This is a genomic window from Pseudomonas sp. FP1740, from assembly GCF_030687165.1.
In the GTDB taxonomy this organism is placed as follows: domain Bacteria; phylum Pseudomonadota; class Gammaproteobacteria; order Pseudomonadales; family Pseudomonadaceae; genus Aquipseudomonas.
In genome coordinates this window covers 3,232,220-3,289,890 of record NZ_CP117461.1, presented here as the reverse complement: position 1 = coordinate 3,289,890, position 57,671 = coordinate 3,232,220, and the positions used below count along the sequence as shown (strand labels likewise).

Sequence of the window (57,671 nt, the reverse complement as noted above, 5' to 3'; positions counted from 1 at the left end):
CGCGCTTGGCCGCCAGTTCAGTCACCGCCATGCGCTTTTGCACGTCCGGGTGATCGCGTTCCAGCTCCTTGAGCTGTAAGGCGTGACGAGACAACGGCTTGATCAATTCGCGGAAACGCTCATCGCGGGTATGCAGGCTGTGATAGCAGGCGTTGAGCTGCTGGCGCTGGGCATCGTTGATTCGCAGGTCGAAGGGGTTGCTGTCGACCTCCTCATCGGTGCCCTGCACGCGAAAGCTGAGGTTTTCGAAGGCTTGCAGCCGTTCGAAACCCGGCAGGCTGCGCACCATTGGCAGGATCCGCGAATGAAAAGTGCGCACCAGGTCCCGCGCTTCTTTGAAGCTGAGTGCCCGGCCCCACACGGCAAACAGTTCGATCAGCTTATTGATGAAGTCCTTGCGCGACTCGCGAGTGAAGGTCACCACGGTCATCGAACTCAGCTCAAACCCCAGGTAATGGCTGAGCAGCAAGATTCGCAACACCAGGGTGGTCGACTTGCCCGCACCCGCGCCGGCGATCACCGAAGTCGACGGTGTGTCACTGAAGATCATTTTCCATTGGGCAGCGCTCGGCTGGGCATGCGCAGGCAACAGTCGCGCCACGTCGGCCTTCATGCGCTTCTTCAGCTCGGCGCTCAATGGCAGACGCCAATCGTCGAACAGGTTGTCATCGACGTTGGGCGGTCGATGCTCGGTCGAGCGCGAGTCACGGATCAGCAGCACTTGCCGGCCTTCTTCCAGGCCCTCGAGCTTGCCTTCCTTATAGCCGTATTCCACGCCAGCGCTGTGACCGCTGCGAAAACCGTCGGCTTGCCCGTGCAGCCAGGACGCACGGTGTTGCGCGCGCAGGCGGGTCAGGCCGTGGCCAAAGAACCGGGCGGCCAGACGTTTGAGCAAAGGCATCTCGGCCAGGGGACGAAGTTCGGGCGGAAGATCAGGTGTGTGTTGCGGCACGCAGGCGGACTCCAGTGTGTGAGGCTGTCGAGGGCTATGGTGTCTGCATTTGCCGTTGAGTTCTAGTGAAATGCTTACAGGTCATTGGCTTATGCGATGAAGTGAAGGCTGGATGAGAAAAATTCGAGATTATTCGATATCAAATAATTCGATGGTATTGAGGCATTTTTTACGCTTTTTATCGATGAGTGCCTGATGGATGATACTGACCATCAACCACCGGTTCTCGTTTGTGGCTCAGACGTTCTGCCCCATGACGAACCTTTTTCAGGAGACGATCATGCTTGAACTCAGACCTTTCAACTCCCTGGGCGGCGCGCACCATGGCTGGCTGGATGCCCATCACCACTTTTCGTTCGCTGAGTACTACGACCCCAAACGCATGAACTGGGGCAACCTGCGGGTGTGGAACGATGATGTGATCGCCCCCGGCACCGGGTTCCCGCAACACCCGCACCGGGACATGGAAATCATCACCTATGTTCGTGAAGGCGCGATTACCCACCAGGACAACCTGGGCAACAAGGGCCGTACCGAAGCCGGTGATGTGCAGGTCATGAGCGCCGGCACCGGGATCGCCCACAGTGAATACAACCTGGAAGCGACCGAGACCCGGATCTTTCAGATCTGGATCATCCCCAACGAAACCGGTCTGGCACCGTCGTGGGGCGCCAAGCCCTTCCCCAAAGGCCAGCGCGAAGGCTTCGTGACCCTGGCCAGCGGCAAGGCCGGCGACGATCAAAGCCTGCGGATTCGCGCCGATGCGCGTCTGGTGGCGGCCAACCTGAAAGCCGGGGAAACGGCTGAATATCGTCTGGACAGTGGCCGTCGCGCTTATCTGGTGCCAGCGACAGGAGCGATTGAAGTCAATGGCTTGCGCGCACAAGCTCGAGACGGGGTAGCGATTGCCGATGAGCAAGTGTTGCGGGTGACTGCGATCGAGGACAGCGAAATCGTCTTGGTAGATGTGGCTTGAGGCGGTAAATGCGCGGCAAAAAAAAGGGGCGACCGTTGATGGTCGCCCCTTTTTTTGGCTGTTTGTCCCGTCCTGAATAAGGTTTACACCTGCTTCAGGACTAGACAATTTCATTTGTGGCGAGGGAGTTTGCTCCCGCTCGGCTGCGAAGCAGTCGTAATCCAGCCGGCACGGTGTACCTGTTACACCTCGCCAACCAATTTGGGCCGCTTCGCGCCCCAGCGGGAGCAAGCTCCCTCGCCACAGGACTTTCAATCACTTCGCAGAAATTGCGCCATCTACCAGTGTCTGAGCCTCGGCCACCAGTTGTTTCAGGTGGTCGTCACTGACAAAGCTTTCTGCGTAAATCTTGTAGATGTCCTCGGTGCCCGATGGCCGCGCCGCGAACCAGCCGTTCTCGGTCATGACTTTCAGACCGCCGATGGCCTGGTCGTTGCCCGGTGCATGGCTGAGGATGCTCTGGATCGCTTCGCCCGCCAGTTGAGTCGAGGTGACCTGCTCCGGCGACAATTTGCTCAGCAGTGCCTTCTGTTCAGGGTTGGCCTTGGCGTCAACGCGCACCGAGAACGGCTCACCCAGTTCATCGGTCAACGCGCGATAGGCCTGGCTTGGGTCACGGCCCGTGCGAGCGGTCATTTCAGCGGCCAGCAGCGCCGGAATCAAACCGTCCTTGTCGGTACTCCAGACACCGCCGTCCTTGCGCAGGAACGACGCACCGGCACTTTCTTCACCGCCAAAACCCAGGGAGCCGTCGAACAGACCATCGGCAAACCATTTGAAACCGACCGGCACTTCGTACAGACGACGGCCCAGACGTTTGGCGACGCGATCGATCAAGCCGCTGCTGACCACGGTCTTACCCACGGCTGCATCGGCGCGCCACAGTGGACGGTTCTGGAACAGGTAGTCGATCGACACTGCGAGGTAGTTGTTCGGCGCCAGCAAACCACCGGACGGGGTCACGATGCCATGACGGTCGTGGTCCGGGTCGCAGGCAAACGCCACGTCGAAACGCTCTTTCAGGCCGATCAGGCCTTGCATGGCATAGCTGGACGATGGGTCCATGCGGATCTGCCCGTCCCAGTCGACGGTCATGAAACGGAACGTTGCATCAACCTGTTTATTCACCACTTCCAGGTCCAGGCGGTAGTGCTCGGCAATCGCCGACCAGTAGCGCACCCCTGCTCCGCCCAGCGGATCGACACCCAGACGCAGCTTCGCATCGCGGATGGCGTCGAAGTCGATCACGTTGATCAGGTCAGCGACATAGGTGTTGAGGTAATCGTGACGATGGGTAGTGCTGGCCTTCAGGGCCTGCTCGTAGCTGATGCGTTTGACGCCGGCGAGCTTGGCTGCCAGCAACTCGTTGGCCTTGGCTTCGATCCACTTGGTGATGTGGGTATCGGCCGGGCCGCCGTTGGTTGGGTTGTACTTGTAGCCACCGCTCTGCGGCGGGTTGTGGGACGGCGTGATGACAATGCCGTCCGCCAGGCCTGAAGTGCGCCCGCGGTTGTAGCAAAGAATCGCATGGGAAATAGCCGGCGTCGGCGTGTACTCGTCGCCTTCGGCGATCATCACCGTCACACCGTTCGCTGCCAGCACTTCCAGGGCGCTGGCACCGGCCGGCGTGGACAGCGCGTGGGTGTCGATCCCGACGAACAGCGGGCCATCGATGCCCTGGGCCTCGCGGTACAGGCAGATCGCCTGGCTGATGGCCAGGACGTGCCATTCGTTGAAACTCAAGTCGAACGAGCTACCTCGGTGTCCGGACGTGCCGAAGGCGACGCGCTGGGTAGAAATGGCTGCATCGGGCTGGCCGGTGTAATAGGCCGTTACCAGTCGCGGGATGTCGACCAACAGTTCTGCCGGTGCCGGTTTGCCCGCAAAAGGACTGAGTGTCATGCAAAACCTCTGAGAGAGAGTGGTTCGGGATAGGAACGCAGTTTACTGACAGTTTGGCCGTTGCGCGACGTTATCGAATGTCAGGTTCCGAGGAGCTCTGGCGCCTCGGCTCAATCGATCGATTCCAGACGCAAGGCATCCCCCAGCAGCCCCAGTGCAGCGACGAGCTCGTGGTCGCCACCGAACGTATGACTCAGGCGCAAGTGCTGCGTGTGCAGGCCCTGCAGACTGAACAACTCCCCCGGTGCGATGACCACTTGCTGCTTGAGCAGTCTCTGGAACACTCGATGAACATTGACCTGGCGCAACGAGCGAATCCACACCGTCGCCCCGCCCTGGGGCTCGACGAAATGCAGCGATTCCGGCAGACGCTCCTGGAGCAGTTGGGTCATCAGCACCATGCGTTCCTTGAGCAGTCGACGCAACACCAGCAGGTGTTGATCGATGCGTCCGTTGCTGTACAGCCGCGCGATGGCTTTCTGACGAATCAGCGACAAACGGAATGCCCGCAGCAGAAAGTGCCGTTGCAGTTCGGCACGCAGTTGTCGCGAAAGCAGGTAACCAAAGGGTGCCTCCGAGCCGATGATTTTCTCGAAAGTGGAAAACACGATCAGCCGATCAGGGTCCACCAGGTCGCGAAACCGCAAGCCGCTCGGCTCGAATTCGAGCTCCCCGTAACAATCGTTTTCCAACACCCAACAGCCATGCCGTCCCAGCAGTTGCGCAGTGGACTGCCGGTTGTCGTCAGGCGCCACGCTCCCGCGCGGCATGTTCAGTCCCGATGAAAGCATCATCAGTCGCACCCGCCCGGTCTCGAGCAGCTCTCTCAGCTGTTCGAGATCCAGGCCACCACAGGCTTGCAGCGGCAGCTCGACAACCTGCACGTCGGCGTCCTGGAACAAGCGCAGAATCACCCAGTCGCACGGCGACTCGACCACCACCACCGAATCTTTGAGCTCAAGAACGGCGATCAATATTTCAAGTACGCCGCGCATATCTGCGCCGATATAGACATCATCGGCATGCCAGCAGCGTGTCGGTGAAGTGGTGTAGCGTGCCGCAAGGGCCGTGCGCAGTTCCAGCTCGCCGCAGGGTTGTGAAGACGGTTGCGGCTGGCGCGGATACTGGCGCAACAATTCTCTCTCCAGCAACAACAACGGGCTGTCCAGGGGTTGTAACAACGCCGGTTCATCGGCGCTCAACACCAGCATGCCGGGGCGCCTGGCGTTGACATAGACCGTTTCGAGCAGGTCTTTGCCGCTGCCGGGCAGGCCGACAGAGGACACCGGCAGAGCGTAATAGCCTGACTTGGCAACCGAATAGATGCGTCCTTCCTTCTCCAGCAGCGAGTAGGCGTATTGAATGGTCGAGATCGACACACTCAAACGATCCGCCAACTGCCGCAATGAGGGCAGGCGCACTCGCACGTCACTGCCCGGCTCATTGATCAGATTGTTCAGGTAGCGGTACACCGCCTGGTACGCGAAATCGGAATCTCGTGATCCTTTCATGGGTGATGACCGAACACGCTACGAACGTCATGACGCACTCTCGACGAATCCGCCAAACCAGGAACGCTCACTGGCCCATCGACCATTCGCCAGTCACTGCTGTTTCATTCTCGGGGTCCATGCCTTCGACTTGCACGCCCGCGTCACCGCTTTCCGTGCCTGGCACCCTACCCTCGTCCCGAACCACTGGCCCCATGCGATAAAGCGTACCGATCAGGCTGACCGACAACCCGCTGACATCAACCATCCACTGCAGAACCTGCTCGGGTGCCGGACCGCCCTGCATCGCCCGGTGCAATTCCGGCAGCGCCACCAGCATGCCGGGATGGCATTGACGGAGAAAATGCTCCAGGGCCGCGCCGTTATCGACAAAAGGGGCGAACAGCAGGCACACCAGTTGGGCTTCACTCAAACCGAGATTTTTTTGTGCCTCGGCTGTCGCCAATCCGCGCTGATCGGCCATGGTCAGCGGATTGCCAAAGGTCTCCACTGCCTGCTCGCAAAAACGCTCGGGCAATTGTTTACGGCGCATCATCTCCAACGCGCGCTGCAGGTATTCGCTGACCCCCTCTTCGTAGCTGCGACCGTGTACAAAGCGCGCTTGCAAGCCGCGAAGGTGTGCGGATATCGACAGGCTGACATAGTCGTTATCACTGAGTTGAGCCGTCAGTTCGTCAGGTTGAAACCCGAGGAAGTCAGTGAGCAGCGGCCAGCGCTCTTCCAGATTGCTGACCAGCATGTCGTGAATGTCGATGAAGGTCGTGCGACGGCAGGCCTCAAAGTGCTCGGCAGGACGCCACGCAGCCTGAGCAGAGTCGGGATAAAACTCGCGATAGCAGTCGCTGCCCAGTTCATCGAGCCGCGCAAACAATCCCTCGTAGCCCGTTTCATGGCGGCTCGTCGGCGCAAGCCCGGCCTTGGCTGCGGCACGGTTCAAACCCTCGATAAACTGCGCCTGCCGACGGGGTGAATCGCTGCTGACCATGACATCGACGCCGTTGTCCCAGCGGGCAATTTGTCCTAAAAAATCACCTGTGGCCAGGTACCCGTCGTCCCACAACTCAAGCGGCCCGTTCCAGGCGCGACGGTGCCCGACCATCAGCAAGTTAACCCGATTCGACTCGAGGCCGGCGTCGGAGATTGGCGCCAAGTGATTGAACGGCAGGACCTCACGATTATCGACCATCAACATTTCGACCCTAGGATCGTCGTAGAGAAACAATGCACTGCTGCTGCGATGGATGTTTTCCAGCGCTGTCGCAGCCGTACCATTCAAGCGCAAAGTGGCCACTCGCAGCTGAAACGTCGCCGGTGCCCGCCCGGCGATACTCAGTTGAGCGGCGCGCAGCAGCGCCAGTGTGTAGCAGCTGTCACGGGACCCGGACTGGATCGCCAACACCTTGTAATCGCCGATACGCTCCATACCTCCAGCCGACACCACCAGGCGCTGAATCATCAGTTGCAATGCCGTGCGCTCGGCGCGAGAGAAAAAGCTCAGCAAGCGCTGCAGTACTTGTTGATAAACATAATTCATTGCCTGTTCATGGGTATGGGTCATCATTGTTTACCTGTTACTCATAAGTTCGACGCCACGCAAACAATTACATGCACTGCGCGACGGATTGCCTGTCATGAATGGGGGGCCGGGGTTGTTATCAAATGCTAGCACTTAAGCATTTTGTAATTATTTGAAATGGTTGCATGTCTCGAGAACCCCAAGCAGGGCACTACCGCCGCAACGCCCGGCAGGACGGGTGCTTTTCGGCCCCGAGCGATTTCCTAGGAAATTTCCGACAACATCCCACAGACGTGTAATACAAGAAATAAAGAAAGAAGTTGCCAATAAATGTATGACCGCCGAATGGTGTCGAATTATTTGTTGAGCATGTATTGCCAATGCGCGCTGAAAAGTTTCAACCTGATACCCAGCCATGACTCTTTCCTTGAGATGAAATAATCATTCAATTATCAGGGCTTACATAATGATTAGAAGATACAGATCGAGAGCAAAAACCAGTTCAGTTGCTGAACCGCTCCACCGCGGGATCGATGGAATGTCTCATTTTGGAGGTTTTGACAGCGGAAAAGTCCGTGCCTGCACGGACCTTTCCAGAGAGGCTTATACAAAGAGGCTCGTAGGAAGAGCTCAGGCAGGTTCGACCTCAAGGGCGACCCGTTCGCGGCATGGGCATTCGTCCATGTAGCGGTGTGCTTCGACAAACTGGGAAAACGGGAATACCCGAGTCTTGAGCGGCAGCAGCACATGGTCTGCGGTCAACTGGTTGATGTCGCGCAGGGCACGTTGCAGTGCGGCCTGATCCTGGAGGATGCCCAGCTCCGGCTTGCCGGTGAAGTTGCCGATGCAGTGCACGAAGAACTGAATGTTCTTCTGGAACGCCGCACAGGCCGGAAATGGCGTCTGGTTACCACCTTGCAGGCCATAGAGCACCAGGCTGCCGCGAGGCGCGAGCACATCGCCGAGCAACGACATCTGCGGGCCACCCAGACCATCGAACACCACATCGACGCCACGGTTGTCGGTAATTTTGTTGATCCGCATCAGCAGATCTTCTTCTTCGGTGACGATGACTTTTTCGGCACCCAGCGACAGCAGGTATTCACGCTCGTCCGCGGTTTTGGTCGCAGCGATTACTCGCACACCAAGGGCTTTGCCCAGCTGTACGAACGACGGCCCGGCGCAGTGACTGGCGTCGGTCACCAGAGCGAATTGCCCGGGTTTGACGCGCGCCAGATCGGTGTAGCCAAAATAGGCGACCAATAGCGGCGTGTAATGCACGCTGGCTTCGACCGGGCTGAGCACGTCCGGGTAGCGGGTCAGCGCCGTGCGCGGCAGCACGATCTGTTCGCCGTAGACCGGATAGTCGTTGGGGCTTTCGGCCGGGAAGCTGGCGACCTTGTCACCGATAGCGAGGTCATCGACCCCCTCGCCGAGCGCCGTGACCACGCCGGCCATTTCATGACCCAGGCCTGAAGGCAGGCGAGCATGGGACGAGGCCAGGTTCTGGCGCCAGAGAATGTCGTACCAGCTGATGCCTATCGCCTCGACACGCACCTGCACTTCGCCCGGCGCAGGCAGAGCGGCCGCATGCTCTTCGCATTTGAGCACCTCGGCTGGACCAAACTTGTGAAAACGGATCGTGCGGGACATCGCAAACCTCGTCAAAGTAACCTCTAATGCCCTGAACTCTATCTGGGCTTTCTACCCAAGACCATCAGTGGCTATTAATAGTCGACATGCCTGTCATTGATTCCGCAGCGACGGCGACATCATCCAATGCCGTAAAAAACCGAAGCAGCCTTTCAGGGAAAACTGAATTACCCTGTGCAGAGTACCAGCCTTTCCCCGTAAGATTCACGCCGGCCATTGTTCTCATATGGTCGCTCACGTCAAGTTTGCTGAATCTGCCAGGACTCCAGATGAATCGTAATGACCTGCGTCGTGTCGACCTGAACCTGTTGATCGTTTTCGAAACACTAATGCACGAGCGCAGTGTGACCCGCGCTGCGGAGAAATTGTTCCTCGGCCAGCCGGCCATCAGTGCGGCGCTCTCGCGCCTGCGCGGGCTGTTCGATGACCCGTTGTTCGTGCGCACCGGCCGCAGCATGGAACCTTCCGCCCGAGCGGTGGAAATCTTCGCCCTGCTCTCGCCGGCCCTGGACTCGATTTCCACCGCAGTCAGTCGCGCGGCGGAATTCGACCCGGCCACCAGCACCGCGGTGTTCCGCATCGGCCTGTCGGACGATGTCGAGTTCGCGTTGCTGCCGATGCTGCTCAAGCGGCTGCGCGCCGAGGCACCGGGCATCGTGCTGGTGGTGCGTCGGGCCAACTACATCCTGATGCCGAACCTGTTGGCCTCGGGCGAAATTTCCATTGGCGTCAGCTACACCGCCGACCTGCCGGCCAACGCCAAGCGCAAAGTACTGCGCCGCAGCATGCCGAAACTGTTGCGAGCCGACTCCGTGCCGGGGCCATTGAGCCTGGATAATTTCTGCGCCCGCCCCCACGCGCTGGTGTCGTTCGCGGGCGACCTGAGCGGCTTTATAGATGAAGAGCTGGAGAAACTGGGGCGCAAACGGCACGTGGTGCTGGCGGTGCCGCAGTTCAACGGGCTGAGCACACTGATCAGCGGAACCGACATCGTGGCCACCGTTCCGGACTACACCGCCGAAGCGTTGACCGCCGCCGGTGGTGTTCGGGCGGAAGATCCACCGTTGCCGGTGCGCAGCTTTGAATTGCATATGGCCTGGCGCGGGTCGCAGGATAATGATCCGGGTGAGCGGTGGTTGAGGTCGCGGATTCAGATGTTTTTTGGGGACCCCGATAGTCTGTAATGGAATTCCACTAAATTCCATAAAAACGTTTTATAACAACAAGTTATTGATAATTTAAGTCTACTGCCATCCGTCTAAATCCAATGGATTCCACGACACATGGGGGCATAATTGGGGGCAAATTTCGGTTCCTTAAAAAGGATGCCCCCACCGATGCCCCCAGATAATGCGGTTGTTTTCAAACGAAAACTCAGCGATGCCTTGATCCGCTCACTGACCGAACCCGGCAAACACGCCGATGGCGAAGTCCCTGGCCTCTACTTGGAGGTAAGGGCGTCGAGCAAAGTCGGCAAATCCCCTTCCAAGGTTTGGCGATTGAAGTATCGGCTGCATGGCAAGGAAAACCGCTTCTCCATCGGCGCTTACCCCGACATTGGTCTCAAGGAGGCGCGCGACATTGCCCGCGGCGCACGCCGCGACGTGGCTAACCACACCGCCCCGCTCAAGGCCAAGACCTCCAAAATTGAGGCGCAAATCCTCAACGAGGTGCGCACCTTTGAGTACGTGGCCAAGCAATGGTTGGCATTCAAGTCTGCCGAACTGGTGACCAAGTCCATCGCGGGGTTTAGCGGAGCGCTGAACAACCACATCTTGCCCGCGATCGGTAAAAAACCGGTCACCGAGATCAAGCTGGAGCACATCACTACAATCATTACGGAGTTGCGCCGCCAGCGCATCATGGCCATGGCCAGGCGCGTGCGTACCATCATTCGTGCCGTCCTGGGCTTTGCCGAGGGGCGCGGCTGGGTGGAACGCAATGTGGCGCTTAGCAACATTGAGGAGTTGAAGATCCGCCATGTCGTGACCAGCAATCCAGCGATCGAAAGGCCAGCCGACCTAGGCAGGTTTCTTCTACGCCTTGATGACTGCAACGACGGCAGCGTTGCCACCGCAATGCGCCTGCTGGTCATGTTGCCGGTCCGCCCAGGCGAACTGGTGCAGATGCGCTGGGAAGATGTCGACTTGGTGGGCGCCGATTGGCGTTACGTGGTGAGCAAGACCAAGCATCTGGACAAGAGCAAACACATTGTGCCGTTGCCTGAACAAGCCTTGGTTCTGTTACGCGAGCTAAGTAAAACCCGCGTGGTGGATGAAGAAGGCAAAGGCTGGGTGTTCGTCTCGCCGGTCTATCCGGGTCGCCCCATCAATCCGACTTCCATGCTCAAGTCCTTTCAGCGTATCTGGCCGGAGTATGACATCACCGCTCACGGCTTTCGCGCCACCTACAGAACCATTGCCCACGAGCACTTGGGTATTGATCCAATCGTGCTCGAACTTTCGTTATCTCACCGAATGCCAGGAGCTCTTGGAGCTGTGTATGCGCGCGCACAACTGCTAGTGCAACGCCGGGAGGCTGCTCAGCAATGGGCTGACTATTTAGATCAGTTACGGCAAAACGCTACGCGAATAACCACAGGTTGACGATACAGCGAATGCAAATCAGGAGATTGGAGCCGGAAACGAGACTCACATCTGGTGTCCGCCCCATTGAAATCTATGGGGTTCCTTTTCTTGCTGTAGCAGGAAAAGACTCAACTCTGGAACTGTTTTTGCGGTATTTCAAGAACAAAACCTAATGGAGCCCGATCAATTAATTGCAGCCAACACAAAAATCCCCGCGACTTCGACATCCGAATATCGATCCTTTGATTGCGGCCTAGTAACCAAGCGGAATCGCAAACCCGGCAGATCAGGGACATCACCGTCGCCAAAGCGGGAATCACAACGAAAGCCTCCGGGATTCAACAGAAAAAAAATTTTCTTCAGCAGGCTGAGAGACGACACAGCAATTGCCACAGTTGGAAGCATGGATAGACGCCATTTTTGACGCCGTAGTGGCGAACGATAGAGAACGGCCAATAACCATTTTCACCAAATGCCGTTTTGGCTACGCCTAACTTTTTCCGTGACATCAGCGTTTGAAATGCTTTCACATTCTGAAACGGGTCGCGTTAGTAGCGGATGGCGGGAGCCCCTCAGTCAGAGCAATCGGCACGCGTTACTGCACTGTGATAGCCTTCGTAGAGCCCAGTCGAAGGAGAATAACAATGGATCGTCTGCTCAGCACTGAAGCCTTCGTACGAGTCGCACAAGCGGGAAGTTTCTCCAAGGCTGCCGAGCAACTTGGTGTTACCCGCTCAGTTGTCACGCTTCGAGTACAACAACTGGAGAAGTTCATAAACGCTCCCTTGTTTCATCGTAGTACCCGGCAAGTAAAGCTTTCCGATGTAGGCGAGTCGTACTATCAAGAATGTGCAGACATCGTTGCCTCCTTTCATGGTTTGACTGAAAAGATGCGCCATCAACGTTCGAATTTAACTGGGCAGTTACGTGTGCAAGTACTGCAGGGATTTGCAATTGGGCACCTTGGTGCATTACTGGCCGGGTTCACCAAGCAATACCCGGACATCGATTTTGATGTTGTGGTCAATGACCGTGTCATTGGCCCGATCGAGGAAGGGTTTGATGTGGCCTTTCAGCTAATGCCGGCAACTACCGAGCGGATTATGATGCGAAAGCTGTTTACAATTCACCGGTTGTTTTGCGCAGCGCCGGAATACCTTGAACAGCATGGCGCACCGGAGCACCCTTTGCACCTGCACGACCACCGCATTGCGCTGTACGGTGGCTATGCATCGCGAAACCGCTGGCAATTCAATCGAGGAGACGATGCCCTTGAAATCACCCTTCACGGTCAGTTGCGCTCGTCGTCTCTTCACCTGATACGTGACTACGCACTGAGCGGAGCGGGGATCGCCTGTCTGCCCTCACTGATCGTCAGCGATGACTTGATCAGCGGTAGGTTGTCCCCAGTGCTGAGCCAATACCGCTTGCCGACTCTGGACTTCGTGGCCGTTTATCCTGAAGCACAGCGTCGAGCGCTCAAGGTGGGCACGTTAATTGATTTTTTGGCGGAAAATATCGGTACTAATCCTAAATGGGATCAACCGTTGATAGAGAGAGGATTGATTGGGTGAGGGAGATAGGCTAACTCATACCGAATTTTTTGGAGAAAACGCACCTAGTTTTTCACAACCCATATTCAAGGTTCTACATATACAAAACTGTCAATTTCAATAGGCCGTCTTGGGGCTTTTCTGTTAAAGAGTGAAGATCTGAAAAAGTATGCCATCTCATTTAGCATCATAATTCGTGAAGCATTAGTCAGCAGTGTCTCAGACTGAAAATATACATAACCCCAGGGCTGGGTGTCGTTTCTATCGGCTATATCGCAGGCAGGATCTTACCTCTGCATTCTCCAAACCCAATCGAGACGTCCGTGGAGCTGATACGTCGGCCTCTAATAATGAGCTCGTCTCCATCCTGAAGGAAGGTGCGGCTCTCCCCGCTGGGGAGGGCAACAGCTTTCTTTCCACCTTCCATGAGTTCTAACAAACTACCGAGTTGATCGGGCTTTTGACCTAAAAGAGCACCAGTCCCAAAAAGATCACCAGGGCGGATATTGCATTCGTTGACGGTATGATGGGTGATCATTTGGGCCACAGTCCAATACGTGTGCATTGTGTTGCTCAGAGCCAAACGGAATGGTAGATGGCCATTTTTCTTCATTGCTTCGGTCAAAATCAGCACTTCTAATTCAATATCAAAAGCGCCGGCGCTCTGGTCTCTATCGTCGAGTAGATACGATAATGGGGCCGGATCACCGAAGGGACGCAAGGGTTGAGCTCTGTTAAAGGGCTCTAACGCCTCTGGGGTAACGACCCATGCGGAAACTGTTGTTGCAAAATTCTTCGAGAGAAACGGTCCAAGGGTTGGTATTCCCATGCCTGGATGTCTCGCTCAGACCAATCATTCAGTAGGCAGAGTCCGGCAACATGATCGCTCGCACCGCCAATGGGGATAGCTGCACCAAGCTTGTTGCCTGGCCCAATCCAAATGCCTAACTCGAACTCGTAGTCCAATCGAGCACTCGGCCCAAAGACCGGACGCTCCTGCCCCCCTCCCCTCTGTTAGCTGCTGTCCCTTTGGACGACGAACTGGAAGCGTGCTTAGCCCGACTGAGGATGCCCGACCGTGATAACCAATCGGCACGTACTTGTTGTTGGGCAGCAAAGGATTGTCAGGGAGAAAATGTTTCCTGCCGTTCATGGCATGGTGAATGCCCACGTAGAAGTCAGTGTATTCACCTATGTGAGCTGGCAAACTCATCTCACAGTCACGTTATTTGTAAAGCAGCAATGGGGACGCACTATGTGGTCAGTTATCTGCCTGTTATTTGCGGAAAAAATCTCCATCATTGCAGCACGCAAGGAGCGTCGAGATCCGCTGCCAAGCGCGAAAAAAGCGCTCAAGCTGGTGCCACTAGCTACCCTGGCGGCTTGCAACGCCTAGCCACTGAGCAAACCGAGTTCGCACACGGCTTTCATCACCTATAGCGACACCTCCACAAGGAGGCAGCCACGGCGGAATAAAAATACCGAACGAGAGGTTCTGGTTCGGAAAATCGGACTGGCCGTTGGCAGAGTCAACCCGACTCGAATGAATACTGTTGGTCATGATTCTTATCCTTGGAAGTGTTGCTTCAAATCAGCCCAGCAAGCATCGTAATCAGTTTGAAGCTCTGCGCTTTCTAAGGCGTACTTACTCGGCCTGAGCACTTTCGAAGTTTCAAACATAAACGCCATCGAGCCATCAATCTTGTGAGGTGCTAGCCCGGCAGCCATCGCTTCTTCTGCCGTTGCATTGTCGGGGCCATGAGCACTCATACAGTTATGTAGCGAGACACTTCCAGGCAAGAAGCCGTCTGCCTTGGCGTCGTAAGCGCCTTCTATCAAACCCATGAATTCGTTCATAAGGTTGCGATGAAACCATGGTGGCCGGAAGGTGTTTTCTGCTACGAGCCAGCGAGGTGGAAAGATCACAAAATCAACGTTGGCAACGCCGTGGACCGAGCTTGGGGAGGTCAGTACAGTAAAAATCGATGGATCGGGATGATCGTAGCTGATCGTGCCAATGGTGTTAAAGCGGCGCAGATCGTATTTGTAAGGGACGTTATTTCCATGCCAAGCCACTACGTCAAATGGAGAATGATCGAGTTGGGTGGACCAGAGCTCACCCAGGAATTTCTGGACAAGAGTAAACGGCCCTGGCCTGTCTTCGAAATATGCAAGCGGAGTTTGAAAATCCCGTGGATTTGCCAACCCATTGCTGCCGATCGGGCCAAGATCAGGTAGACGAAGAGCGGTACCATGGTTCTCACAGATGTAGCCAGATGCCAACTCGTCAAGAAGTTCAACCTGCATCTTCATCCCACGAGGAATAACGACAATTTCCAGGGGCCCAACATCCAGCCGACCAAGTTCGGTCTTGATTCGAACACGGCCTTGCTGGGGAACTATCAACCACTCGCCATCTGAATTGTAGAAAGCTCGATCCATGGATCGATTGGCACTGTACAGATAAACGGATACCCCTTCTGCCTGGTCGGCTGCGGCAGTGGAGGCGTATGTGACCAAACCATCGATAAAGTCAGCTGCATCTCCGACAGGTGGATGCGGGTTCCAACGCAGACGATTTGGGTTGATTTCTCCTATTTCACGTCCAAGGATCTGCCGCGCCATGCGTTTAAAAGGAGGATGATTTGCTGATGGTTTGATTCGATAGAGCCAGCTTCTTAGGCTTTCAGTCCGTGGGACTGTAAAAGCAGTACCCGACAGTAGCTCGGCGTACAAACCGAGCGAGTGGCGCTGCGGTGAATTTTGTCCGACTGGCAACGCGCCGAGAATGGCCTCGCTGCTGAACTCATTACCAAATCCGCTTTGGTAGCCAAGCGGAGACTCTAAGGACAAATACATGGAACCCTCCATCATCAGAACTGTATTTCGTAATTTAATTGCGCAATTAATTCCGTACTCAGTGCCACCACCGAACTGATCACCGAACGAACGGGCGGCAGCCCACCTCTTCAAGCCGGCGGCGTGTCGGCTTGGCGAAATCGGTCGGAGTCGCATTCGACTTTACCGTTGTAAATGAACATTTTGAGCTTGTTTTTAACGCATCGATAACAACGCATGTGGTTTTTAGAGCTTCCCTGTAGTCAACCAGACATATAGCGTTAAGTTGGACCATCCTTAAGAGGAAGTAAGTTTCCGGTTTTGCATGGAAATCCATCGGAGAGACTGTTGTCTGTACGCAAGCACTAGGCGCCGTGTTAGAAGTTATAACTGGTTTTCAACGAGTAGATTGTCATCGTGTTGTCACGATACTCCCCAAACACCGGGCTCGACATGTCTCCAAATTTACTATAGGTCACCATGGGTGTGACATTGAATCCGTAACCCACATCATATTTCAATCCCACGCTCAATGCCTTGATCCCTGAGGTGGGGGCAAGTGGAGAGAATTCTTCTTTCTCTTTTTCATAGATAAAAGCACCGATTAATGTTGCGGTTTCATTGATGCGATATCCAGCACCCAGCGTATAACGAATGGTGTCATTTTCGAACACCTTTACCGGCATTCCGAAGGTCTCGGTAAACAACGGAGGAGCAAGGCTCACACCGGTCCATTTCGCCCAAAAAACCGAACCAAACAGAAGCATGCTCTGGCTGATCGGAATTTGCGCATCCAGTGCCAGTGACTCGGGTGTGCGTTGACGAATGGTCGAATCCATTCCGTTCTCGGTGCCGTCCAGCTTGTGCTGCACCTTCGAACGGTACGTCAGGGATACCCGGGTAAACGGCATGGGTTCATAGGCCACTCCCAGCGTGTAGCCAAAACGGGTATCGCCGTCGGTTTTCAGTTTGTAGGCCACCCCAGCCAGTTGCTGCGGTTGATTGGCGGCAATTTCCAGGGTCTGCGAGAAAGGCCCACCATAGACGCTCAACTCAGGCGTCAGTTTGTAGCGGCCGATCAGCGTCCAATCGCGACTTTTATAGGAAGCCTTGAGTCCCTCGGCAGGCCCTTTGCGGTAGTAGGGGCTGCGCGCATAAGGCTCGTCAGACAGAAGTGCCAGGGAGAAACTGTCACTGACATCAAACTTGAATGCACCGCTGGTGCTGTCCAGTCTGCGGACCAGGTTTCCAGTGTCGTTGCCCGCCGGATCGGTTCCGTCGATGTTAGGCCTGAGCCAGTGATGAGTCAGTTCGACGTAATTCCCCGACTCAAATATCGGCTGGACACCAATAGCCACGCCATCAAAGCCGCCGGCATAAACGGCACTAGGAAGAAGGAAACATAACACCTGCATATATGTGGAACGCTTCATTTTTATTATTCTCTTGTTTACGGTTAAACACGATGGTCCGCTGTCATACAAAAAGTCTGGATCAACACTCCTATATCGCTATGGGATAACGCCATTCAGTATTTAGACTTTGGCATATAGTTCATGTCTGCGTCCGTGAGCTGTGTTTGCAGCCACTGTTTTCTCTCTACGCGCACTTTTTCATCGAGTTTCGCCGCATAACTCGGACTGCTCAGGCGACGTAAATCTTGAATACGGTTTTTGGGGAACTGAGTGGAGGCATACAGCGCCGCCCAAAGCCAAGGGTTGGGCGCGCCCATTGCTCTGCGAGTATCGGGTGAGACAAAAAACGCGGAGTGGGCAATGCCGATCTTGTAGTCGACCCATTGCCGGGCCCGCTGCATCAGACCCGCATCTTTGGAAGGTTTGAAGCTGTCCAGAAAGGATCGCCCGAGTCGAATGCAATCGGGATCTTCACTGGGGGGATTGAGCAGCAAGGAGTCGTGCATAGCCTGCACCGCGCCCTTGATGTCGGACGGGAACACATTTTCCTGCTGGTAACCCATGACATACGCCACGTACTGCCACAGGTGAATGACGTCCTCGACTTCCTCATCGGAAACCTTGTATCCCAGTATTTGCAAGGACTTGCACATCATCACCGAGGAGATGAGCGGAGCCGTCAACATGCCACTTTGGTTGATAGGCATGCCAAACTGCTCAGGCTCCCAGCGAGGGGAACCGAATACAGCCCGACGAATGAGTGTGTGCAGCAAACGCACCCTCAGAGCGACCTTCCAGCCTTCATTGAATTTTCTCATGCCATTGGGCTCTGAGATCTGCGTCCAGAAATTGCAGGTCAGAAGAAAGCGCTTGTAGGCGGTGTCGTCGGCGTACTGACCGGTCGACATCAGAGTTCTGGCAATCGACAGCACGCGGTACATGTCCAGTGAACTGATGCCCTGATACCTATGGCCCTCCACGCCGAATCGGCGATAAATTTTCGCGCCGTTCTCGATACGCTTCCAGTCCACCCAGTGCGGTGGCGTGCTGACCTGCTGCCAGATTTCCTCGAGTTCCTCGGGGGCATTGCTGACGCCCTTGATGCCCTCATTCAGAAAACTCTGCATGACGGCGTGGACATCACGGCCTTCTCGACGAATCTTGAGGATTGCAACATCCGATAACGGATCTCCAACCCAGCCCGACATGGCAATCTTGAATGCCTGCTCCTCGTTGTAGCCGGCGCTGACGCCTGTGACCATTTTGAACGCCTTGCGCAGGTCCTTACCGGCTTTGGCTTCGTACGCCTGGGAGTAGAGGAAACCGCCCGGTGGCGCTGTTCTGCCTGCCCCCACAGACAGAAATTTCTCATCCAGAGCTATTTCAACATCACGATTTTTTTCAGCGAGTATGGACATGACAGAAACTCCTTAGTTGATGCGCGCGATAACGGACTTGGGTTCGAGAAAGCCTTCAAGACCTTTTTTACCCAGGTCGCGTCCAACTCCGGACTGACGAAAACCTCCTGTAGGAATGTTGGCCGGTGGGAAGGCCGGGGAGTTGATAAAAACGGTGCCGGTACGCAGACTTTTCGCTAGGCGCTGGATATGGCCGTGATTAGTACCCCAGATCGTGGCGCACAGACCGTACGCAGAGCGATTCGTCAGTTCGATCACGTCTTGTTCATCCGTCCAGGTTTCAACCGTGATGACCGGGCCGAATATCTCTTCACTCAGCAACTTCGATTGCGCGGGCAGATCGGTGATGATCGTTGGGTTGATGAAAAAGCCGGGAGATGTCGACTGCTGTTGCCCGACGATTACATTCCCTTCTCTTTCACCTTGCCTGATATAGGCCATTACCCGGTCGAACTGTTTTTTCGAACACACTGGACCAATGATCGTCTCGGGCTCGAAAGGCGAGCCAGGTACCAGTGTCTTGGCAAACGAAGCCATTGCTTCAACTAGCTCGTTGGCGACCGAGGCGTGTGCCATAACCTTCGAGCCTGACACACAAATTTGTCCCGAGTTGGCGAACGCAGCCATACACAATGCCGGGGCAATGGCCTTGACGTCGGCATCGGCCAGCACGATGACGGGATTTTTGCCGCCGAGCTCTAGGCTGACGCGAACCAGGCGGTCAGCGGCGGCCTTGTAGATACGCTTTCCGATTTCCGTTGAGCCGGTGAACGCGAACTTGTCGATCCCCTTATGCTCGATCAATGCCTGGCCGGTTACCGCGCCACGGCCGGTCACCACGTTGAGAACGCCGTCCGGCAAGCCGGCTTTGCTCGCCAGTTCGGCAAGCCGCAGGATCACCAGCGACACATCCTCGGCAGGCTTAACGACCAACGTACATCCAGCGGCAAGGGCTGGTGCGATTTTCCAGGAGCCCACCAGCAGCGGTGCATTCCACGGCAGGATCGCCCCTACCACGCCGACCGGCTCATGCGTCGTATAGGCAAAGAACTCTGCATCGTCCATTGCCGGGTCAATCTCGATAGTTTCGCCGGTAAGCTTGCTGGGAAAGCCGGCGTAATAGCGAAACACATCAATGACTTTCGCAACCTCGAAGGCGAGCGCGGCCCCTCTTGGTAGCCCCAGTTCAGCGGCAATCAGATCAGCCAGAACGTCGCTGTCAGCCTCGAGCGCATCGGCAAGTTTATGCAGGATGCGTTCACGCTCGCTGGGGCCCATGGTGCGCCACGCGGAGCGGTCCTCGAAGGCAGACCGGGCTGCATCTACAGCCAGGCCAACGATATCGGCATCCGCTTCATCGAGCTCGCCAAGTGGCAGTTCGGTCGCCGGGTCGAGAACTTCAAAAGTTGCCCCGGCGCGCAGCCAGTGGCCATTGATGTAATGCCCTTTGGGCGATTCGATAAAGTGGCGAGCTTTTGCACTGATTGCATCGAGTGCGGAACGCTCAACTTTACTGTTCATCTGTGTACCCCACTAAAAGCTTGACCATCACGCACTGTGATAATTGGCGCCCATGGAACACCGGCGCTTACAGTTCAGGTGTATCTACGGCACTGACGTTAGTGCATGTGCTCAGGAAAGGAAGTAGTCGCTGGGTTCAACTTCATGGGTGCGCCGCCAGAACTCTGCCGCATCGAAAGGGAAGTTCTGAGTTACGCGGCCTTTGCTGTTCTTGTACCAACTGTTGACTTTGGAAAAACCCCAAGCCCGTAAGCTGTTCCCTTGATCGACTCGCTGGTTGTAGGTCTCGCAAACATGCGGCCTTACTTCCATGCTTGTGTGCCCGCCCTCAAGCAGCAAGCGAACCGCATCGGTGATGTAGGTCGCAGTGAATTCCGAGAACTGAATGATCGTGCTGCTGACCACCAGCCCAGTATTAGGGCCATACATGCAGAACATGTTCGGGAAGCCAGGAACAGTCGCCCCCAGGTAGGCCCGCGCGTCGTCGCCTTTCCACTCGGTATGCAGATCTATGCCATCGCGCCCAGTGACACGGATGGGCATGAGGAACTTCGAGGCCTGGAAGCCGGTGCCGTAGACGATCAGATCGAACTCATGGTTAGTGCCATCAACGCAGCAGATGCCTTGGGGATTGATCGATTCGATCGGTTCGCGGATGAGGCCTACGTTGTCGCGCTTAAGGGTTGAAATCCAGGTGCCGTTGTCGCGAATGATGCGCTTACCGCCAACGGGTGAATCAGGGATCACCACATTGCGCAGATCGGGCCGGTCGGCAATTTGGGCTTCCATCCAGCCGCCAAGGTCCTGACGCAACTGCTCGTTGATAGCAGAGACAGCTTTTTCGGTCGGTGGGTAAGCCGGGTCTACGGTTACGGCGTGGACAAACCCGATGGTTTGCGGCAGCACCGCCGTTGCCCTGAACCACATGCTGTAGTTAGGAAGGTTGTCGAGCAGCCATTTGGCACTGTCGGCAACGCGGTCGTGCAGGTTCGGCGTGGGCAGCAGCCAATTGTTGGTGCGTGCGAAGATTTTCAGGTCCGCTGCGGTTTTGGCCAGATGCGGAATGAACTGCACGGCGCTTGCGCCTGTGCCGATGACCGCTACGCGTTTTCCGGCCCAGTCAGCATCATGATCCCACTGGGCGGAATGGAAGGTTTGCCCCTGGAAGCTTTCGATTCCCGGTATCGCCGGAATCAAAGGACGGTTCAATTGGCCGACAGCAAAAACCACTACGTTGGCGTGAATGTCCTGGGTTGCGCCGGCTTGATTGACGCTGACCTTCCAGTGCTGAGTGTTCTCGTTCCAGTGTGCGTCAGTCACCTCGGCATTGAACACGATGTGCTCGTACAGCCCATTCTGCCTAGCCACATTCTGCAGATAGCTGAATACCTGCGGGGCAGTGCTGTAATGGTCGTCCCAAGTGGCCCGTGCAAAAGAAAAACTGTAGGAGAAGCTGTTGATGTCGACGCGGCAGCCTGGATAGGTGTTTTCCCGCCAGGTGCCGCCGACATCATTACCTTTCTCGTAGATGACGAAAGGAACGCCCGCCTGCTTCAGACGTAGCCCCGCAACCATGCCACTTTCGCCCGCACCGATGATCACTACTTTGAAATCGCGCTCGGGGGCCACATGCTCCTTGTGCCAACGCGGCGCGCGCGGATCGTCGTCGGCGCAGACCATTTCTTCGGCCAATATCGGCAAATAGGCATCGACGCCTGGGCCCATCAACCAGGTCGTGAAGGTGATCAGCTCGTCCTTTGTAGGGCGTCCTGGAACCGGACGACCGCTGTTTTTGAACTCGATCAGTTTCTCCGCGCAGAGCTCACGAACCTGTTCCTCTTGTTCGGCGGTCATGCTGCTTTTCGGATCGCCCATCACCAACACCGGCTTCCACTCGGGCTTGAGCAGTTTCAGATCGCCGGTCAGGTGAGCGATGCACATGAGCAGTGTCGGAATATCGGCCTCGCGCAGGTGGGTTCTGAGTGTGGGCTCATCAAAAGCCATGGCCGAAAGCGTTTGGTTGTAAGTGTTCATAGATGTACCTGGTTTTATTGTTAGCTGGCGCTTCTAAAAAAATGAGGCGAGTTTCAAAGCACTCTTAAGCGCTGGGCAATCTGATTGGCGACCCAGTCCAGGGCCAGGTCACTGGCGCGCAATGTCATGAGCGTCATGAATCCATGCATTTGCCCATCGAAACGGTGGTGACTAACCTGGACACCGGCCGCGCGCAGACGCTCGACATACGCCTCGCCCTCTTCGCGCAACACATCTAACTCGGCCGTCACCACAATCGCTGGCGGCAGCCCCTGTAGGTCATCAGCATTGAGAGGAGAAGTGCTGGGGTGCGGGCGCTGGTTGGGTTCATTCAGGTAATGGTTCCAGAACCAGCGCATGTCCTCACGAGACAGCAGAAGTTGGCGATCCGCGTCGTGGTAGCCAGGCAGGTCGAGGTTCGACTGGGTGACCGGGTAGATGAGCACCTGCGCATCCCAACGGGTTAGCTTGCTATGCAAAGCCCGTTGCGCAGCGACCGCAGCTAGGTTGCCACCGGCGCTGTCTCCGGCGATGATCAGCGGCGCCTGATCTGAGCCGGTCAGCCTGTGGCGATGGTCATTGACCCATTGGTGAGCGAGTTCGACGTCCGATAAGGCCGCGGGGTAGGGAAACTCGGGAGCTAGGCGGTACTCGAGCAATACCAGGGTGCATCCGGACTTCTGCGCCAGCAGGCGGGCGAAATGATCGAAGTCATCCAGCTCACCTAATACCCATCCGCCGCCGTGAAGGTATAGGATCACGCCCTGGGTCACTTTAAACGGGGTATAGACACGCAAGCGCGCAGTTTCCAACTGAACATCTTCGACGCGATGCATAGTTGGGTTTTGTGTGACCGAGCGTGCAAATGCCATAACACCACGCGCTTCAGCAGGCGTCATTTGATGAATTGGTTTTAGGCCAAGTTCAGCCAGCGCGTTGATCAATTCAGCTGACTCAATATCCAGAGGCATCATGTATTCCTTGTATTAATGGCAGCACGGACGCGCAATTTAAATTGCATCAACAGCCTGACTTGGTAACTTCAAAGTGCGCGAATTCGTGAGGCGTACCAGATGTGCCACGACTCTGCCAGGTGTTCGTAAATAGAAAACGTGCTAATTAAAAGTAGCGATTCACGCGTAAGGATCGCTGCCGGCTACGTATAATTAGCGGAGCGTCGGCGGTTGGTTTTGGCCAATGTGGATGGGCTACTACAAGTGTTCACCACAGCATGAAGTGAAGTTTGTAAGGCGCGGGAGACGGCATGTACTTTCATCGAATGTGCCCCTTTTTTTTGTTTTCGGACACCACTACCTTAGCGATTGCCACCACGGCCCAACAAGGCCGGTCTCGGCGAAATTACTATTCGCGAACCACGAACAATTCAACGGATAGCTGTTGAGAGATACCCTGTTGGCAGGCAGCAGTCTCTGAAGCAGCGATTTTCAATGGAATGAAAAGAAGCAGGCGTCCGAGATCGGTCGAATTTATTTATATGGCCAAACCGACCGCTTTTGGCCGGTGTTTGCCGATTTCCACCGGCAGCTATGAGTCCAGCTGTTTGAGAACGCGCTAAATACCTCGAAAACTGAGAGTCGCGAGGGTTGCCTCTGGAATCACGCGGGTGGAAGCTCGAATTAGCTCAGTCAGTGACATAGAAGTTCGTAATGCCGTTCGGGCCGCGTCAGCGGCCAAAACGGCTACTAACTGGCGAGCCAAGCGGCTGGATTCACGCCCTGATCGCCTCAAGCACTCCTGCGATGCCGAAGATGCTCATCATTCGTTTGAGGTTGTAGGCGAGCATGTGAAGGCTCATTTCGGTACTTACCCGCGGAAGTGTTTGAATCGCCCCGGATTCTCTAGACACCTTGCAAGCTTATTGCGTAACGCTTTTCAAACTCTACCGGTGACAGCTGATTGTTGAAACCATGGCGGCGTTTTACGTTGTAGAACATCTCGATGTAATCGAACACATCACTCCGAGCATCTTCCCGCGTGGTGTAGATTTTTCGCTTGATCCGTTCCCGTTTCAGAAGCTGGAAAAAGCTCTCGGCCACGGCGTTGTCATGACAGTTGCCTCGGCGACTCATACTGGCAACCAAATTGTTTGCCTTTAAAAAGCTGCGCCAATCGGAGCTGCTGTATTGGCTGCCTTGGTCGGAATGAACCATCACCTCTTGCTTAGGTTTACGCCTCCAAACCGCCATCAACAAAGCGTCAATAGCCAAATCACTGGTCATCTGCGCTTTCATTGACCAGCCAACGACCTGACGAGAAAACAGATCAAGCACCACCGCCAAATACAACCAGCCTTCATACGTACGAATGTAGGTGATGTCGGTGACCCAAACCTTGTTGGGTTCCACGACATCGAACTGGCGCTTCAGCAAATTGGGTGAGGCGACCGCTGGCTTACCGCCGTACTTTCCAGGGCGGCGTCGATAACCTGTCTGAGAACGCAGACCTTCAAGACGCATCAGCCTCGCCACATGACGACCACAATCCTCACCGACCTCGCGCAGATCGTCATGGATTTTGCGATAGCCATAAACGCCGCCGCTCTCAACCAGGAATGCTTGATCAAACCCAGTAATCGCTGATCGTCTTTAGCGCGTGCAGATTGCGGCTCAGACAACCAAGCGTAATAACCACTGGGATGGACTTTCAGCGTCAGGCAAAGCCGTCGAATGGAATAGTCGCCCGCTCGCTGCTTGATAAAGGCGTACTTCAACCGCACTCCTTGGCAAAGTACGCGGCGGCCTTTTTTAAGATGTCTCGCTCTTCGGTGACCCGCTTGAGTTCGGCTCGCAGACGACGCAGTTCAGCGTGCTGATCATCGTCTTGCTGCCGTTCTGCCTGAGGTTTGCTGTAGCGCTTTATCCAGGCATAGAGGCTATGCGTCGACACGCCAAGACGCGCCGCCACATCAGCGACGGGTAGCTTCTTTTCGGTCACTTGATTGACCGCTTGGATTTTGAATTCTTCGGGGTAATGCGGGTTGCTCATGGCACCTCCTAATTGGCCTCAGTTTAAGGCAAAGAGGTGTCTACGAAACCCGGGGCGATTCAGTTTTGATCAGGAAGTGGGTGGCACCCATCCAATATTTGAGCGTTCCAAAAGGATGATCAACGGTCTGTCGACGAACCCTCATTGAATCCATGACAACAGTCCTCCGGAATACTCCCAAAGCCTCATCTGAGGTTGAAAAGAACCCCTTCATAGCTGTCAGTTCAGAGGAGGTGTGCATGGAAGCTAAGGGTGTCTCAGGCGCTATCGATGCGCTGTCGCGCATCTGGTCCGGCTGTTGGAAGAGCAGTGCCGCGCGCAACTGGAGAGACGGCAAGTCGACGGCATCACCGGTCAGGTCCGACAATCGCTCCTGGGGGCAACGGGCTTGGCAGCCTCTCTCGAAGAGATTGCAAATCAGCTGGCTATGGCTCCGCGCAGCCTGCATCGCAGACTGACAGAGGAAGGAACCACCTTCCGAAAACTCGTCGAGGCGGAGCGAAAACAACTTGCTGGGCAACTGTTGGAAAACACTGCGATGAAGCAGGCAGATCTGGAGTTCCAGCTTGGCTACGGTGGTTCTACAGCTATCGCGCGGGCGTTCCGGCGCTGGTTTGGACGGTCACCGAGCGAGTATCGGAAAGTCTCAAAGCGCTCAGCGCTGATCGTATCGCGGTCCATCGAACTTGCGGACACATGACGTGGTGAAGTACCTTCAGCCGCTAGCTGTGACTACTCGGCAAATGAGATGCGAAAGCTATTGATGGCTGCAGTGAAGGGATTTGCTGCACAGAACCGGCAGGCGATCAATGCACCTCCTGAACTCTGTCTGCAAACCTAGCCATGAAGCCGTGGTGCATTCAACCGGGACTTCACAAGCCAGCTCGCTTTCTGCGCCACCTGTGCATGCTTGCATGTCTTAACCAAGGCGGGCGGTGAGCTGGGATAAAACACGGAGCGAACTCCCCCGCGGTCAGCGGCACTCCAGTAGGGAACCCGTATCTAGCGCATAGGCTTGGACGAATAGTTCCACGGCGGTGCTAAAACAGGTTTCGCTCACCGGTATGGGACCGCTGCAATCGATGCTTCCCACTGCCATTAGTAGACACTGGATGGCCGCTCGCTCGGGATCGTTGCAGCGAGTGGGCGAGATAAGACTTTATTCCAAACAATCCAGGTATGGGCGATGCTGTTGTCGACAATGCGTCTGAGGAATACTCTAGGATCGCACAGTACATGGGTAAGTGTATGAGACGCCGGATGCTCGCTCTGCAGCAGCGGGATGGCCCCCCACTACTCTAGTCAGCCATACCGCAACGACGCATGCACAAGAGAACACTCCGACGCTCAACAGCTCCACATCAAACAAGATCTAGACGTAGTTTTAAGCGTTCACGGGCATCATCTAAAATAGCATCTGAATGGCTTGCATCGAATATCGTATGCGCAAGCACGAGAGCACCAACCAGTTTAGACATCAAAGATAAAGCTTGGCTCTGGGGATCCGGACTGTGCAATATTTCTAGTATTTTGGCATAGCGGCGCACCTGAACGCCGCCTACTTATTAAGGATGGCGATCGAAAAACGCTTTATAGCAGCGAGATGGGATAATTAATGAAAATCCGGTTTTCATCAAATTCATTAGCGCTGAAGTCCCGACGAATCGACGCATTACGCCATTTCACGTTGAGGTTTTTCAGCGCGCCGCTCTGCACGGTGTAGGCCAGTTCGGTTTCACGGCCCCATTCCTTGCCATCGTCGACCGTCGCGGTGTGCACGTTGTCGCCGCTAATATAGCGGTTCATCAGGGTCAGGCCCGGTACGCCGACGGCGGCGAAATTGAAGTCATGGCGCAGTTGCCAGGATTTTTCCTTCGCGTTGTCGTAGCTGGAGTTGTAGCTGTCGTTGGCCAAGGTGCCGCCGCTGGTGCCGTTGACACGCATCCAGGCATCGTCGCCGCTGACTTTTTGCAGGCCGACATAGAAGGTGTTGCCGCCGTACTTGGCCGAGAGCATGGCGAACGCGGTTTTGTTGTCCAAGTCGCCGGCCAGGGCGCTACCGTCTTCCTTGCCAATGAAGTAGCCGAGGTTGGCGCCCAGAGTCCAGTCGCCAATGGGCTGGCTGTGGGTCAGGTTGAAATACTGCTGTTGGTAGATGTCGGACAGTTCCGAGTACCAGACACCGACCTGGGTGCGTTTTTCGTTGAAGGCGTATTCGCCGCCGCCGAAGTTGAAACGGTCGGACGTGAACGCGCCGCGGCCGTTCATCGACATGTCTTCCATGCTCGCGTCGTTGCGCGGGCTGTTGGCGCGGAACTGGCCGCCGTACAGCGTCAGGCCGCTGATTTCGGTGGAGGTCACCTGGCCGCCACGGAAGGTTTGTGGCAGGGAACGGCCGTCGTCGGAGCGCAGAATCGGCAGCACCGGCATCCACTCCCCGACCTTCAGTTCGGTCTTCGACACCTTGCCCTTGAGGGCGACGCCCAGGCGACCGAAGTCATCAGCCGGGCGGCCGTCATCGTGTACCGGCAGCAGTTGTGTGCCTGCCGTACCACGACCGCCATCGAGTTTGACCGAGTACAGGCCCAGCACGTCCACGCCGAACCCGACCACGCCCTGAGTGAAACCGGACTTGGCGTCGAGGATGAAGTTCTGGGTCCATTCCTCGGCTTTACCTTGGGCGGCGTTCGGGTTGATGAAGTTGCGATTGATGTAAGCGTTGCGCAAATTGAGGGTGGCCTTAGTGCCATCAACAAAGCCGCTATTCTGATCGGCTTGAACAGCCGCTGACGAACCCGCGCAGACCACAAGAGTCAGACTGATCAGAGATTGATGTGCAGGCACGCTGCGGGAAATAACAGGGTAGCGCATGATGTTTTCTCACAATTAATTATTATTGTTTTGGGGCGGTTTCTAGCTCTTTATTAAACCTACGCACAGGTAGTTTTTAGAGCTAACTACCAAGCTACTGCAGGCATCACTTATGCGTCTTGCTACAGCCCTTTATCGAGAAACTTATAATTACTTAATATCGCTTTATGCAAACCCCGAGCGTGCGCAGACGCGAGCCTGACTCAATGCCGGTAATGGCACGCTCGTGGGAAATTGCGTAAGAACAACGACTGAAAGTTAAAACGTAATCGAACGCTCGGCGATCAACCCGCACTTCCCGGCGTTTTACAACGTGTGTATTCCAATTGATAAAGCGTGGTTTCTGGTCCCGTCGATTGCTCCTCCAGCAGGCGTTGCAGCTCCGCTACAAAAGACTCGCCGGCGACACGAACGTAGTCAGGTGCACAACCTTCGATCATGACGATCCAGGCCGGTATTTGGGTCCCTTCGGCGCGGGCCTTTTTCTCTGCGGTTTCAACCCTGCTCACCGCCTCATCAGCCACACACAAATGCACGCCCGTAATACCCTGTTTATCAGCGAGGGGAGGAAGCACGCGTTGGCGCAATGCGTCTGACACCGATTTATGCTGGCCTTCGACAACATCGAAACGGACCGTTAACAAATACGCGCCCTGCCCTACACCGCTGGTGTAAGTAACCTCGCAGATGGATCGCGCGACGTTGCGATAGGACTGCACCGACTGCTGGGTCCATGCCGTCGGACTGTTGAGACGCGACAAATAATCCTGCCCTCCCAACACCTGCACAGTGTCAGCCTCATAGAGGTTGAAATAGGTCGGACCTGCATCCAGAGCGATGTATCGGCGTCCCCGCAAAAAACCCGGAATGCCGGCCCGCTCAGGCATGTGCTCACGGTTATGCCACTCATAGAACTCGTCCCGCGCTTCAGGCAAAAGATCATGCCAGATCGCGACTACACCTGTTCCTGCAAAGCTCATAGCGTTTTCCTCTAGCGATAGTCAGTCAACATTGGGATGGCGACCGGCGACCCATGCAGCGCCCATTTCAGCAACGTAAGGAACCACGGTCTGAAATTGCTCACCCAGCCCTTGGCCACCGACACGCATGGTGTCACCCGCCTTGAGAAATACCGGTGGTTTCTGCCCGAGCCCTACACCTGGTGGCGTACCGGTAATGATGACGTCACCCGGCATTAGCGGCATGAAGCGACTGAGGTACGCGACAATATGTGCAACGCTGAAAATCATCGTACGGGTATTGCCGGTCTGGAGACGTTTGCCGTTCACGTCGAGCCAGAGGTCAATGGCCTGCGGGTCGGCAATTTCGTCACGGGTGACCAGCCAAGGTCCCAGTGGTGCGAAAGAAAAACCGCTTTTCCCCTTGGTCCACTGACCTTCGTACTCCAGCTGATAAGCCCGCTCGGAAACATCATTGGCCAGGCAATAACCGGCGATGTGATTCAAGGCCTGCGACTCATCAATCTGCCAGGCGGGCGTACCGATGACGATGGCCAGTTCGACTTCCCAATCAAGCTTCTGAGCCCCCGTTGGTAAAATGACCGGGTCATTGGGGCCGCTGATGGACGCGGTGTGTTTGTTGAAGACCACCGGCTGGCTCGGGATAGGCGTATCCGTTTCAGCCGCGTGATCGGAGTAGTTCAGGCCGATGCAGATCAGGTTCGGTACGTTGCCTACGCATGGACCAAGACGTGTGCCAGGCGCCACCACTGGCAGCTTTTCAACGTCAACAGCACGCAGTTTTTCAAGCACTGTGGGGCTAAGGGCCGACGCATCGATGTCATCGACAATGCCCGAGAGGTCTCGAACGATTCCTTGCGAATCCAAAATTCCCGGCTGTTCCTGCCCCGGCAAACCAAAACGAACTAAGCGCATTTGTTACTCCTCCAGCGTTGAGAAATGGACAGACAATGAGCCGGCTTCGCCGAACTGAACATGCAGTGGCTGGTTGACGGGCACATCGAGAACACCTGCATAGGACCCGGTGATAATCACCTGCCCTGCTTGCAGCCCTATCCCTTGTGTAGACAGAAAATTGGCCAGCCATACGATCGGCAACAACGGATTCCCGTCCGGATGGCGGCCCTTGATATTCACAAGCTCTGCCGTTGCATCGCTCAGGGTGATATCCAGTTCAGAGGGAATGCTGGCAGGGTTCGACAGCGTGATTGGCGCCCCGAATACCAGGCCGTGATTGAATAAACCGTCCGCGAGCAATTGCTCGAACGGCAGTGTGTGTGGATCGGTGTAACGGCAATCGATCACTTCCAATGCCAAGTGCACGTCGCTGATCGCAGCAACGATCTCTTCAGTTGTATAAGGCTCAACACGAGCCGGCAAATCATGGGCCAGGACGGACGCCAGTTCAGGCTCGATGCGCGCCTTATCGGCGTCGGCGGCCAGTCGGTAACGTTCGCCTTTTGCGATGCTGTCGCTGTAGATCGGGGCAACGATCCACTTGCCAGCCGGGGGTAACGCACACTTCCACCCCCCCACGGTTTTTCCAGCCAATGGCCCCACATGCTGCTGAATGGCAAAACCTTGTGCGAGGCTGCTTGGCAGGTTCGGGCCTGGCAAGGATGCCAGCCGAACACCCTCTAGCCGTGCACGGACCAGAGCGGCAGCGGCGACTTCCAACCCTGACCCCGCCTCGGTCCATGCAGGTGCGAGCTGGCTCATACGTTCTCCGTATGCACACTGTTCTGGCGCGGCCAAACCGTACCCAGCTTGTTGGCTGCATCTTCGAGCAGAGCATGCAATTGGTCATAACGTTCAGGCTGCATGCGCAAGACCGGGCCGGCGATACTCATCGTGCCAACCACAGTGCCAGCTGGAACCAGCTTGACCGGTACGGCGATCGCCCAGACACCCGCCTCGGCTTCTTCAATGACCAAGCCATACCCGCGCTTGCGGGTCAGCGCCAGCTCGGCCAACAAGCCTTCGATGCTGTTGATCGCTTTCGGCCCCTGCCCCATCCCGGCATCAGCTTTCCCCAGGCCGCTACGCAGCGCATGCTCAATGGCCAGTTCATCCGGCATTGAGGCCAGCCAGGCTTTGCCATTGGCGGTCGCGTAGAGATTGATCGGCTTATCCATGGCTGGCGAATACATAAGCCCTGGCGCGGCGCCTTGGGCCGAAGACAGCCAAGACAAGGTGCCCTCGTTGACCACCGTCAGGCGCACCAACTCTTGGCACTGAACAGCCACTTGCTCAAGGATCGGCTGGACCAACTCAGGCAAACCAATTCCATGCAAATAGCGCTGCCCCAACAGCGCCAGCTTCAGCGTCAAGCGGTATTGCGAGGTGGCTTCATCCTGTTCTGCCCACCCTTGCTCGACTAACTGAGCAAGCACTCGATGAGCAGGCCCCTTTTCCAAGCTCAGCTCGGCTGCGATATCGGACATCCGCATCCAGCGAGCTTCACGTGCCAGCAGCTCAATAGCCTCCAGGCAACGGTCAACAGCACCTTTGACGACTCTCATATTTTTCTCGACTTATCTTTGACAATGAGGTGAATGTGAGCAACATTGTTCGTACTGGAACGACGTTCCAATAGTATGCAGGCGTCACCCGATAAGTCAAACCTGCTTGTACCTGGTTCGCCTTATCGAGACAGGGCTAGCCATGCAACCGGGTCTCCAGAAGGTGGGAGACGCCTGGCGGATATAAAAAACCGGACCCTTCGGATTCGGCTCTTTATCAATAGACGTGCACCCGTGTTTGTTCAATCGTTGCGGGAGAACACCCAATGCAGCTGACCCACCTGCCTTACCTACAGCAGCCCGCGGGCAGCAAGATTGTGCATCATCGCTCGCAAGCCGAAAGTCCAGGGCGCAGCCTCATGGCTGTAGGTGACTGTGTTGCGCAACGTGCCCAGCAACGGGCTCCCAATGCTGACCTCATCACCCTGCTTATGCGTAAAGCCGCTTCCCGGTGCCTCACGATCCTGGGTAGGCGCAAACAAGGTTCCGAGAAAAAGCATGAAGCCATCAGGGTATTGGTGATTGCCGCCGACCGTCTGGGCCACGAGATCCAACGGATCACGGCTGATCAACGCCATGGAACTGCTGCCTTCAAGGATGAAGCCGTCGTCGCCCTGAACCTGCAAATCCACGACGCAGTTGCGCACGTCGTCGAGGGTAAACGTTTCATCGAACAGACGAATAAATGGGCCGATCGCACAGGACGCATTGTTGTCCTTGGCCTTGCTCAGCAGCAGTGCGCTGCGGCCTTCGAAATCACGCAAATTGACGTCATTGCCCAAGGTGACGCCATGCACTTGGCCTCGGCTGTTCACCGCCAGCACAATTTCCGGCTCTGGGTTGTTCCATTCAGACTTGTGATGAATTCCGATTTCGCTGCCACTGCCCACTGCAGCCAGAACCGGTGCCTTCGTGAAGATCTCCGCGTCCGGGCCGATACCGACCTCCAGGTATTGCGACCACATGCCTTGCTTGATCAGCACAGCCTTAAGGCGCATCGCTGCTGGCGAGCCCGGCTTGATTGCCCGCAAGTTTTCGCCTATGGCTTCTTGCACCAGGCAGCGAACACTATCAGCTTTGGCAGCATCACCTCGGGCCTGCTCCTCGATTACCCGCTCAATCATGCTGGACGCGAACGTCACCCCTGCCGCCTTGATGACTTGCAGGTCTGCTGGGGGCAGCAGAGATGCCTTGTCGGGATTGGCATGACTGCCAGTGTTCCCAAGCAACTCCTCGACAGTCCCGATGTACCTGCCAGGCGCTTGACGAACCGCCACCAATGGCGAGGTGTGCTCCAGCAGTTCGCTTATGGTCGAAAAGACTTCAGAAAGGTCAAACACACCGTCCTCACGCAGCAGCACCGGCGAGGGGCCTGCAATCGCACCCGGGATCCAGGCGCGGCCGATCAGCGTTCCGGCCAGGCCATCCACTGGCAGGGTGTTTTCGCGCGTCAGTTTCAGATTCGACATAGAGCTTCCAGATCAGTCAGCCATCAGAGCCGTAAAAGTAATGGACCTCCCCCGTAAATCCCAATGAAAGAATCTCACCGATCAATGCTGTTTTGTTATCGACAGACAAGGCCTTATCCGATGGAAAACGATCAAATTACTTTTGGCAGTGTTACCCGATGGCTGAAGATCAAACATTTGGTACTGGTCAATAGCTTGGCCAAGACCCGCAATATGCACACGACCGCAGAACAGATGAATGTTACACAACCGGCCATCAGTAAATTGCTTCGCGATCTGGAAGTACTCCTGGGTTTCCCACTGTTTGAGCGTCAAACGCGCAACCTGGTCCTTACTGAACTAGGAGAGTTCGTGGCCCGTTATGCGCGTATTACCTTGGAAGACACGGAATCGTTCGTCGACCAAGTCAACAAGCTGCGCAAAGGCGGGCATGGCCATTTAAAAATCGGCACCATTTTCGCCGCAACATCAGTGGTGCTGCCGGAAGCGATCGCCAGCATAAAGCGTGAGCGCCCCCTCCTTTCTATTGAGGTAATCGAACAAACCAGCAACCACTTGCTGGAAATGCTCGAACAGAAAAAACTCGATTTAATCATCGCGCGCTTCACGGACGAGGATTGTCAGCCTTTCGAATTTACGTCGCTGGGACCTGAACCCTTTTGTCTTGTCGTGAACAGCACACACCCTCTGTGCCGACTGAAGGAAGTCCCCACCGAAGCACTCAGCGAATGGCCATGGGTCATGTATCCCTTTAATACGCCGATCCGACAACGCATGGAGCGCGCGTTCACACTGTTCAAGATCGCCCCGCCAACCAACACAGTGGAGACCATTTCGATGCAAACCTTTCTGCAGTTGCTGCAGTCTGGGCCAATGCTCGCGATGCTCCCCGAGTCCATGGTCCAGTCGCAATTGCAAAATGGGCAGCTTCAAATCCTCAACACGCCCTTCAAAGTTGAATCTCAGGATTACGGGGTGATCACTCGCAAGGATGAACCCCTCTCAGAGCCGACGCGGAGGTTTATTGCGACCTTATTATCGTTCGCCAGACAGCGGCAAACGGCTACAGAGGAGAAGCAAAGCAGCCAACTCAGAAAAAGTCGATGAGGCAAAGTTATCGAGCAATCGAAAGCTCTCATTAGGCAGCCATCTCTATGAATCCTATAGTGCCAGCACAAAAGTGTGGCGCTATTAGCGACCGCGCACCACCCAGCAGCCCGTGAGGATGCGATGGAACTGATCATGAAAACCGGCGCAGCAGCTGTGCTGCGTTTGAACCCGCTGGACGATGTGCTTATCGCACGTCGACCGCTACTCGCTGGCGAAATCCTTGAGCAAGAAGGCGTGACTATCCGGCAAGCGATTGTGCCGGGCCATAAAGTTGCCTCCCGGCGTATCGAAGCCGGTCAACCGGTGAGGCGCTATGGGCAAATCATTGGTTTTGCTGTTGTCGACATTGAAGCAGGCGAGCATATCCATGTGCACAACCTGGCTATGGGGGAATTCACTCGCGATTATGCTTTCAGCGTCGATGCGAAGCCCAACTTCAAGCCGAGTGAAGCCCCATCGTTCATGGGTATCGTACGCCCGGATGGACGCGTCGCGACGCGCAACTACATCGGCATTCTGACTTCAGTGAATTGCTCTGCCACAGTCGCCCGGGCCATCGCAGATCATTTTCGTCGGGACATCAATCCCGTTGCACTGCAAGCGTATCCAAACGTCGACGGTGTTGTTGCTCTGACTCATTCTGCCGGCTGCGCCGTTGATCCTGCGGGCGACGGTTTGAGCATGTTGCGCCGGACACTGGCCGGATATGCAACCCACGCCAACTTCGCGGCCGTGCTGGTGATCGGGTTGGGCTGCGAGACGAACCAAATCGACTCGTTACTCACGACGCAAGGTCTCACCCGTAGTAATACCCTGCGCACGTTCAACATTCAGGACAGTGGCGGTACGTCCAAGGCCATCGCCAGTGGCATTGGCCACGTGAAGGAACTGCTTGGAGAGGCCAATCGGATTCAACGTGAATCGGTCAGCGCTCGTCATCTGATCGTTGGGCTTCAGTGTGGTGGCTCGGATGGCTACTCCGGTATTACTGCCAACCCTGCGTTGGGCAATGCAGTCGATCGCCTGGTCGCCTGCGGCGGTACCGCGATTCTTTCTGAAACCCCTGAAATATACGGTGCCGAACACTTGCTGACACGACGGGCTGTCAGCCGTGAAGTCGGCGAAAAACTTATCGCTCGAATTCATTGGTGGGAACGCTACTGCGAGCGTATGGGGGCCGAGTTGAACAATAACCCCTCTGCCGGCAACAAGGCCGGTGGCTTGACCACCATTCTGGAAAAGTCGCTGGGCGCTGTGGCAAAGGCTGGCTCGAGCAACCTGATGGATGTCTACGAATACGCCCAGGCCGTCACAGCCAACGGGCTGGTTTTTATGGACACCCCTGGCTATGACCCGGTCTCCGCAACCGGCCAGGTCGCTGGCGGTGCCAACCTGATTGCGTTTACCACCGGCCGCGGGTCGGCCTATGGCTGTGCCCCTGCCCCATCAATCAAGCTGGCGACTAATAGCGCCTTGTGGGCTCGTCAGCGAGAAGACATGGACATCAACTGCGGCGAAATAGCCGAAGACACGTTGACCATCGAAGCGTGCGGTGCAGCGATCTTTGAAACCATGCTACGCATTGCCTCCGGCGAACGCAGCATGAGCGAACAACACGGATACGGACAAAATGAGTTCGTGCCTTGGCAGATCGGCGCCGTCACCTGACTTTTAGTCCGAGGAATGCCTCGCCCAGCTATCTCTTGCACATTCAATCTGGAGACAACGATGTCCGTCATCACCGGCCAAAATTTTATCGGCGGTCAGCGCAGCGCCGCCGGCAGTATCATCGTCAAGAGTGTGGATGCCAGCACGGGGGAAACCCTACCCTATGCCTTCCACCAGGCGACCGCGCAAGAAATCGAGGACGCTGCCCATGCAGCCAACAGCGCCTTTTCCAGCTACCGCATCCTGAGCGCGAGCAAACGGGCTGAGTTTCTCGATGCTATTGCTGAAGAGCTAGAGGCTTTGGACGATGAGTTTATTGCCCTGGTTTGCCGTGAAACAGCATTGCCTGTAGCTCGCATCCAGGGCGAACGCGCACGTACCAGTGGTCAAATGCGCCTGTTTGCAAACGTACTGCGACGTGGTGACTTCTATGGCGCTCGCATCGACCAAGCGTTACCACTTCGCAAGCCGTTGCCACGCCCTGATCTTCGCCAGTACCGCACCGCCATCGGTCCGGTTGCTGTATTTGGTGCCAGTAATTTTCCGTTGGCCTTCTCAACGGCCGGCGGCGATACCGCCTCCGCGCTCGCGGCGGGTTGTCCGGTGATATTCAAAGCCCACAGCGGCCACATGGCGACTGCAGAACAGGTCGCCAACGCAATTATCCGGGCGGCCGAGCGCAGTGGCATGCCTGACGGTGTCTTCAACATGATTTATGGCAGTGGCGTAGGCGAAGCCTTGGTAAAACACCCGCTCATCAAGGGTGTTGGTTTTACCGGCTCGCTCAAAGGCGGTCGAGCATTGTGCGACATGGCCGCTGCTCGCCCCGAGCCCATTCCAGTCTTCGCTGAGATGTCGAGCATCAACCCGGTCGTGATCCTGCCCCATGCCCTCTCGCGTCGGGCCGACAGTATCGCTCACGATCTTGCCGCCTCGGTGGTTCAAGGTTGCGGGCAGTTTTGCACCAATCCCGGACTGGTGGTTGGCATTCGCTCGGATGCATTCAGTGCCTTTCAGAATAGAGTGGCGGCGTTAATAAACGACCAACCGGCACAAACAATGCTCAACGCAGGCACCCTGCGCAGCTATGCGGCTGGATTGCAGAACCTGCACGCGCACCCCGGCATCGTGCACCTGGCTGGCTGTAACCAACAGGGTCACCAGGCGCAGCCACAATTGTTCAAAGCCGACGTAGAGTTGCTGCTGAAAGGCGACAAGGTCCTTCAAGAAGAAATCTTTGGCCCCACGTCGATCTTCATCGAGGTCACTGACCAGGCGCGACTCAACGCTGCCATCAATGCCCTTCACGGACAATTGACCGCAACCTTGATTGGTGAGCCAGAAGACCTTACGCAATTCGTAGAGTTGACTGCTTTGTTGGAGATGAAGGTTGGTCGCATCCTCATCAATGGCTACCCAACCGGTGTCGAGGTCTGCGATTCAATGGTCCACGGCGGCCCTTATCCTGCGACTTCCGATAGTCGGGGCACCTCGGTCGGCACTTTGGCCATCGACCGCTTCCTGAGACCCGTCTGCTTCCAAAACTACCCCGATGCATTGCTGCCCGATGCTCTCAAGAACGCCAATCCGTTGAACATTTCGAGGCTCGTCGACGGTCATCTCTCGCGAGATAGCTTGTAGGTTGACAAACGGGTAAGACGGCGTACTACGACGTTAGAACCTGTCATTGGCGTCATTGCCTTTTGTATGAAGCAACAGTGCTGAGCGTTTGACGCGTCGGAGCCTGTTCATCCTCTTACAGCCTATTCGCTCAATTGCACGAGCGGGCTTTAGCGTGCTCGCTCGGCTTGGCGACAACGTCAGACGTACGAATTCAGCACCTCACAAATAACCAGCGTCACGCCTTGATCGAGCAAGGAACGACTCCCTTGACAAGGCGGAGATTCTGGTAACAGAATTACTGATGGAACGACGTTACAATAACAACAATTGAGAAACCGGAGACACGTTATGAATCAGAGCATACCGATCGACGCTCATTCCAAAGGCCAGTCAAAGAAAGCCGCAGCTAGCGGTTGGATCGGCTCAGCACTGGAGTATTACGACTTCTTTATCTATGCGACCGCGGCGGCTTTGCTGTTTCCACAGCTCTTTTTTCCATCTGATAACCCTGCGGTCGGCATCATTGCCTCTCTTGCCAGCTTTGGTGTGGGCTATATCGCCCGGCCGATAGGCGCTGTTGTCCTAGGGCATTTGGGTGATCGCCACGGCCGTAAAACGGTTCTGGTTTACTGCATGTTCCTGATGGGCTTCTCGACGATGTGTATCGGACTTCTGCCCACGTACCAGCAGATCGGGATCTGGGCGCCGGTGCTGCTTGTGACGTTGCGCCTGATTCAGGGTTTTGCGGTGGCCGGGGAGATCTCCTGCGCCAGTTCCATGATTCTCGAACACGCCCCGTCCGGCCGCCGTGGTTACTTCGCGAGCTTTACTCTCCAAGGAGTTCAGGCCGGGCAATTGCTCGCGGCAGCAGTCTTCTTGCCTCTCGCTCATTTTATGCCTGCGGATCAGTTCGCTTCCTGGGGTTGGCGGATTCCGTTCCTGCTCAGCGTCATCGTAGTCATCCTGGGATATATCATTCGCCGCCAGGTCGACGAAACACCTGTATTTGCCAAACAAAAAACGCAAGGCGAAGCTACTGTCCTGCCAGTTGTCGAAGTCATCCGGCAGAGCTGGGGTGATCTCCTGCGAGTGATCTGCATGGCACTTGCTGCGGTGATCGCCATTGTCGCCTCGGTATTCGGCGCTACCTATGCGGTTCAACCGGCCTATGGAATCGGTTTCCCTGCAGGCGTCTATTTGTGGATTCCCCTGCTGGGTAACATGTGCGCGGTGATCCTGATCCCCTTCGTTGGTAACCTCTCAGACAAGATCGGCCGCAGGCCCCCAGTCATTATTGGCGTTCTCTGCGCGGGACTGCTCTCGTACGCGTATCTGTACGCTATCAGCATCCATAACCTGTGGCTTTCGCTGGTTCTCTCCGTACTCATGTGGGGCGTCGCCTACCAGGGTTTCAACGGTGTATTTCCGAGCCTCTTTCCCGAATTGTTCCGTACGCGGGTGCGTGTGACCGGCATGGCCATCGGACAGAACATAGGGACCGCGATGACTGCGTTTCTCCCGGCAATCTTCGTCACTGTAGCGCCCCCCGGCTCTGACAATATCCCGCTAAGAATCGGTTCTCTGACATTAGGTATCTGTGTTATCGCTGCGATCGCGGCGTTCACTACACGCGAAACATACCGGATTCGCCTTGAAGATCTCGGCAAGCGCAACGCAGTGCCTATTGCCAAAGAAGAATACGATCGTATGCGGACCGAAGCGATGCGGGGCACAGCTCAGACAGCCGTCCCGAATGACCTGGCTAGCCAACTGCGTTCGTAACGACCTTCGACGATTACACTGGTGCGACCATTAGGTTTTCGCGACCCACACAGGCCCGACGGGCAGAGCAGCATCATGCGATCGGTACTTGCCAATGCATAGCCATCGACGCTGTGCATGCCCAAGAAGCCAGCCAGCGCTCCTCTTCCCGTCAACATCAAATATCAGGCAACCATGGCCTCACATATCACAGGAACAACTCGCCTTTATGGATTGGTCGGCCATCCGCTGATGGCTGCCAAGTCTCCGCAATTATTCAACCGACTCTTTATAGAACAGCAGGTAGACGCGGTTTGTATTCCATTCGAGGTCAAGGCCGATGACCTGTCCTCGTTCGTGACGGGTGCCAGAGCACTGAACAATCTCGCCGGCATCCTGGTCACCATGCCTCATAAACAAAGGATGCTGACTGTTGTCGACGAACTTCATACGACTGCTCGTCAAGTCGGTGCAATCAACGTCATTCGTTGCGAGACAGACGGACGCTGGGTCGGTGCCGTATTCGATGGCCTCGGCTGTGTTCTTGGCATGCAATGGGAAGGCTATCATCCAGCGAACAAGAACGTTCTTTTGGTCGGAGCTGGCGGCGCAGGCAGAGCGATCGCATTTGCCGTCGCATCGGCGGGTGCTAGATCGCTCACTATCTCCGATGTCGACGAACACCGAGCCGAGGATCTGGCGAAAGCCGTTGCTGCCGAAACAGGTTGCATCACGCTTTCTGGCCCACCCGACCCACATGGCTATGAAATCGTGATCAATGCCACGCCGCTTGGCATGAGCAAGAATGATCCTATGCCTGTGGATCCCGAGCGACTCGAGCCCGGCACCCTCGTCGTGGATATCATCAACTCGCCGGACTCGACACCGCTTTGCGATGCTGCGCGTAAAAGAGGTTGTCGTACCCAGGACGGGGGGCCCATGCACAAAGGTCAGGCGTTGCTTGCACTGCGCTTCCTTGGGTTCGATTACCACCCCGATAACGTAACAGCACCGCGCCAGGAGTGAGTACACATGAAAGTTGCGTTACTGGAGGTCAGCCATTGGCATGTCCCGCTGTATCTGAATGCTCTTGAGACCAACGGGGTCCAAGTGGTGGCCGTATCGGATTCGGAGCACGTGAAGGGTGAAGCAATTGCCGAGCGATTCAAATGCGCGTTGTATAGCTCATCCTATGAGTTGCTTGAGCACGAGGAGGTCGATTTTGCTTTCGTGTTCGGCAGGCATTCGGAAATGCCGTCGCTGGCAGAGGCCGTGATTGCACGAAACATCCCCTTTGCCCTGGAGAAACCCTGCGGCATCAACATGGCACAGGTCACACGGCTGCGTGAGTTGGCCGAGCAGGCCAATCTTTACTGCGCTGTCCCACTGATCTTCCGCATGAGTGAACTGCTGAGTGCTCTACAAGATGCTGAAGGACACTTGGCCACGGACTTCAACTACCTGTCTTTCCGTTTCATCGTAGGTCCGCCCTCTCGTTATGAAACAGCAGGCTCAGGCTGGGCCATCGACCCCGTTTTTTCTGGAGGTGGATCAACGATCAACGTGGCTACGCATTTCATAGATCTCTTCAGGTTATTGACCGGTAAGGAGGTCTCACGAGTCTCAGCCGTCATGAACTCACTGACGCATCGGGGTGCTGTCGAAGACTATTCGGTATTGACTCTGCAGACTGAAGATGGCGTGATCGGTGTTGTGGAAACGGGATACAGTTTCCCCAGTACCTTTGATGAGCAGCGCGAGTTCTCCTTCACCCTTTCGTCCGATCGCATGTACGCCAAATCTGGTCCCGACCGCATCGAAATAAGGGATCGACAGAACCTTGCCGCCGGTACTCGAAGCCGCCGACTACAACTGGACACAGACGTCTATTACCCACTGTTCGTCAAACAAGTGCTTGCTGAATGCCGTAACGGGGCCAAGCCAATTGCATCATTACGCGACGCCGAGGCAATCATGCAGGTCATGGACGCGGCCTACGCTTCAGCTCGGCAAGGAGGTACGCTTTTGACACTTACGCCGACTCCACAGCAGCGTTGCGTGGGATGACAAACTGTAATGGCCTGCCCGGCATTGAAGAACTTCATCCATGATTTGTCTCGATGAGTACACGCCTTGTACAGCGATCGAATGGTGACAAAAACTGTCCACATAGCGCTATAGAGTCGTCTCCGTGACTACCTCAATCGTTAGTTGGAGTTTGGAGACGCATGATGAAACGCATTCAGTACAACAGGTACGGCGGGCCGGAGGTCATGCGGGTCGATGACTTTGACCTGCTCCCCCCAAGTGAAGGTGAGGTGGCGGTAAGGGTCAAGTTTGCTGCAATCAATCCGATTGACTGGAAGCTGCGCAGTGGACAGATGAAGATCGTCACCGGAAGGACATTACCTCGCGCAATGGGTATGGATTTTTCCGGCACAATTTTATCGGTCGGCCCAGGCGTCAAGCGGCTGAAGGTGGGCGATGCGGTTTTCGGCCTGGCCCGATTCAAAGAAAGCGGCGCGTTTGGCGAAGCCGTCATCACAAAAGAAGCATTTCTGGCGCATAAACCCGATGATGTTTCATTCGAGGATTCCGCGTGTCTGGGCACGCCCGGTATAACCGCTTGGAACGGGCTAATCGACAAAGCGAAGCTGCAAGCCGGCCAGCACGTTTTTGTAAACGGTTGTGCCGGTGCCGTCGGCGAAGCAGCCGTACAAATAGCGCTGATACATGGCGCTGTCGTCTCGGGCAGTTGCAGCGCCAAGGACATCCAGCGAGCAAAGTCGCTGGGGGTGCAGACCGTCTATGATTATCGGAACACGCAGGTATCGAGTATCGCCACACGATTCGATTTGGTTTACGACACTGCGGCGACGCTACCGGTTTCGACAGGCATTGGGATGTTGCGAGCGGGAGGCGTGTTTCTGGATCTGAACCCAGGCCCTGGCAAGTTTATTCGAGCTATTTTTGATCGCAGACTCAAACCAATCATCGGATCGCCGCGCGCTGAAATTCTGGATAAGCTTGCCAAAGCGGCCAGTGAGGGACGCTTCAGGATCCCGATAGGAAAAACCGTTTCCCTAAGCGACGCTATTCAACTGATCGGGGAACTCGAAAAAGGTCGAAAACTCGGCGGTAAAGGCGTCATCGAAATGGAGTAGGAATGTCCAGAAGTGACCGATTGTTTGAACTGATGCAAGTTCTCCGTCGACATCGCAGAACGGTATCGGGACGGACACTCGCCCAGGAGTTGGGGGTGTCACTTCGCACCATACGTCGCGATGTACTGACACTGCAGGGTATGGGGGCCGACATCGAGGGTGAACCTGGTTTGGGCTACGTTCTCAAGCCTGGATTTCTTCTTCCCCCTCTCTCATTTACAGAAGAAGAAATACAAGCGCTTGTAGCCGGCGCCCAATGGATCAGTCGTCAGATGGACGACAAGTTTGCCTTCGCTGTTAATAACGCATTGGCCAAGATTAACGCCGTCTTGCCTTTGGAAATGCGTCCGGCCTTCGACGATGAGACATTCTACGTAAGTAGGCCCGCCACTCTTTCCACACCGATCGACTTAAGCGAAATCCGCCGTGCACTGCGCGACCAATGCAAGTTGCGTATCACGCTATCGATTGCTCATGCGCCTGTTGATGAGCAAATTATCTGGCCGATCATGCTGGGGTTTATCGAATCCAAGCGTTCCCTGGCGGCATGGTGCGAGGCTGACAGCAAGTTCCGGGTGATAGACCTGGATGACGTCGCACACGCTGAGGTGCTTGTCGAACGCTACTCTCGCAATCGTCGCGGGCTGATTAAGGAATGGCGAGCTCAGGAAATCCTGCCTTGTAACAGCCGCGGCGAGACTTGCTGAACGGAGTCGAGCATACATTGGTTGGAGCTTCGTGTGACGAAAACAAACAGTTCGCAAAAATTCCCGGGGCGCGGGACCCCATCCATCCTCAGCGAAGGCTGCGACACGGTTTCAAGCCAGACCTTTGCACTCCACGCAACACACAATTGTCATCATTTCATTTGATAGCCGGCTAACGAAAGGTGCATGCTAGAGGGCTTGCTTCTGGCTTATATCATTCCGAATGATAGTTACCTTTGCCTCGTTCGATTCGTTTGATACCGCCCCGCCAAGCATTATCCGCCCATCTCAATACATTGGCGGATGCATCCATGGAACAGTCACTCAAACATTTGCGCTTCCCCTTGGCCCTGTTGGCCGTGATGGTGATGAGCGCCTGCGGCAAGACCCCGGACGCCGCCGCCACCATGCCCGCGGCCAAAGTCAGCGTGGCCAAGGTGCTGGAGCAACCGGTCAACGAGTGGGACGAATTCACCGGGCGCCTGGAAGCGCCGGAAACGGTTGAGATTCGTCCACGGGTTTCCGGCCAGATCGATGACGTAACCTTCACCGAAGGCGCATTGGTCAAGAAAGGCGATCTGTTGTTCCAGATCGACCCGCGTCCGTTCCAGGCTGAGGTCCGCCGCCTCGAGGCCCTGGTGGCGCAAGCTCGCGCCACGGCTACCCGCAGTGAAAACGAAGCCCAGCGCGGTGAACGCCTGCGCACCAGCAACGCGATTTCCGCCGAACTCGCTGACTCGCGCACCAGTGCAGCTCAAGAGGCTCGCGCCGCCGTCGGTGCACTCCAGGCGCAACTGGACCTGGCCAAACTGAACCTGAGCTTCACCCGCGTGACGTCCCCAATCAGCGGTCGTGTCAGCCGTGCGGAAATCACCGCTGGCAACCTGGTGACCGCCGACACCACCGCCCTGACCAGCGTGGTGTCCACCGACAAGGTCTACGCCTACTTCGACGCCGACGAGCGTGTATTCCTCAAGTACAACCAGCTCGCCCGCCAGGGTCAACGCGGCGCCACCACCCCGGTTTACATGGGCCTGTCCAATGAAGACGGTAACCCGCACCAGGGCCAGATGAACTTCGTCGACAACCAGGTCAACCCGAAGACCGGCACCATCCGCGGTCGTGCGGTGTTCGACAACAGCGACGGCAGCTACACCCCGGGTCTTTATGCACGCCTGAAACTGGTGGGCAGCGGCACCTACTCCGCGGTGTTGATCAACGACGAAGCGGTCGGTACCGACCTGGGTAAAAAGTTCGTGCTGGTGATGGATGCCGACAACAAAACGGCTTATCGCCCCGTCGAGCTGGGTCCGAAAATCGAAGGTTTGCGCATCGTGCGCAGCGGCCTGAACAAAGACGACACCATCATCGTCAAGGGTTTGCAACGGGTTCGCCCTGGTTCGCCGGTCAGCCCTGAAGTGATCCCGATGGCCAGCAAGGAAACCCTCGCGGCCCTCGCTCAACAACGACAAGCGCTGGAAGCCAGCAACCTGCCCCAAGTCGCACCTGCCAAGGTTGCGCCGGGTACGGTTGTGAAACTGGCTGCTGCGACTCCACGCGGTTAAGGGGCAATTACTCCGATGAATTTCTCCCAATTCTTCATTTCACGGCCGATCTTCGCAGCGGTGCTGTCGCTGCTGATCCTGATCGCCGGTGCCATCTCGCTGTTCCAGTTGCCGATCAGCGAATACCCGGAAGTGGTGCCACCGACCGTGGTGGTCCGTGCCAACTTCCCGGGCGCCAACCCTAAAGTCATCGGTGAAACCGTGGCCGCTCCTCTGGAGCAAGCCATCACTGGCGTCGAGAACATGCTGTACATGTCCTCGCAATCCACCGCTGACGGCAAGATCACCCTGACCATCACCTTCGCCCTGGGCACCGACCTGGACAACGCGCAGGTGCAGGTGCAGAACCGCGTGACCCGGTCCGAGCCCAAGCTTCCCGAGGAAGTGACGCGCATCGGTATCACCGTCGACAAGGCATCGCCCGACCTGACCATGGTTGTGCACTTGACCTCGCCGGACAAACGCTACGACATGCTTTACCTGTCCAACTACGCCTTGCTCAACATCAAGGATGAGCTGGCGCGTCTGGGCGGTGTCGGTGATGTGCAGCTGTTCGGCATGGGCGATTACTCGCTGCGGGTGTGGCTCGATCCGAACAAGACCGCTTCGCGCAACCTGACCGCCACCGATGTGGTCACCGCGATTCGTGAACAGAACCGTCAAGTGGCGGCCGGTGCCCTGGGTGCTCCGCCTGCGCCGAATGCCACCGCGTTCCAGCTGTCGGTCAACACTCAAGGCCGTCTGGTGTCCGAGGAAGAGTTCGAGAACATCATCATTCGCTCTGGCGAAAATGGTGAAATCACTCGCCTCAAAGACATTGCTCGCGTCGAGCTTGGCTCTAGCCAGTACGCCCTGCGCTCCTTGCTGAACAACCAGCCGGCGGTGGCGATCCCGATCTTCCAGCGCCCAGGCTCCAACGCGATCCAGATCTCCAACGACGTTCGGGCGAAAATGGCCGAGCTGAAGAAGAACTTCCCGGAAGGCATGGACTTCAGCATCGTCTATGACCCGACGATCTTCGTGCGCGGTTCCATCGAGGCGGTGGTTCACACCCTCTTCGAAGCGCTGATCCTGGTTGTGCTGGTGGTGATCCTGTTCCTGCAAACCTGGCGCGCCTCGATCATCCCGTTGGTGGCGGTGCCGGTTTCGCTGATCGGTACGTTTGCCGTGATGCACCTGTTCGGCTTCTCGCTGAACGCCCTGTCGCTGTTCGGACTGGTATTGGCCATCGGTATCGTGGTCGACGATGCGATTGTGGTGGTGGAGAACGTCGAGCGAAACATCGGGCTCGGGTTAACCCCCGTGGAAGCCACCAAGCGTGCGATGCGTGAAGTGACCGGTCCGATCATCGCGACGGCGCTGGTGCTGTGTGCGGTGTTCATCCCGGCCGCGTTCATCTCCGGCTTGACCGGTCAGTTCTACAAACAGTTCGCCCTGACGATTGCGATTTCGACCGTGATCTCGGCCTTCAACTCGCTGACCTTGTCGCCAGCACTGGCTGCCGTGTTGCTCAAGAGCCATGACGCGCCGAAAGATCGTTTCTCCAAGGTGCTGGACAAGATCTTCGGTGGCTGGCTGTTCCGTCCGTTCAACCGCTTCTTTGACAAGGCCAGCCATGGCTATGTCGGCACCGTGGGCCGGGTTATCCGCAGCAGCGGTATCGCCCTGCTGCTGTACGCAGGCTTGATGGTGCTGACCTTCTTCGGTTTCTCCAACACACCGACCGGTTTCGTACCTGGCCAGGACAAGCAATACCTGGTGGCGTTCGCACAACTGCCGGATGCCGCGAGCCTGGACCGTACCGAAGACGTGATCAAGCGCATGTCCGACCTGGCCCTGAAACAGCCTGGCGTGGAAAGCGCGGTGGCCTTCCCCGGCCTGTCGATCAACGGTTTCACCAACAGCCCGAACGCCGGCATCGTGTTCGTCACCCTGAAGCCTTTCGACGAGCGTAAAGACCCGAGCATGTCCGCCGGTGCGATTGCCGGTGCATTGAACGGCCAGTACGCCGGGATTCAGGAAGCCTATATGGCGATCTTCCCGCCACCGCCGGTACAAGGCCTGGGGACCATTGGTGGTTTCCGCCTGCAGATCGAAGACCGGGGCAACCTGGGCTATGACGAGCTGTACAAAGAAACCATGAACATCATCGCCAAGAGCCACAGCGTGCCGGAACTGGCCGGTCTGTTCACCAGTTACACCGTGAACGTGCCGCAGGTCGATGCCGCCATCGACCGGGAAAAAGCCAAGACCCACGGCGTGGCCGTCAGCGACATCTTCGACACCCTGCAGATCTACCTGGGTTCGCTGTATGCCAACGACTTCAACCGCTTCGGTCGCACCTATCAGGTCAACGTTCAGGCCGAGCAACAGTTCCGCCTCGAATCGGACCAGATCGGTCAGCTGAAAGTGCGTAACAACCGCGGCGAGATGATCCCGTTGGCGACCTTCATCAAGGTCAGCGACACCTCCGGGCCAGACCGCGTGATGCACTACAACGGCTTCATCACCGCTGAAATCAACGGTGCGGCGGCCCCAGGCTACAGCTCCGGCCAAGCCCAGAAAGCTATCGAGAAACTGCTCAAGGATGAACTTCCGAACGGCATGACCTACGAGTGGACCGACCTGACCTACCAGCAGATTTTGTCCGGCAACACCGCGCTGTTCGTGTTCCCGCTCTGCGTACTGCTGGCGTTCCTGGTGCTCGCGGCTCAATACGAAAGCTGGAGCTTGCCACTGGCGGTGATCCTGATCGTACCGATGACCCTGCTGTCGGCCATTACCGGGGTGATTGCCTCGGGCGGCGACAACAACATCTTTACCCAGATCGGCTTGATCGTACTGGTGGGACTGGCCTGTAAGAACGCGATTCTGATCGTCGAGTTTGCCAAGGATAAGCAGGAAGAAGGTCTCGGCCCGCTGGCAGCGGTACTGGAAGCTTGCCGCCTGCGTCTGCGGCCGATCCTGATGACCTCCTTCGCGTTCATCATGGGTGTTGTGCCACTGGTTTTCTCCAGCGGTGCCGGTGCCGAAATGCGTCATGCCATGGGTGTGGCGGTGTTCTCCGGGATGCTCGGGGTGACCTTCTTCGGTCTGTTGCTGACGCCGGTGTTCTACGTACTGATTCGCAACTTTGTGGAGCGCGGTGAGCAACGCAAAGCGGCCAAGGCACTGAAATTGGAAAAGCAACTGGAGGCGCAACAATGAGCCTGAAAGCCTTCCTGCCGAGCCTGCTGGTACTGGCGCTGAGCGCCTGTGCCGTCGGCCCGGACTATAAAACCCCAGCCACCGAGGCGGCCAACATCACGGCCGCCAACGATGGCAGCGCCGGTCAGAAGAACTTTGACCGGGCCCGTTTCGAAGGCATCTGGTGGCAGCAATTCGACGATCCGACCCTCAATCAGTTGGTGAAGCAATCCTTGCAGGGCAACCGTGATTTGCGTGTGGCTTTTGCCCGCTGGAAAGCGGCCCGGGCGATTCGCGATGACGCCAGCAATGACGCCATGCCGACCATCACCAGCCGCGCGAGCAGCGATCTGGCCAAAGGGCAGATTCCGGGTCAGACCACCAAACGGGTCAACAGCGAACGCTATGACCTGGGTCTGGACATGGCCTGGGAACTGGACCTGTTCGGTCGCATCCAGCGCAACCTGGAATCCAGCGACGCTGAACAGCAAGCGGTCGAAGCCGATCTCTACCAACTGCAAGTCACCATGATTGCCGAACTGGTGGACGCCTATGGCCAACTGCGCGGCGCGCAACTGCGGGAAAAGATCGCCCTGGCCAACCTGAACAACCAGCAGGAGTCACGCAAGATCACCGAAAGCCTACGTGACGCCGGTGTTGGCGATCAGCTGGACGTGGTTCGTGCCGATGCGCGCCTGGCGTCTGTCGAAGCCAGCGTGCCGCAACTGCAAGCCGAACAGGTTCGTCAGCGCAACCGCATCGCCACCCTGCTGGGTGAACGTCCGGACAAACTGACCGTCGACCTGAGTCCAAAAGACTTGCCGGCGATCGCCAAGGCCCTGCCCATCGGTGATCCGGGTGAACTGCTGCAACGTCGTCCGGACATCCGCAGCGCCGAACGCAAATTGGCGGCTGCCACCGCGCGTATCGGCGTGGCCAAGGCTGATTTGTTCCCTCGGGTGAGCCTCAGCGGTTTTCTCGGCTGGACTGCCGGGCGCGGTTCGCAAATCGGCTCGTCGGCGGCCAATGCCTGGGCACTGGGCCCGAGCATTACCTGGGCGGCGTTCGACCTGGGCAGCGTGCGGGCCCGTTTGCGCGGCGCCGATGCTGAAGCCGAGGGCGCCCTGGCGACCTATGAGCAGCACGTATTGCTGGCACTGGAAGAATCGGAGAACGCCTTCAGTGATTACGGCAAACGCCAGCAGCGCCTGATTTCGCTGATTCGTCAAAGCGAATCAAGCCGCGCCGCTGCGGACCTCGCCGAAATTCGCTACCGCGAAGGCACCGTGGACTTCCTCGTCCTGCTCGATGCTCAGCGTGAGCGTCTGGCAGCCGAAGACACCCAGGCCCAGGCCGAAGTCGATTTGTATCGCGGCATCGTCGCGATCTACAAAGCCCTCGGCGGCGGCTGGCAGCCAGAGACTGTCGCCAGCAAGTAATGCTGTAAAGAGCCCCTTTGGTTGGCCGCAACCCAACCAATTTTTTGCCCCGCGCCTCATTCGGTCGCGGGGCTTTTTTTTGTCAGTCTGTAGGAGCGAGGCTTAGTGAGTGGCCTGTGAATCCCGGTTTTCAATGACTGTGACGGTGGCCGTGGTCCCGGCACGCAGGCGGTTTTTGGCGATATAGTCAGCGTCGATCTGAATCCGCACCGGCACTCGTTGCGCCAGTTTGACCCAGGTATAGCTGGGGTTGATGTTGGCCAGCAGGCGACTGCCGGGGGAGTTCTCACGGTCGGCGATAGCAAAGGCGATGCTTTGTACGGTGCCGCCGAAAGTCTCGCCGCTCATCAACTCGATCCTGACCCGATCACCCTCCTCGATTCGCGGCAACTTGGTTTCTTCGAAGTAGCCACTAACATAAAAGGATTGACTGTCAACCAATGCCAACAGCGCACCGCCACCACTAGCGAAGTCACCCTCGCGGGTCAGCAGATTCGTCACATAGCCACTGACCGGCGCCACCACCCGGGTTCGTTGTAAATCCAGCTCGGCCTGGGTCAAGGCGGCAATAGCCAGCTGCACATTGGCTTGCGCCAAGCCAAGGTTGGCCTGGTTTCTCAACAGGTCCGCCTGAGCTACCGCCACTTCGGTACTGGACTTTTCCCACTCTTCGCCGGAGATCGCGAAACGCTGCTTGAGCGTCCTTCGCCTCTGCTCTTCGCTCTGGCGTTGTTTGAGTAAGGCCTCACTGGAAATGATTGATGCCTTCGACTGGCCCTCAGTGGCTTTCGCCACTTCGACTGAGCGCTTCGCGTGTTCGACCGCCAGTGCGTAGCGCGCCGGGTCGATTTCCAGCAGCAACTGGCCCTTCTGCACATGCTGGTTGTCCTGCACCTGCAAGCTAATGATGCGTCCCGAGACCTCCGCTGATAGCGTCACCACATCGGCACGCACTCGCGCATCACGGGTCCAGGGTGATCGAGTGTAATGATCCCAAGCAAACCAACCGAGCAGCACCGCCAACCCGACCACGGCTAAAGTCACCAGTTGTGCAACGGTTTTCTTCAGACTCATGAGATACCCATCACCAAAATCACCACCGCACACACGCAAGCGTAGACGGTCATTTTCACTGAGATTTGAATATTTTCAGATAGGTTGTAATGGGCAACACGCCTGATCGAAGCGGTCGCGTCGTCTTCTTCCGTTACGCCGCTCTTCAAAGGCATGAAAGATGACAAGGAGCCTATGGAGCCGCCAATCCTCGACGGCAGTCCAAGGGCCTGGCCCGAATTGAATGTGCCGGCAAAACCGACGGACGGCCCCATATGGCAGCGTACGGCGTGCGCCATGGATTAATCTTTAGGTATTGGAAGTCTCAACCTCGGATGCTGGCTGATATGTTTGATACACCCAAGCCACAACAGAACCATCTTCTGGCGGCCCTTCCCGCACAATCGAGGGAGCGCTTGCTGCCCTACTTCGAACTGATCACCCTGCCGCTCGGCAAGGTACTCTACGAATCCGGGGATGTCCTGCGGCACGTCTACTTCCCCACCGACGCCATCGTGTCCTTACTGTATGTGATGGAAAACGGCGCATCGGCGGAAATTTCAGTGGTAGGCAATGAAGGCTTGATCGGCATCGCCGTCTTCATGGGCGGTGAAAGCACACCAAGCCGGGCGATCGTACAGAGCGCCGGGCATGCCTTTCGGTTACCCAGCCAGCGACTCAAGGATGAGTTCAATCGCCACGGGGAGATGCTCCTGCTGATGTTGCGCTACACCCAGGCGTTGATCACCCAAATGGCGCAGACCGCCGCGTGCAACCGCCACCACTCGATCGATCAACAATTGTGCCGCTGGTTGCTGCTGTCTCTCGATCGCCTGCAAGACAATCAACTGATCATGACCCAGGAGTTGATCGCCAACATGCTCGGCGTACGCCGTGAAGGCGTGACCGATGCCGCTGGCAAGCTGCAACGCCTGGGCGTCATCGAATACAGCCGTGGCCATATCAAGGTGCTGGACAGGGCCGCACTTGAGCAACTGAGTTGCGAGTGCTACGCCGTCGTCAGAAAAGAAACCGAGCGCCTGCTGCCCTATGTTCCGTTAAAACCGTCTTGCTGACCCGCACCTGCGTGTTCTAGCGAACAGACCACCCCGACGGCGTCCCTCACACTCCAGCTATGAGACGGTTCAACACTCGCCCTTCCCGAGTCCACCGTCTTCACTGGAGTCATCATGCTATCCACGCTTGAGTTGCGTCACATCATCGAGTCAGCACTCCGTCCCCTGTCCTGCGAGTGCCGAGTCGATCAAAGCGGATCACTGCAGGCTCTGATATTCGAGCCTGTCTCTGGTCGAGTAGAGCTGTTGGTTACGGGAATTAGTACAGCCGGCCTCAATTGCAATCGAGCGATAGGCAAGCTCATAGCTGAAATTCAGGAGGACCTCGAAACGACTCATGGGCAGAGGCCAACGCTCAGGATTGGGTAGAGGCTGAACGAGAAATCCCGGCGCATTGGCGGGCATTTTTTATCTGGTGGTGGAGTACACGACATACCTGATGAGCGTTGGATCAAAGCGGGAACCGCGAGTAAAGGGACGTGAACCCGATGATGGATGTGGACCACAACCGAAACACCCGCGACGCGCTGAGTCCCCTTTACCTCACCAAGAGACCATCATGACCAGCAAACTCGACCAGCAATGCATCGATACCCTACGCTTCCTCTCGCTCGACATGGTGCAAAAAGCCGATAGCGGCCACCCCGGTCTGCCGCTCGGTGCCGCGCCGACGGCCTATGTGTTGTGGACGCGCCAAGGCGCTGCTGGCACGGCTTTAGGCTACTGACTCAGCGCTCCATCCAACGCGCCAAACGTGACCTGACGCGAGGAGGCAAGCGGGTACGATTGTAGGCATCGGCGGCCTTGCGGATCGCCTCCGCCTGCGTGGGATAGGCATGGATCACCAGGGCCAATGTGCGCAAGCCGACGCCCGCCACCATGGCCAGGGTGATTTCGTTGATCATGTCGCCGGCATGGCGAGCGACGATGGTGGCACCGAGAATCTGGTCCGTGCGCTCCCTGACGTGGATTTTCACGAAACCCTCCTCCTCGCTGTCAGTGACTGCACGATCGACCTGATGCATGGGAATGGTGAAGGTTTTCACCGGAATATCCCGACGGTTGGCCTCACGCACATACAAACCGACGTGAGCAATCTCCGGATCGGTGTAGGTACACCAGGGGATTACCAGCCGGCTCATCCGCTCGCGACCGCGCAGCAGGGCGTTCTGCACGACAATGCGGGCTGAAGCCAGGGCGGTATGGGTGTACTTGTGCTCAAGGCAGACATCCCCGGCAGCGTAGATAAGCGGATTGCTGGTGCGCAGGAAGTCATCGACACGGATTCCCTCACTGGCGTCGTAGTCGACACCGGCGGCTTCCAGGTTCAGGCCCTGGACATTCGGCGAGAGGCCGATGCCGGCGAGGATCGCATCGACGGCAACCGTACTGCGGTAATCGTCGCTGACCAGCTCGACCAGTTTCTGCCCACCCTCTACGCGCACGGCAACGACCTGGGTGTTCAGACGGACCTCGATGCCGTCGCGAGCGAAGGCATCCGAGAGCAGTTGCGCGGCGTCCCGTTCCTCGTTGCCGAGGAACAGCGGCATGTCTTGCACGATGGTGGTTTGTGCGCCAAGCCGGGAGAAGGCCTGGGCCAGTTCACAGCCAAGGGGGCCACCACCAATCACCAGCAGGCGGCGCGGCAACTCGGTCAGATCGAAAACGTTTTCATTGGTTAGGTAACCGGCTTGCGCGAGACCGGGAATCAGCGGGATATTCGGGGCCGCGCCAGTCGCAATCAAGGCTTTGCGAAAGCGCAGGGTCTGCCCATCGACGGTCAGCGAATCAGCCCCCGTGAAGCGCACTTCGCCGAAGAACATATCCACGCCAATTGCGCTCAATCGTGCCGCCGAATCGCCGCCGCTGAGGCGACTGCGGATACGCCGTACGCGCGCCATCGCGGCAGCGAAGTCGACCTGAATGTCGCTCGGCACTTGCGCGCCATAGTGCCGGGCATCGCGCATTTCGGCATACAACTGCGCCGTCCGGATAATCACCTTCGACGGTACACAACCATTGTTCAGACAATCGCCGCCGATCAACCTGCATTCAATCAGCGCCACCCTGGCGCCGAGCGCTACAGCGGTTTTCGCGGCGCCCAGACCCGCAGGCCCCGCACCGACTATCACCAAGTGGTAGCGCTCGGCAGCGTGCGGATTGACCCAGCGCGGCGGATGCACACTGGCCAGGCGTTGACGCTCATAAGCATCCTGCGGCGTGGTGATCGACCCATCGTAGTCTTGCGCCATCAGCCTGCTCCCGCAAATGGCGGTTGCTGCAACCAGCCGCCGTGGAACCCGGCGCGCTGCAAACCGTCGCGGATGTAGGGGCAGGCGCGCATCAGCTCCCAAATCCGTTGACTACGATGGTTCTCGATCATCATCAGTACGATGCCCTGATCGAGCCCATAGTGCCCTGGGGACACCCAGGCGCGTCCGTTGGCATCGGCGAGGCTCGGATTGAAGCTGCTGGAAAAGCGCCCTTCGACGCACATTTCCGGGTAGCGTTCCATCATATGCCGCACCGCGTCGAGGACAATTTCCGGCGCAAACGGCAACGACGCCACCACCGAGGGGGCGCACAGTGTGCCGTCATCCGGCCCGTACGGTACGCCACGAGCGGCATAACCGAACAATCGCCGCGGCTCATTGGACAGCTGCGGCTGCTCATCGCTCGGCCCATCGCAAGCGGACAGGCCCCAGCAGTTTTCGGCATAGCCGGCGAACTCTTGTGGGTTACGCCGCGCGTACTCACGCTGGATGTAAGCGGCGCGTCGGCTGTTCTGGAAGTAGTCCGAGCACTTCTCACGCATGAAACCATCGTGGATGCCGCGAAAATCTATCCATGCATGGGAGAAATGGTGGACAAACAGCGGCCCGGCATAGAGATAGTCATGGTCGTAGAGGTTTTCCCACTGATAGGTGGAGGTCCATGCCCGGTAGCAGTCGCCCACGATTGCACAGCTTGGCGAGCCGAGCGCCAACACATACAGCAGGATGGCCTCGCTGTAGCCCTCCCAGCCGTAATGCAGGAACCCGCATTCGGGTTTCCAACCCTGCCTTATCGTCTCACCGCTGTCCTGTGCCCAGCGCCAGTCGATGCGCCGATAAAGAAAGTCGGCCAGGCCCCGCAACTCGTTCTCGTCGGCGGTATCCGCGCAAAAATACAGGCTTGCCGTCAACACGCCGGCGATCAGCAAAGCGGTGTCGATCATCGACAGCTCCGAGCGCCAAACCCGCACACCCGTATGGATATCAAGGAAGTGATAATAAAACCCTTTATATCCTGTCGCCGCAGGGCTACCGCTTTGATCGCTGGCCTGGAAGAAACGCAGCGCGGCGAGACTGAACCGCAGCGCGTCGGTCCGTGTCAGCCAGCCCCGATCTACGGCCAGCGGATACACTGACAGGGCGAATCCGACCACCGCGATACTGACGGGCGAACCGGGACGCGAGGTATCGGCCACCAGTCCGTTAAGCGGATTCAATGTCTGCAGGAAATAACCCAAGGCGGCACGCTGCAGGCGATCGAAAAGCGCTTCATCGGCGAGAATGGACTGTAGTGTCCGCGAACGGCGCTCAACCCTGTTCATCGGCAGGACCGAAGAGGCTTATGAGCGCCTGCTCTGAAAGAAACTGACCGCCAGCAAAATCAGCGCCACGATCAACAGGACATGAATGAAGCCGCCCAGGCTGTACGACGTTACCAGCCCAAGTAACCACAGGACGATCAGGACGACCACGATTGTTTGTAGCATGACGATTCTCCGATTGTGATCCAGGACTTTCTGAACACCTCCAGATTGAACGCATCGGCAACGTAGTTCTGTGCGCCAGCGTACCCATTAGAGAACAAGCTCAAGACGATGCGCACATCCGTCCAGCGGCACGCGAACGGCCCCTTGCTCGCAGGTTTGCGGTACACCGTCGAGCAGCGCCTGCTCGAGGTCCCGGCAACGTCGTCCCGCCGACTTCAGGCTGATCGTGTAGTCGCTGCCGTCCAGCCTCAGACGGGCTTCAAAACCTGGCCAATGACGCGGGATGCAGGGATCGACAACGAGAAACGCCCCCTCGCGGCGCAACCCCAGAATCCCCTCCACGCCGGCGCGGTACATCCAGCCGGCCGAGCCGGTGTACCAGGTCCAGCCACCCCGGCCGATGTGCGGCGCAACGGAATAGACATCCGCGGCGATCACATAAGGTTCGACCTTGTAGCGCTCCACCTGCTGCGGCGTGCGCGCATGGTTGATCGGATTGAGCAGCGCGAACAGCTCGACGGCCTTGTCGCCCTCCCCGAGTCGGGTCAACGCCAGGATCGTCCACATCGCCGCATGGCTGTACTGCCCGCCATTCTCGCGCAGGCCTGGCGGGTAGCCTTTGATATAGCCGGGGTCGAGCGAAGTGTGCGCGAACGGGGGTGCGAACAGTAACGCCAGGTTGTCGTCGCGGCGGATCAGCAGACGCTCCAGCGAGGCCATCGCCAGCCTCGCGCGGGCGGGATCGGCGCCACCTGAGAGTACCGCCCAGGACTGCGCAATGGAGTCGATCCGACATTCCTCGCACGCCGCCGAGCCGAGCCACGTACCATCGTCGAACGTCGCCCGGCGATACCAGTCGCCATCCCAGGCCTCACGCTCCAGCGCTTTGCGCAGCAACCCCGCATGCGCCCGCCACCGCTTGGCACGCTGATCGTCGCGGCCGTCGGCCAAAGGCGCAAAACTGTTCAAGGTGCTCAACAGCAACCAGCCGAGCCAGACACTCTCGCCCTGCCCGCCCGCGCCAACCCGGTTCATACCGTCGTTCCAGTCGCCGCTGCCGATCAGCGGCATGCCGTGGGCACCGGTCAGCGTCAGACACTGGTCGAGACCGCGGGCGCAATGTTCGAACAGCGAAGCCGATTCGTCCGCGGGCATCGGCTGGAAGAACGCGTCGCTTTCGCTGGGATGCAACTGCCGCCCTTCGATGAACGGCACGCTCTCGTCCAGCACCCCGGCATCCCCGGAAGACGTGACATAGGTGGCGCAGGCGAAGGCCAGCCAGACACGATCATCGGAAATCCGCGTACGGACCCCCTGCCCCGAATGCGGTAACCACCAGTGCTGCACATCGCCCTCGACGAACTGCCGGGCGGCAGCAAGCAGCAGATGAGACCGGGTTTGCGCTGGGTGTGCGAATGCCAGTGCCATGCAGTCTTGCAACTGGTCGCGGAAACCATAGGCACCGCTGGCCTGGTAGAACGCCGAACGAGCCCAGATGCGGCAAGCCAGAGTCTGGTAGAGCAGCCAACCGTTAAGCAGGATATCCAGGGCGCGGTCGGGCGTGCGTACCTGCACTGCACCGAGCACTTCGTCCCAGTGCCGTTTGACCGCTGCAAGTACCTCGTCCAGGTCACGCTCGCGGTAACGCAGAACCATCTCCCGGGCAGCATCGGTCGATACGGCCTGACCCAGCAAAACCAGCACCTCGACAGACTCGCCGGGGGCCAGCTCGACGACGCACTGCAGCGCCGCGCATGGGTCCAGACCGGCACCGCAGGCCGCGGACAACGGAGCTCTACCGAGCAGCGCCCGAGGCGCCGCCGGCCCGCCATGGCGACCGAGGAATTCGCGGCGGTCGGCGGTCCAGGCGCTTTGCCGGCCGCCGAGATCAGCAAATGCCACACGGCCCGGGAAGGCGATACTCCATGGGTTGTGCGCCAGCAGCATGCCGCTGGCGGCGTCGATCTCCGTTTGGATGAACGGCCCGTTGGTCCCGCGCGAGGTGCCGAGCACCCATTCCACATAGGCCGTCACCGACAGTTGACGTGGCCGCCCGGACAGATTGCGCAGGGTCAGTCGGGAAATTTTCAATGAGTCGTCCAGCGGCACATACTGCAGCAATTGCGTGTGAATGCCGTGTGCCGAATGGTTGAAGCGGCTGTAGCCGAAGCCGTGCGCAGCGCGGTAGACGCCGTCGTCGCGGATCGGCTGCGCGGTAGGGCTCCAAAGCTGGTGACTCTCCTCGTCGCGGATATACAGCGCCTCGCCCCCCGGGTCAGCGACCGGGTCATTGGACCAGGGGGTGAGTTGGTTTTCACGGCTGTTCTCGGCCCAAGTGTAGCCACTGCCGTGCTCCGAGACCTGGAAGCCGAACGCCGGGTTAGCGATCACGTTGATCCACGGCGCGGGCGTCGTCTGGTCGCGCTCAAGCGTGATCAGGTATTCCCGCCCGTTGCGATCAAAGCCGCCCAGGCCATTGAAAAACTCCAGGCCGTCATCCCCGACCGGTGCCTCCGGCAACGGCCACACTGGCATTGACGGAGGCTGGCGGGCGGCAAGCCAGTTGCGCGGCGCAGGCCTTGGCAGGCGCGCGAGCTGGTCTGCAATGGAACCACGATGGGCGATCAACTCGACTCGCGCCACGGCCTGCAGCAACGCCCGTGTTTCTACGGTCATGAGGTCGGTGCGCAATGTGTAGACCGCACCGCGCCTGCGCTCCTCGCCAAAGTGCAGGCGAGACTGAGTGCTGCGTACTGCGGTTTCTATCGCCTCCTGCAGGTCCTGCACATAGGACGACGCCCGTTCGTTGAGGATGACCAGGTCGACGTGCAGGC

Annotated in this window: 43 protein-coding genes and 3 pseudogenes (2 of these 46 running past the window's edge); 19 read left to right on the top strand and 27 right to left on the bottom strand. The window is 57.1% G+C overall.

Annotation, left to right across the window (positions count from 1 at the left end):
- Positions 1 to 952, bottom strand: partial view of a UvrD-helicase domain-containing protein gene (locus tag PSH69_RS14865; RefSeq protein ID WP_305412730.1) — the beginning only. It extends 1,523 nt beyond the left edge of the window; 952 of the gene's 2,475 nt are visible here — the first part of the coding sequence; it begins with the start codon at positions 950 to 952; its stop codon lies beyond the left edge, outside the window.
- A gap of 280 nt (positions 953 to 1,232) precedes the next feature.
- On the opposite strand from PSH69_RS14865, the gene PSH69_RS14860 reads away from it, so the two are divergent.
- Positions 1,233 to 1,928, top strand: coding sequence for a pirin family protein (locus tag PSH69_RS14860; protein ID WP_026345906.1), 696 nt, complete (start codon positions 1,233 to 1,235; stop codon positions 1,926 to 1,928).
- A gap of 255 nt (positions 1,929 to 2,183) precedes the next feature.
- Here the strand turns inward: PSH69_RS14860 and pgm are convergent, their stop codons facing one another.
- The 4 genes from pgm to PSH69_RS14840 form a co-directional block, all read right to left on the bottom strand.
- Positions 2,184 to 3,830 (bottom strand): phosphoglucomutase (alpha-D-glucose-1,6-bisphosphate-dependent), encoded by a 1,647-nt coding sequence (gene pgm / locus PSH69_RS14855; RefSeq protein WP_305412729.1) that lies wholly within the window; start codon positions 3,828 to 3,830, stop codon positions 2,184 to 2,186.
- A gap of 110 nt (positions 3,831 to 3,940) precedes the next feature.
- Positions 3,941 to 5,341 (bottom strand): PLP-dependent aminotransferase family protein, encoded by a 1,401-nt coding sequence (locus PSH69_RS14850; RefSeq protein WP_305412725.1) that lies wholly within the window; start codon positions 5,339 to 5,341, stop codon positions 3,941 to 3,943.
- Between the two features lie 67 nt (positions 5,342 to 5,408).
- On the bottom strand, positions 5,409 to 6,899 hold the full coding sequence (locus tag PSH69_RS14845) for a hypothetical protein (protein WP_305412724.1): 1,491 nt from the start codon (positions 6,897 to 6,899) through the stop codon (positions 5,409 to 5,411).
- 588 nt (positions 6,900 to 7,487) lie between these two features.
- Positions 7,488 to 8,510, bottom strand: coding sequence for a zinc-dependent alcohol dehydrogenase family protein (locus tag PSH69_RS14840; RefSeq protein ID WP_019649900.1), 1,023 nt, complete (start codon positions 8,508 to 8,510; stop codon positions 7,488 to 7,490).
- A 269-nt stretch (positions 8,511 to 8,779) separates the two neighbouring features.
- On the opposite strand from PSH69_RS14840, the gene PSH69_RS14835 reads away from it, so the two are divergent.
- Entirely contained in the window at positions 8,780 to 9,694 is a 915-nt protein-coding gene (locus tag PSH69_RS14835) for a LysR family transcriptional regulator (protein WP_305412723.1), read from the top strand.
- Between the two features lie 153 nt (positions 9,695 to 9,847).
- Positions 9,848 to 11,116 (top strand): site-specific integrase, encoded by a 1,269-nt coding sequence (locus PSH69_RS14830; RefSeq protein WP_305412722.1) that lies wholly within the window; start codon positions 9,848 to 9,850, stop codon positions 11,114 to 11,116.
- 165 nt (positions 11,117 to 11,281) lie between these two features.
- On the opposite strand, the gene PSH69_RS14825 is transcribed toward PSH69_RS14830, so the two are convergent.
- Entirely contained in the window at positions 11,282 to 11,503 is a 222-nt protein-coding gene (locus tag PSH69_RS14825; protein ID WP_305412721.1) for a hypothetical protein, read from the bottom strand.
- 239 nt (positions 11,504 to 11,742) lie between these two features.
- Between PSH69_RS14825 and PSH69_RS14820 the strand changes: the two genes are divergently transcribed.
- Positions 11,743 to 12,672: a LysR family transcriptional regulator gene (locus PSH69_RS14820; RefSeq protein ID WP_305412720.1), complete on the top strand. Its 930-nt coding sequence runs from the start codon at positions 11,743 to 11,745 to the stop codon at positions 12,670 to 12,672.
- A gap of 247 nt (positions 12,673 to 12,919) precedes the next feature.
- On the opposite strand, the pseudogene fahA reads toward PSH69_RS14820, so the two are convergent.
- From fahA to PSH69_RS14775, 9 genes and pseudogenes are all read right to left on the bottom strand, one after another.
- Positions 12,920 to 14,212 (bottom strand): annotated as a pseudogene (gene fahA, locus PSH69_RS14815) (fumarylacetoacetase).
- Between the two features lie 5 nt (positions 14,213 to 14,217).
- A complete protein-coding gene (gene hmgA, locus PSH69_RS14810; RefSeq protein ID WP_305412719.1) occupies positions 14,218 to 15,510 on the bottom strand; it encodes a homogentisate 1,2-dioxygenase in 1,293 nt (430 codons plus the stop codon).
- 356 nt (positions 15,511 to 15,866) lie between these two features.
- A complete protein-coding gene (locus tag PSH69_RS14805) occupies positions 15,867 to 16,922 on the bottom strand; it encodes an OmpP1/FadL family transporter (RefSeq protein ID WP_305412717.1) in 1,056 nt (351 codons plus the stop codon).
- A gap of 95 nt (positions 16,923 to 17,017) precedes the next feature.
- Entirely contained in the window at positions 17,018 to 18,322 is a 1,305-nt protein-coding gene (locus PSH69_RS14800; protein WP_305412716.1) for an oxygenase MpaB family protein, read from the bottom strand.
- Between the two features lie 12 nt (positions 18,323 to 18,334).
- Positions 18,335 to 19,843 carry an aldehyde dehydrogenase gene (locus tag PSH69_RS14795; RefSeq protein WP_305412715.1) on the bottom strand — a complete coding sequence of 503 codons (1,509 nt, stop codon included), beginning with the start codon at positions 19,841 to 19,843 and terminating at the stop codon, positions 18,335 to 18,337.
- 111 nt (positions 19,844 to 19,954) lie between these two features.
- Positions 19,955 to 21,877 carry an NAD(P)/FAD-dependent oxidoreductase gene (locus PSH69_RS14790; protein ID WP_305412714.1) on the bottom strand — a complete coding sequence of 641 codons (1,923 nt, stop codon included), beginning with the start codon at positions 21,875 to 21,877 and terminating at the stop codon, positions 19,955 to 19,957.
- A 53-nt stretch (positions 21,878 to 21,930) separates the two neighbouring features.
- Positions 21,931 to 22,848: an alpha/beta hydrolase gene (locus PSH69_RS14785; RefSeq protein ID WP_305412713.1), complete on the bottom strand. Its 918-nt coding sequence runs from the start codon at positions 22,846 to 22,848 to the stop codon at positions 21,931 to 21,933.
- An 888-nt stretch (positions 22,849 to 23,736) separates the two neighbouring features.
- Positions 23,737 to 24,883 (bottom strand): annotated as a pseudogene (locus PSH69_RS14780) (IS3 family transposase).
- A gap of 40 nt (positions 24,884 to 24,923) precedes the next feature.
- A pseudogene (locus PSH69_RS14775) lies at positions 24,924 to 25,034 on the bottom strand (hypothetical protein); the annotation flags it as partial.
- Between the two features lie 147 nt (positions 25,035 to 25,181).
- On the opposite strand from PSH69_RS14775, the gene PSH69_RS14770 reads away from it, so the two are divergent.
- Entirely contained in the window at positions 25,182 to 25,583 is a 402-nt protein-coding gene (locus PSH69_RS14770) for a helix-turn-helix transcriptional regulator (protein ID WP_305412712.1), read from the top strand.
- 890 nt (positions 25,584 to 26,473) lie between these two features.
- Here PSH69_RS14770 and PSH69_RS14765 read toward each other — a convergent pair.
- From PSH69_RS14765 to PSH69_RS14740, 6 genes are all read right to left on the bottom strand, one after another.
- On the bottom strand, positions 26,474 to 27,754 hold the full coding sequence (locus tag PSH69_RS14765; RefSeq protein WP_305412711.1) for an OprD family porin: 1,281 nt from the start codon (positions 27,752 to 27,754) through the stop codon (positions 26,474 to 26,476).
- Between the two features lie 284 nt (positions 27,755 to 28,038).
- Positions 28,039 to 28,734 carry a DUF4286 family protein gene (locus PSH69_RS14760; protein ID WP_305412710.1) on the bottom strand — a complete coding sequence of 232 codons (696 nt, stop codon included), beginning with the start codon at positions 28,732 to 28,734 and terminating at the stop codon, positions 28,039 to 28,041.
- A gap of 21 nt (positions 28,735 to 28,755) precedes the next feature.
- The gene (locus PSH69_RS14755) at positions 28,756 to 29,649 is read right to left on the bottom strand and encodes a fumarylacetoacetate hydrolase family protein (protein ID WP_019579033.1); all 894 of its coding nucleotides are present in this window, start codon (positions 29,647 to 29,649) and stop codon (positions 28,756 to 28,758) included.
- A 3-nt stretch (positions 29,650 to 29,652) separates the two neighbouring features.
- Complete coding sequence (locus tag PSH69_RS14750; RefSeq protein WP_305412709.1) at positions 29,653 to 30,453, bottom strand: 2-keto-4-pentenoate hydratase; 801 nt, start codon at positions 30,451 to 30,453, stop codon at positions 29,653 to 29,655.
- Positions 30,450 to 31,256 carry an IclR family transcriptional regulator gene (locus PSH69_RS14745; protein WP_305412708.1) on the bottom strand — a complete coding sequence of 269 codons (807 nt, stop codon included), beginning with the start codon at positions 31,254 to 31,256 and terminating at the stop codon, positions 30,450 to 30,452. The genes PSH69_RS14750 and PSH69_RS14745 overlap by 4 nt, the downstream gene beginning before the upstream one ends.
- Before the next feature lie 290 nt (positions 31,257 to 31,546).
- Complete coding sequence (locus tag PSH69_RS14740; RefSeq protein ID WP_305412707.1) at positions 31,547 to 32,725, bottom strand: fumarylacetoacetate hydrolase family protein; 1,179 nt, start codon at positions 32,723 to 32,725, stop codon at positions 31,547 to 31,549.
- A 120-nt stretch (positions 32,726 to 32,845) separates the two neighbouring features.
- Here PSH69_RS14740 and PSH69_RS14735 point away from each other — a divergent pair, with 120 nt between their 5' ends.
- The 11 genes from PSH69_RS14735 to PSH69_RS14685 all read left to right on the top strand — a co-directional run bounded on the left by PSH69_RS14735 (position 32,846) and on the right by PSH69_RS14685 (position 48,948).
- Positions 32,846 to 33,832, top strand: coding sequence for a LysR family transcriptional regulator (locus PSH69_RS14735; protein WP_105341787.1), 987 nt, complete (start codon positions 32,846 to 32,848; stop codon positions 33,830 to 33,832).
- Positions 33,833 to 33,955: 123 nt separating this feature from the next.
- Positions 33,956 to 35,503 carry a UxaA family hydrolase gene (locus PSH69_RS14730; RefSeq protein WP_305412706.1) on the top strand — a complete coding sequence of 516 codons (1,548 nt, stop codon included), beginning with the start codon at positions 33,956 to 33,958 and terminating at the stop codon, positions 35,501 to 35,503.
- Between the two features lie 60 nt (positions 35,504 to 35,563).
- Positions 35,564 to 37,144 carry an aldehyde dehydrogenase (NADP(+)) gene (locus tag PSH69_RS14725; protein ID WP_305412705.1) on the top strand — a complete coding sequence of 527 codons (1,581 nt, stop codon included), beginning with the start codon at positions 35,564 to 35,566 and terminating at the stop codon, positions 37,142 to 37,144.
- Positions 37,145 to 37,474: 330 nt separating this feature from the next.
- Positions 37,475 to 38,908, top strand: a complete 1,434-nt coding sequence (locus PSH69_RS14720) for an MFS transporter (protein WP_305412704.1) — start codon at positions 37,475 to 37,477, stop codon at positions 38,906 to 38,908.
- A 117-nt stretch (positions 38,909 to 39,025) separates the two neighbouring features.
- Positions 39,026 to 39,913: a shikimate dehydrogenase gene (locus PSH69_RS14715; protein WP_305412703.1), complete on the top strand. Its 888-nt coding sequence runs from the start codon at positions 39,026 to 39,028 to the stop codon at positions 39,911 to 39,913.
- A 6-nt stretch (positions 39,914 to 39,919) separates the two neighbouring features.
- Complete coding sequence (locus PSH69_RS14710; RefSeq protein WP_105341796.1) at positions 39,920 to 40,954, top strand: Gfo/Idh/MocA family protein; 1,035 nt, start codon at positions 39,920 to 39,922, stop codon at positions 40,952 to 40,954.
- Positions 40,955 to 41,118: 164 nt separating this feature from the next.
- Positions 41,119 to 42,051, top strand: coding sequence for an NAD(P)-dependent alcohol dehydrogenase (locus tag PSH69_RS14705; RefSeq protein ID WP_305412702.1), 933 nt, complete (start codon positions 41,119 to 41,121; stop codon positions 42,049 to 42,051).
- 2 nt (positions 42,052 to 42,053) lie between these two features.
- The gene (locus PSH69_RS14700) at positions 42,054 to 42,758 is read left to right on the top strand and encodes a YafY family protein (RefSeq protein WP_305412701.1); all 705 of its coding nucleotides are present in this window, start codon (positions 42,054 to 42,056) and stop codon (positions 42,756 to 42,758) included.
- 311 nt (positions 42,759 to 43,069) lie between these two features.
- On the top strand, positions 43,070 to 44,323 hold the full coding sequence (gene mexE / locus PSH69_RS14695) for a multidrug efflux RND transporter periplasmic adaptor subunit MexE (protein WP_019579045.1): 1,254 nt from the start codon (positions 43,070 to 43,072) through the stop codon (positions 44,321 to 44,323).
- Between the two features lie 15 nt (positions 44,324 to 44,338).
- Positions 44,339 to 47,530: an efflux RND transporter permease subunit gene (locus PSH69_RS14690; RefSeq protein WP_305412700.1), complete on the top strand. Its 3,192-nt coding sequence runs from the start codon at positions 44,339 to 44,341 to the stop codon at positions 47,528 to 47,530.
- Entirely contained in the window at positions 47,527 to 48,948 is a 1,422-nt protein-coding gene (locus PSH69_RS14685; RefSeq protein ID WP_305412699.1) for an efflux transporter outer membrane subunit, read from the top strand. Before PSH69_RS14690 ends, PSH69_RS14685 begins: the two co-directional genes overlap by 4 nt.
- 102 nt (positions 48,949 to 49,050) lie before the next feature.
- Here PSH69_RS14685 and PSH69_RS14680 read toward each other — a convergent pair whose 3' ends face one another.
- Together PSH69_RS14680 and PSH69_RS14675 are read right to left on the bottom strand one after the other, a co-directional pair.
- Positions 49,051 to 50,022 carry an HlyD family efflux transporter periplasmic adaptor subunit gene (locus PSH69_RS14680; RefSeq protein ID WP_370695244.1) on the bottom strand — a complete coding sequence of 324 codons (972 nt, stop codon included), beginning with the start codon at positions 50,020 to 50,022 and terminating at the stop codon, positions 49,051 to 49,053.
- On the bottom strand, positions 50,019 to 50,300 hold the full coding sequence (locus tag PSH69_RS14675; protein ID WP_105341810.1) for a hypothetical protein: 282 nt from the start codon (positions 50,298 to 50,300) through the stop codon (positions 50,019 to 50,021). Before PSH69_RS14675 ends, PSH69_RS14680 begins: the two co-directional genes overlap by 4 nt.
- 48 nt (positions 50,301 to 50,348) lie before the next feature.
- Between PSH69_RS14675 and PSH69_RS14670 the strand changes: the two genes are divergently transcribed.
- The 3 genes from PSH69_RS14670 to PSH69_RS14660 all read left to right on the top strand — a co-directional run bounded on the left by PSH69_RS14670 (position 50,349) and on the right by PSH69_RS14660 (position 51,804).
- Entirely contained in the window at positions 50,349 to 51,077 is a 729-nt protein-coding gene (locus tag PSH69_RS14670; protein WP_105342226.1) for a Crp/Fnr family transcriptional regulator, read from the top strand.
- A 114-nt stretch (positions 51,078 to 51,191) separates the two neighbouring features.
- Complete coding sequence (locus tag PSH69_RS14665; protein WP_305412698.1) at positions 51,192 to 51,446, top strand: DUF1652 domain-containing protein; 255 nt, start codon at positions 51,192 to 51,194, stop codon at positions 51,444 to 51,446.
- 190 nt (positions 51,447 to 51,636) lie between these two features.
- Positions 51,637 to 51,804 (top strand): hypothetical protein, encoded by a 168-nt coding sequence (locus PSH69_RS14660; RefSeq protein ID WP_219847837.1) that lies wholly within the window; start codon positions 51,637 to 51,639, stop codon positions 51,802 to 51,804.
- A 1-nt stretch (position 51,805) separates the two neighbouring features.
- Here the strand turns inward: PSH69_RS14660 and PSH69_RS14655 are convergent, their stop codons facing one another.
- The 4 genes from PSH69_RS14655 to PSH69_RS14640 form a co-directional block, all read right to left on the bottom strand.
- Positions 51,806 to 53,329 (bottom strand): mercuric reductase, encoded by a 1,524-nt coding sequence (locus PSH69_RS14655; protein WP_305412697.1) that lies wholly within the window; start codon positions 53,327 to 53,329, stop codon positions 51,806 to 51,808.
- Positions 53,329 to 54,672: a glucoamylase family protein gene (locus PSH69_RS14650; RefSeq protein WP_305412696.1), complete on the bottom strand. Its 1,344-nt coding sequence runs from the start codon at positions 54,670 to 54,672 to the stop codon at positions 53,329 to 53,331. The genes PSH69_RS14655 and PSH69_RS14650 overlap by 1 nt, the downstream gene beginning before the upstream one ends.
- Positions 54,673 to 54,690: 18 nt before the next feature.
- Positions 54,691 to 54,837: a lmo0937 family membrane protein gene (locus tag PSH69_RS14645; protein WP_105341819.1), complete on the bottom strand. Its 147-nt coding sequence runs from the start codon at positions 54,835 to 54,837 to the stop codon at positions 54,691 to 54,693.
- 87 nt (positions 54,838 to 54,924) lie between these two features.
- On the bottom strand, positions 54,925 to 57,671 hold the end of the coding sequence (locus PSH69_RS14640) for a GH36-type glycosyl hydrolase domain-containing protein (protein ID WP_305412694.1). 5,758 nt of this gene lie beyond the right edge of the window; the window shows 2,747 of its 8,505 coding nt (coding positions 5,759-8,505); the start codon falls outside the window, past its right edge; it ends in the stop codon at positions 54,925 to 54,927.

What these genes read in the sequence shown, in the direction of transcription:
- PSH69_RS14665 (WP_305412698.1), top strand. Translation starts at nt 51,192, where the DNA reads ATGCTATCCACGCTTGAGTTGCGTCACATCATCGAGTCAGCACTCCGT.
- PSH69_RS14685 (WP_305412699.1), top strand. Translation starts at nt 47,527, where the DNA reads ATGAGCCTGAAAGCCTTCCTGCCGAGCCTGCTGGTACTGGCGCTGAGC.
- PSH69_RS14720 (WP_305412704.1), top strand. Translation starts at nt 37,475, where the DNA reads ATGAATCAGAGCATACCGATCGACGCTCATTCCAAAGGCCAGTCAAAG.
- mexE (WP_019579045.1), top strand. Translation starts at nt 43,070, where the DNA reads ATGGAACAGTCACTCAAACATTTGCGCTTCCCCTTGGCCCTGTTGGCC.
- PSH69_RS14715 (WP_305412703.1), top strand. Translation starts at nt 39,026, where the DNA reads ATGCCCAAGAAGCCAGCCAGCGCTCCTCTTCCCGTCAACATCAAATAT.
- PSH69_RS14825 (WP_305412721.1), bottom strand. Translation starts at nt 11,503, where the DNA reads ATGCTTCCAACTGTGGCAATTGCTGTGTCGTCTCTCAGCCTGCTGAAG.
- PSH69_RS14735 (WP_105341787.1), top strand. Translation starts at nt 32,846, where the DNA reads ATGGAAAACGATCAAATTACTTTTGGCAGTGTTACCCGATGGCTGAAG.
- PSH69_RS14760 (WP_305412710.1), bottom strand. Translation starts at nt 28,734, where the DNA reads ATGAGCTTTGCAGGAACAGGTGTAGTCGCGATCTGGCATGATCTTTTG.
- PSH69_RS14845 (WP_305412724.1), bottom strand. Translation starts at nt 6,899, where the DNA reads ATGACCCATACCCATGAACAGGCAATGAATTATGTTTATCAACAAGTA.
- PSH69_RS14710 (WP_105341796.1), top strand. Translation starts at nt 39,920, where the DNA reads ATGAAAGTTGCGTTACTGGAGGTCAGCCATTGGCATGTCCCGCTGTAT.
- PSH69_RS14830 (WP_305412722.1), top strand. Translation starts at nt 9,848, where the DNA reads ATGCCCCCAGATAATGCGGTTGTTTTCAAACGAAAACTCAGCGATGCC.
- PSH69_RS14705 (WP_305412702.1), top strand. Translation starts at nt 41,119, where the DNA reads ATGAAACGCATTCAGTACAACAGGTACGGCGGGCCGGAGGTCATGCGG.
- PSH69_RS14765 (WP_305412711.1), bottom strand. Translation starts at nt 27,754, where the DNA reads ATGCGCTACCCTGTTATTTCCCGCAGCGTGCCTGCACATCAATCTCTG.
- PSH69_RS14835 (WP_305412723.1), top strand. Translation starts at nt 8,780, where the DNA reads ATGAATCGTAATGACCTGCGTCGTGTCGACCTGAACCTGTTGATCGTT.
- pgm (WP_305412729.1), bottom strand. Translation starts at nt 3,830, where the DNA reads ATGACACTCAGTCCTTTTGCGGGCAAACCGGCACCGGCAGAACTGTTG.
- PSH69_RS14740 (WP_305412707.1), bottom strand. Translation starts at nt 32,725, where the DNA reads ATGTCGAATCTGAAACTGACGCGCGAAAACACCCTGCCAGTGGATGGC.
- PSH69_RS14805 (WP_305412717.1), bottom strand. Translation starts at nt 16,922, where the DNA reads ATGAAGCGTTCCACATATATGCAGGTGTTATGTTTCCTTCTTCCTAGT.
- PSH69_RS14785 (WP_305412713.1), bottom strand. Translation starts at nt 22,848, where the DNA reads ATGCCTCTGGATATTGAGTCAGCTGAATTGATCAACGCGCTGGCTGAA.
- PSH69_RS14645 (WP_105341819.1), bottom strand. Translation starts at nt 54,837, where the DNA reads ATGCTACAAACAATCGTGGTCGTCCTGATCGTCCTGTGGTTACTTGGG.
- PSH69_RS14795 (WP_305412715.1), bottom strand. Translation starts at nt 19,843, where the DNA reads ATGAACAGTAAAGTTGAGCGTTCCGCACTCGATGCAATCAGTGCAAAA.
- hmgA (WP_305412719.1), bottom strand. Translation starts at nt 15,510, where the DNA reads ATGTATTTGTCCTTAGAGTCTCCGCTTGGCTACCAAAGCGGATTTGGT.
- PSH69_RS14840 (WP_019649900.1), bottom strand. Translation starts at nt 8,510, where the DNA reads ATGTCCCGCACGATCCGTTTTCACAAGTTTGGTCCAGCCGAGGTGCTC.
- PSH69_RS14655 (WP_305412697.1), bottom strand. Translation starts at nt 53,329, where the DNA reads ATGGCGCAAGACTACGATGGGTCGATCACCACGCCGCAGGATGCTTAT.
- PSH69_RS14820 (WP_305412720.1), top strand. Translation starts at nt 11,743, where the DNA reads ATGGATCGTCTGCTCAGCACTGAAGCCTTCGTACGAGTCGCACAAGCG.
- PSH69_RS14725 (WP_305412705.1), top strand. Translation starts at nt 35,564, where the DNA reads ATGTCCGTCATCACCGGCCAAAATTTTATCGGCGGTCAGCGCAGCGCC.
- PSH69_RS14800 (WP_305412716.1), bottom strand. Translation starts at nt 18,322, where the DNA reads ATGTCCATACTCGCTGAAAAAAATCGTGATGTTGAAATAGCTCTGGAT.
- PSH69_RS14675 (WP_105341810.1), bottom strand. Translation starts at nt 50,300, where the DNA reads ATGGCGCACGCCGTACGCTGCCATATGGGGCCGTCCGTCGGTTTTGCC.
- PSH69_RS14755 (WP_019579033.1), bottom strand. Translation starts at nt 29,649, where the DNA reads ATGCGCTTAGTTCGTTTTGGTTTGCCGGGGCAGGAACAGCCGGGAATT.
- PSH69_RS14850 (WP_305412725.1), bottom strand. Translation starts at nt 5,341, where the DNA reads ATGAAAGGATCACGAGATTCCGATTTCGCGTACCAGGCGGTGTACCGC.
- PSH69_RS14700 (WP_305412701.1), top strand. Translation starts at nt 42,054, where the DNA reads ATGTCCAGAAGTGACCGATTGTTTGAACTGATGCAAGTTCTCCGTCGA.
- PSH69_RS14790 (WP_305412714.1), bottom strand. Translation starts at nt 21,877, where the DNA reads ATGAACACTTACAACCAAACGCTTTCGGCCATGGCTTTTGATGAGCCC.
- PSH69_RS14860 (WP_026345906.1), top strand. Translation starts at nt 1,233, where the DNA reads ATGCTTGAACTCAGACCTTTCAACTCCCTGGGCGGCGCGCACCATGGC.
- PSH69_RS14750 (WP_305412709.1), bottom strand. Translation starts at nt 30,453, where the DNA reads ATGAGCCAGCTCGCACCTGCATGGACCGAGGCGGGGTCAGGGTTGGAA.
- PSH69_RS14730 (WP_305412706.1), top strand. Translation starts at nt 33,956, where the DNA reads ATGGAACTGATCATGAAAACCGGCGCAGCAGCTGTGCTGCGTTTGAAC.
- PSH69_RS14660 (WP_219847837.1), top strand. Translation starts at nt 51,637, where the DNA reads ATGACCAGCAAACTCGACCAGCAATGCATCGATACCCTACGCTTCCTC.
- PSH69_RS14650 (WP_305412696.1), bottom strand. Translation starts at nt 54,672, where the DNA reads ATGAACAGGGTTGAGCGCCGTTCGCGGACACTACAGTCCATTCTCGCC.
- PSH69_RS14745 (WP_305412708.1), bottom strand. Translation starts at nt 31,256, where the DNA reads ATGAGAGTCGTCAAAGGTGCTGTTGACCGTTGCCTGGAGGCTATTGAG.
- PSH69_RS14680 (WP_370695244.1), bottom strand. Translation starts at nt 50,022, where the DNA reads ATGAGTCTGAAGAAAACCGTTGCACAACTGGTGACTTTAGCCGTGGTC.
- PSH69_RS14670 (WP_105342226.1), top strand. Translation starts at nt 50,349, where the DNA reads ATGTTTGATACACCCAAGCCACAACAGAACCATCTTCTGGCGGCCCTT.
- PSH69_RS14690 (WP_305412700.1), top strand. Translation starts at nt 44,339, where the DNA reads ATGAATTTCTCCCAATTCTTCATTTCACGGCCGATCTTCGCAGCGGTG.